General features: G+C 68.1%; 56 protein-coding genes and 8 pseudogenes (2 of these 64 only partly in view). 49 read left to right on the forward strand and 15 right to left on the reverse strand.

Translation table 11 applies throughout. The features are described 5' to 3' along the window. The 20 genes from OJJOAM_RS01165 to OJJOAM_RS01260 all read left to right on the forward strand — a co-directional run. Positions 1–92 carry the end of a hypothetical protein gene (locus OJJOAM_RS01165; protein WP_422648619.1) on the forward strand. It extends 235 nt beyond the left edge of the window, so 92 of the gene's 327 nt are visible here — the last part of the coding sequence; its start codon lies off the left edge, out of view; its stop codon occupies positions 90–92. A 3-nt stretch (positions 93–95) separates the two neighbouring features. Further along, complete coding sequence (locus tag OJJOAM_RS01170; RefSeq protein ID WP_422648620.1) at positions 96–1874, forward strand: replication endonuclease; 1779 nt, start codon at positions 96–98, stop codon at positions 1872–1874. 11 nt (positions 1875–1885) lie between these two features. Then, positions 1886–2020: a hypothetical protein gene (locus OJJOAM_RS01175; protein ID WP_422648621.1), complete on the forward strand. Its 135-nt coding sequence runs from the start codon at positions 1886–1888 to the stop codon at positions 2018–2020. Beyond that, entirely contained in the window at positions 2017–2295 is a 279-nt protein-coding gene (locus tag OJJOAM_RS01180) for a hypothetical protein (protein WP_422648622.1), read from the forward strand. Before OJJOAM_RS01175 ends, OJJOAM_RS01180 begins: the two co-directional genes overlap by 4 nt. A gap of 4 nt (positions 2296–2299) precedes the next feature. After that, positions 2300–2557, forward strand: coding sequence for a hypothetical protein (locus OJJOAM_RS01185; protein WP_422648623.1), 258 nt, complete (start codon positions 2300–2302; stop codon positions 2555–2557). Continuing rightward, positions 2545–2892, forward strand: a complete 348-nt coding sequence (locus tag OJJOAM_RS01190; protein ID WP_422648624.1) for a hypothetical protein — start codon at positions 2545–2547, stop codon at positions 2890–2892. The genes OJJOAM_RS01185 and OJJOAM_RS01190 overlap by 13 nt, the downstream gene beginning before the upstream one ends. Then, complete coding sequence (locus tag OJJOAM_RS01195; RefSeq protein WP_422648625.1) at positions 2879–3034, forward strand: hypothetical protein; 156 nt, start codon at positions 2879–2881, stop codon at positions 3032–3034. Before OJJOAM_RS01190 ends, OJJOAM_RS01195 begins: the two co-directional genes overlap by 14 nt. A gap of 31 nt (positions 3035–3065) precedes the next feature. Then, positions 3066–3746 carry a hypothetical protein gene (locus tag OJJOAM_RS01200; RefSeq protein ID WP_422648626.1) on the forward strand — a complete coding sequence of 227 codons (681 nt, stop codon included), beginning with the start codon at positions 3066–3068 and terminating at the stop codon, positions 3744–3746. 335 nt (positions 3747–4081) lie between these two features. Continuing rightward, on the forward strand, positions 4082–4906 hold the full coding sequence (locus OJJOAM_RS01205) for a major capsid protein P2 (RefSeq protein ID WP_422648627.1): 825 nt from the start codon (positions 4082–4084) through the stop codon (positions 4904–4906). 13 nt (positions 4907–4919) lie between these two features. Next, positions 4920–5237: a hypothetical protein gene (locus OJJOAM_RS01210; RefSeq protein ID WP_422648628.1), complete on the forward strand. Its 318-nt coding sequence runs from the start codon at positions 4920–4922 to the stop codon at positions 5235–5237. Further along, positions 5237–5557: a hypothetical protein gene (locus OJJOAM_RS01215; RefSeq protein WP_422648629.1), complete on the forward strand. Its 321-nt coding sequence runs from the start codon at positions 5237–5239 to the stop codon at positions 5555–5557. The genes OJJOAM_RS01210 and OJJOAM_RS01215 overlap by 1 nt, the downstream gene beginning before the upstream one ends. Beyond that, positions 5554–5967: a hypothetical protein gene (locus OJJOAM_RS01220; protein ID WP_422648630.1), complete on the forward strand. Its 414-nt coding sequence runs from the start codon at positions 5554–5556 to the stop codon at positions 5965–5967. Before OJJOAM_RS01215 ends, OJJOAM_RS01220 begins: the two co-directional genes overlap by 4 nt. Next, positions 5951–6655, forward strand: a complete 705-nt coding sequence (locus tag OJJOAM_RS01225; protein WP_422648631.1) for a hypothetical protein — start codon at positions 5951–5953, stop codon at positions 6653–6655. The genes OJJOAM_RS01220 and OJJOAM_RS01225 overlap by 17 nt, the downstream gene beginning before the upstream one ends. A 2-nt stretch (positions 6656–6657) precedes the next feature. Then, entirely contained in the window at positions 6658–7410 is a 753-nt protein-coding gene (locus OJJOAM_RS01230) for a hypothetical protein (protein WP_422648632.1), read from the forward strand. Beyond that, on the forward strand, positions 7410–8045 hold the full coding sequence (locus OJJOAM_RS01235; protein ID WP_422648633.1) for a glycoside hydrolase family 104 protein: 636 nt from the start codon (positions 7410–7412) through the stop codon (positions 8043–8045). Before OJJOAM_RS01230 ends, OJJOAM_RS01235 begins: the two co-directional genes overlap by 1 nt. A gap of 35 nt (positions 8046–8080) precedes the next feature. Continuing rightward, a complete protein-coding gene (locus OJJOAM_RS01240) occupies positions 8081–8539 on the forward strand; it encodes a hypothetical protein (protein ID WP_422648634.1) in 459 nt (152 codons plus the stop codon). A 1-nt stretch (position 8540) separates the two neighbouring features. Continuing rightward, positions 8541–8990 (forward strand): hypothetical protein, encoded by a 450-nt coding sequence (locus tag OJJOAM_RS01245; protein ID WP_422648635.1) that lies wholly within the window; start codon positions 8541–8543, stop codon positions 8988–8990. Continuing rightward, positions 8987–9154 (forward strand): hypothetical protein, encoded by a 168-nt coding sequence (locus tag OJJOAM_RS01250; RefSeq protein ID WP_422648636.1) that lies wholly within the window; start codon positions 8987–8989, stop codon positions 9152–9154. The genes OJJOAM_RS01245 and OJJOAM_RS01250 overlap by 4 nt, the downstream gene beginning before the upstream one ends. Beyond that, on the forward strand, positions 9154–9291 hold the full coding sequence (locus OJJOAM_RS01255) for a hypothetical protein (RefSeq protein ID WP_422648637.1): 138 nt from the start codon (positions 9154–9156) through the stop codon (positions 9289–9291). The genes OJJOAM_RS01250 and OJJOAM_RS01255 overlap by 1 nt, the downstream gene beginning before the upstream one ends. Further along, entirely contained in the window at positions 9288–9464 is a 177-nt protein-coding gene (locus OJJOAM_RS01260; RefSeq protein ID WP_422648638.1) for a hypothetical protein, read from the forward strand. Before OJJOAM_RS01255 ends, OJJOAM_RS01260 begins: the two co-directional genes overlap by 4 nt. A gap of 515 nt (positions 9465–9979) precedes the next feature. On the opposite strand, the gene OJJOAM_RS01265 is transcribed toward OJJOAM_RS01260, so the two are convergent. Continuing rightward, a complete protein-coding gene (locus OJJOAM_RS01265) occupies positions 9980–10318 on the reverse strand; it encodes a hypothetical protein (RefSeq protein ID WP_422648639.1) in 339 nt (112 codons plus the stop codon). A 350-nt stretch (positions 10319–10668) separates the two neighbouring features. Here OJJOAM_RS01265 and OJJOAM_RS01270 point away from each other — a divergent pair, with 350 nt between their 5' ends. The 6 genes from OJJOAM_RS01270 (at position 10669) to OJJOAM_RS01295 (ending at position 16918) form a co-directional block, all read left to right on the forward strand. Then, positions 10669–11451, forward strand: a complete 783-nt coding sequence (locus OJJOAM_RS01270) for a transporter substrate-binding domain-containing protein (RefSeq protein ID WP_422649456.1) — start codon at positions 10669–10671, stop codon at positions 11449–11451. A 280-nt stretch (positions 11452–11731) separates the two neighbouring features. Further along, a complete protein-coding gene (locus tag OJJOAM_RS01275) occupies positions 11732–12847 on the forward strand; it encodes a helix-turn-helix domain-containing protein (RefSeq protein ID WP_422648640.1) in 1116 nt (371 codons plus the stop codon). Further along, positions 12844–13275, forward strand: a complete 432-nt coding sequence (locus OJJOAM_RS01280) for a hypothetical protein (protein WP_422648641.1) — start codon at positions 12844–12846, stop codon at positions 13273–13275. The genes OJJOAM_RS01275 and OJJOAM_RS01280 overlap by 4 nt, the downstream gene beginning before the upstream one ends. After that, entirely contained in the window at positions 13193–14221 is a 1029-nt protein-coding gene (locus OJJOAM_RS01285) for a hypothetical protein (protein WP_422648642.1), read from the forward strand. The genes OJJOAM_RS01280 and OJJOAM_RS01285 overlap by 83 nt, the downstream gene beginning before the upstream one ends. A gap of 112 nt (positions 14222–14333) precedes the next feature. After that, positions 14334–15359: a hypothetical protein gene (locus OJJOAM_RS01290; RefSeq protein ID WP_422648643.1), complete on the forward strand. Its 1026-nt coding sequence runs from the start codon at positions 14334–14336 to the stop codon at positions 15357–15359. Then, positions 15353–16918 (forward strand): hypothetical protein, encoded by a 1566-nt coding sequence (locus OJJOAM_RS01295; RefSeq protein WP_422648644.1) that lies wholly within the window; start codon positions 15353–15355, stop codon positions 16916–16918. Before OJJOAM_RS01290 ends, OJJOAM_RS01295 begins: the two co-directional genes overlap by 7 nt. Before the next feature lie 78 nt (positions 16919–16996). On the opposite strand, the gene OJJOAM_RS01300 is transcribed toward OJJOAM_RS01295, so the two are convergent. Then, positions 16997–17401: a DUF1801 domain-containing protein gene (locus tag OJJOAM_RS01300; protein ID WP_422648645.1), complete on the reverse strand. Its 405-nt coding sequence runs from the start codon at positions 17399–17401 to the stop codon at positions 16997–16999. 79 nt (positions 17402–17480) lie between these two features. Between OJJOAM_RS01300 and OJJOAM_RS01305 the strand changes: the two genes are divergently transcribed. After that, the gene (locus OJJOAM_RS01305; protein WP_422648646.1) at positions 17481–17858 is read left to right on the forward strand and encodes a YnfA family protein; all 378 of its coding nucleotides are present in this window, start codon (positions 17481–17483) and stop codon (positions 17856–17858) included. 33 nt (positions 17859–17891) lie between these two features. On the opposite strand, the pseudogene OJJOAM_RS01310 reads toward OJJOAM_RS01305, so the two are convergent. Then, positions 17892–19331, reverse strand: a pseudogene (locus OJJOAM_RS01310) (PepSY-associated TM helix domain-containing protein). Positions 19332–19605: 274 nt separating this feature from the next. Here OJJOAM_RS01310 and OJJOAM_RS01315 point away from each other — a divergent pair. Together OJJOAM_RS01315 and OJJOAM_RS01320 are read left to right on the forward strand one after the other, a co-directional pair. After that, positions 19606–21723, forward strand: a complete 2118-nt coding sequence (locus OJJOAM_RS01315) for a TonB-dependent receptor (RefSeq protein WP_422648647.1) — start codon at positions 19606–19608, stop codon at positions 21721–21723. Between the two features lie 164 nt (positions 21724–21887). Further along, the gene (locus OJJOAM_RS01320) at positions 21888–23486 is read left to right on the forward strand and encodes a phospholipase D family protein (protein ID WP_422648648.1); all 1599 of its coding nucleotides are present in this window, start codon (positions 21888–21890) and stop codon (positions 23484–23486) included. Positions 23487–23588: 102 nt separating this feature from the next. On the opposite strand, the gene OJJOAM_RS01325 is transcribed toward OJJOAM_RS01320, so the two are convergent. The 3 genes from OJJOAM_RS01325 to OJJOAM_RS01335 all read right to left on the reverse strand — a co-directional run bounded on the left by OJJOAM_RS01325 (position 23589) and on the right by OJJOAM_RS01335 (position 26369). Further along, a complete protein-coding gene (locus OJJOAM_RS01325) occupies positions 23589–24011 on the reverse strand; it encodes a VOC family protein (protein WP_422648649.1) in 423 nt (140 codons plus the stop codon). Positions 24012–24115: 104 nt separating this feature from the next. Continuing rightward, entirely contained in the window at positions 24116–25219 is a 1104-nt protein-coding gene (locus OJJOAM_RS01330) for a DJ-1/PfpI family protein (protein WP_422648650.1), read from the reverse strand. 241 nt (positions 25220–25460) lie between these two features. After that, positions 25461–26369 (reverse strand): MurR/RpiR family transcriptional regulator, encoded by a 909-nt coding sequence (locus OJJOAM_RS01335; RefSeq protein ID WP_422648651.1) that lies wholly within the window; start codon positions 26367–26369, stop codon positions 25461–25463. A 149-nt stretch (positions 26370–26518) separates the two neighbouring features. On the opposite strand from OJJOAM_RS01335, the gene OJJOAM_RS01340 reads away from it, so the two are divergent. The 3 genes and pseudogenes from OJJOAM_RS01340 to OJJOAM_RS01350 all read left to right on the forward strand — a co-directional run. Further along, entirely contained in the window at positions 26519–27679 is a 1161-nt protein-coding gene (locus OJJOAM_RS01340; RefSeq protein ID WP_422648652.1) for a M20 family metallopeptidase, read from the forward strand. Positions 27680–27731: 52 nt separating this feature from the next. Next, positions 27732–28734: pseudogene (locus tag OJJOAM_RS01345) on the forward strand (Bug family tripartite tricarboxylate transporter substrate binding protein). Between the two features lie 1103 nt (positions 28735–29837). Then, positions 29838–31349: pseudogene (locus OJJOAM_RS01350) on the forward strand (hypothetical protein); the annotation flags it as partial. Here OJJOAM_RS01350 and OJJOAM_RS01355 read toward each other — a convergent pair. After that, the gene (locus OJJOAM_RS01355) at positions 31268–32083 is read right to left on the reverse strand and encodes a hypothetical protein (RefSeq protein ID WP_422648653.1); all 816 of its coding nucleotides are present in this window, start codon (positions 32081–32083) and stop codon (positions 31268–31270) included. The pseudogene OJJOAM_RS01350 and the gene OJJOAM_RS01355 sit on opposite strands and share 82 nt — an antisense overlap. A gap of 34 nt (positions 32084–32117) precedes the next feature. Then, the gene (locus tag OJJOAM_RS01360; protein WP_422648654.1) at positions 32118–34481 is read right to left on the reverse strand and encodes a TonB-dependent receptor; all 2364 of its coding nucleotides are present in this window, start codon (positions 34479–34481) and stop codon (positions 32118–32120) included. A gap of 271 nt (positions 34482–34752) precedes the next feature. On the opposite strand from OJJOAM_RS01360, the gene OJJOAM_RS01365 reads away from it, so the two are divergent. From OJJOAM_RS01365 to OJJOAM_RS01435, 15 genes and pseudogenes are all read left to right on the forward strand, one after another. Beyond that, complete coding sequence (locus OJJOAM_RS01365; protein ID WP_422648655.1) at positions 34753–35478, forward strand: hypothetical protein; 726 nt, start codon at positions 34753–34755, stop codon at positions 35476–35478. A 22-nt stretch (positions 35479–35500) separates the two neighbouring features. Continuing rightward, positions 35501–35941: pseudogene (locus OJJOAM_RS01370) on the forward strand (sensor histidine kinase); the annotation flags it as partial. Between the two features lie 46 nt (positions 35942–35987). Further along, complete coding sequence (locus OJJOAM_RS01375) at positions 35988–36224, forward strand: hypothetical protein (RefSeq protein WP_422648656.1); 237 nt, start codon at positions 35988–35990, stop codon at positions 36222–36224. Positions 36225–36257: 33 nt separating this feature from the next. Next, a complete protein-coding gene (locus OJJOAM_RS01380) occupies positions 36258–36851 on the forward strand; it encodes a response regulator (protein WP_422648657.1) in 594 nt (197 codons plus the stop codon). Between the two features lie 309 nt (positions 36852–37160). After that, complete coding sequence (adh, locus tag OJJOAM_RS01385; protein ID WP_422648658.1) at positions 37161–38681, forward strand: aldehyde dehydrogenase; 1521 nt, start codon at positions 37161–37163, stop codon at positions 38679–38681. 130 nt (positions 38682–38811) lie between these two features. After that, complete coding sequence (locus OJJOAM_RS01390; RefSeq protein WP_422649457.1) at positions 38812–39222, forward strand: DUF779 domain-containing protein; 411 nt, start codon at positions 38812–38814, stop codon at positions 39220–39222. A 23-nt stretch (positions 39223–39245) separates the two neighbouring features. Beyond that, positions 39246–40262 carry a tripartite tricarboxylate transporter substrate binding protein gene (locus OJJOAM_RS01395; protein ID WP_422648659.1) on the forward strand — a complete coding sequence of 339 codons (1017 nt, stop codon included), beginning with the start codon at positions 39246–39248 and terminating at the stop codon, positions 40260–40262. Positions 40263–40285: 23 nt separating this feature from the next. Then, positions 40286–41062, forward strand: coding sequence for an ABC transporter ATP-binding protein (locus OJJOAM_RS01400; RefSeq protein WP_422649458.1), 777 nt, complete (start codon positions 40286–40288; stop codon positions 41060–41062). Beyond that, positions 41059–42075 (forward strand): PQQ-dependent catabolism-associated beta-propeller protein, encoded by a 1017-nt coding sequence (locus OJJOAM_RS01405; protein ID WP_422648660.1) that lies wholly within the window; start codon positions 41059–41061, stop codon positions 42073–42075. The genes OJJOAM_RS01400 and OJJOAM_RS01405 overlap by 4 nt, the downstream gene beginning before the upstream one ends. Before the next feature lie 332 nt (positions 42076–42407). Continuing rightward, complete coding sequence (locus tag OJJOAM_RS01410; RefSeq protein WP_422648661.1) at positions 42408–43295, forward strand: branched-chain amino acid ABC transporter substrate-binding protein; 888 nt, start codon at positions 42408–42410, stop codon at positions 43293–43295. A 12-nt stretch (positions 43296–43307) separates the two neighbouring features. Next, positions 43308–44132, forward strand: coding sequence for an ABC transporter permease (locus OJJOAM_RS01415; protein WP_422648662.1), 825 nt, complete (start codon positions 43308–43310; stop codon positions 44130–44132). A gap of 11 nt (positions 44133–44143) precedes the next feature. Beyond that, positions 44144–44927: pseudogene (locus tag OJJOAM_RS01420) on the forward strand (quinoprotein dehydrogenase-associated SoxYZ-like carrier). Positions 44928–44956: 29 nt separating this feature from the next. Beyond that, positions 44957–45940, forward strand: coding sequence for a quinoprotein relay system zinc metallohydrolase 1 (locus tag OJJOAM_RS01425; RefSeq protein ID WP_422649459.1), 984 nt, complete (start codon positions 44957–44959; stop codon positions 45938–45940). A gap of 298 nt (positions 45941–46238) precedes the next feature. Beyond that, a pseudogene (locus OJJOAM_RS01430) lies at positions 46239–47973 on the forward strand (PQQ-dependent methanol/ethanol family dehydrogenase). 107 nt (positions 47974–48080) lie between these two features. Further along, the gene (locus tag OJJOAM_RS01435) at positions 48081–48425 is read left to right on the forward strand and encodes a c-type cytochrome (protein WP_422648663.1); all 345 of its coding nucleotides are present in this window, start codon (positions 48081–48083) and stop codon (positions 48423–48425) included. 96 nt (positions 48426–48521) lie between these two features. Here OJJOAM_RS01435 and pqqE read toward each other — a convergent pair whose 3' ends face one another. The 5 genes and pseudogenes from pqqE to pqqA form a co-directional block, all read right to left on the reverse strand. Then, entirely contained in the window at positions 48522–49694 is a 1173-nt protein-coding gene (pqqE, locus tag OJJOAM_RS01440) for a pyrroloquinoline quinone biosynthesis protein PqqE (protein WP_422648664.1), read from the reverse strand. Next, positions 49666–49911 (reverse strand): pyrroloquinoline quinone biosynthesis peptide chaperone PqqD, encoded by a 246-nt coding sequence (gene pqqD / locus OJJOAM_RS01445; protein WP_422648665.1) that lies wholly within the window; start codon positions 49909–49911, stop codon positions 49666–49668. The genes pqqE and pqqD overlap by 29 nt, the downstream gene beginning before the upstream one ends. A 23-nt stretch (positions 49912–49934) precedes the next feature. After that, entirely contained in the window at positions 49935–50627 is a 693-nt protein-coding gene (gene pqqC / locus OJJOAM_RS01450; protein WP_422648666.1) for a pyrroloquinoline-quinone synthase PqqC, read from the reverse strand. Next, positions 50624–51542, reverse strand: a pseudogene (pqqB, locus tag OJJOAM_RS01455) (pyrroloquinoline quinone biosynthesis protein PqqB). The gene pqqC and the pseudogene pqqB overlap by 4 nt, the downstream one beginning before the upstream one ends. Before the next feature lie 86 nt (positions 51543–51628). Then, the gene (gene pqqA / locus OJJOAM_RS01460; RefSeq protein ID WP_006578070.1) at positions 51629–51703 is read right to left on the reverse strand and encodes a pyrroloquinoline quinone precursor peptide PqqA; all 75 of its coding nucleotides are present in this window, start codon (positions 51701–51703) and stop codon (positions 51629–51631) included. 273 nt (positions 51704–51976) lie between these two features. On the opposite strand from pqqA, the pseudogene OJJOAM_RS01465 reads away from it, so the two are divergent. Then, positions 51977–52099: pseudogene (locus OJJOAM_RS01465) on the forward strand (prolyl aminopeptidase); the annotation flags it as partial. Between the two features lie 78 nt (positions 52100–52177). Here OJJOAM_RS01465 and OJJOAM_RS01470 read toward each other — a convergent pair. Next, a complete protein-coding gene (locus tag OJJOAM_RS01470) occupies positions 52178–52690 on the reverse strand; it encodes a hypothetical protein (protein WP_422649645.1) in 513 nt (170 codons plus the stop codon). A 90-nt stretch (positions 52691–52780) separates the two neighbouring features. On the opposite strand from OJJOAM_RS01470, the gene OJJOAM_RS01475 reads away from it, so the two are divergent. Beyond that, positions 52781–53824, forward strand: coding sequence for an MBL fold metallo-hydrolase (locus tag OJJOAM_RS01475; RefSeq protein WP_422649460.1), 1044 nt, complete (start codon positions 52781–52783; stop codon positions 53822–53824). Positions 53825–53853: 29 nt separating this feature from the next. Here OJJOAM_RS01475 and OJJOAM_RS01480 read toward each other — a convergent pair whose 3' ends face one another. Then, positions 53854–54913, reverse strand: partial view of a sigma-54-dependent Fis family transcriptional regulator gene (locus OJJOAM_RS01480; protein ID WP_422648667.1) — the 3' portion only. Its footprint extends 962 nt past the window's final position; 1060 of the gene's 2022 nt are visible here — the last part of the coding sequence; its start codon lies beyond the right edge, outside the window — the gene reads right to left on this strand; its stop codon occupies positions 53854–53856.

Raw genomic sequence — 54913 nt, forward strand, 5'->3', positions numbered from 1 at the left:
AAAGCGATGCGCTCGCCTATGCCGCGCTGGAGAACGCACGCGCCATGCTGGCGACGCACCGCAGCCGCATCAAAACGCCGCGGTGGTGGTAGCGCATGTGGGGCTATCTCCGCGACGCTGATGCAGCGCTGTCCGCGCTGCCAGAAGTGGCCGAGGCACGCGCCCGCGTGCCGATGCGCTGGCTGCACCGCGTCACGCGCGCGGCTGACCGCGCCGGCCGCGCGAGCGCCGCGGCGATGGGCCGGCCCGACATGTTCGACCTTGGCGCCGCCGCCGGTGCCGTCGCCGCGTTTCTGGCCGAGCACGCGCCCCAGCATCTGCCGGTCCGGCCGGATGCATCCGACTACGAAATCTGCATGAAGGCGCGCGGCATCGCCGCCGATGTGCTGCTGCGCACGACAGGCCTATCGACGGCCGACGCGATGGTGGTCTGCCGGCATGCCTGCGAGACGCATGGCGTCGCGCTGCCCGACTTCCCTGAGGACGCTGCCAAGGTGGCGCGCGTGCGCTGCGAACTGTGGTGGCGCCGCCGGCTGCGCGCCAAGCATATCCGCGCGCTGGAGCACTCGAATATCCGGCTGCACTACGTGCACTACCGGTCGGACCCCTACGCCAGCAATGACGCCGTGCGCCGCCGCGTCGCGCAGAACCGCCGCAACGCCGCCACGCTGGCGAACGTCACGTTGGAGAACGAACACGGCCACCGCTTCACGCTGGCCGAACTGGCCGAACGATCGATCGCCAACAAGGCGCTGCGCCGCGGCGAACTGATGACGCGGCTCAAGGGCGCGGAGGAACTGGCCGACGCCGCTGGCTTCGCCGGCGTGATGTTCACGATCACGTGCCCGAGCCGCTTTCACGCCGTGCGCCAGGCCGGGAACAAGTTCCAACCGAATCCGAAATACGAGGGCGCCGACCCCCGCGAAGCGCAAGGCTATCTGCGCAAGGTATGGGCGCGCATCCGCGCCGACCTCGCGCGCCGCGGCGTCGTCTACTTCGGCATGCGCGTAGCCGAGCCGCATCACGATGCCTGCCCGCACTGGCACGGCCTGCTGTTCTCGGATCGCGTCGAAACGGTGTGCGACGTCATCCGCGCGCATGCGCTGCGCGACAGCGGCGAAGAAGCCGGCGCCAAGCTGCGGCGCGTCCGGTTTGAGCGCATCGACCGGGCCAAGGGCTCGGCAGTCGGCTACATCGCCAAATACATCGCCAAGAACATCGACGGCCACGCCGTGGGCGATCACCAGACCGCTGAGGGCTACACCGTGCAGGCCGACTGGCTGGGCGATGACGTCATCACGCCGAGCCAGCGCGTCGAGGCATGGGCCGCGACTTGGGGCATCCGGCAATTTCGGGCGTTCGGCGGCGCGCCGGTAGGGGTCTGGCGCGAGCTGCGCCGGGTCAAAGAGGCCGACTTGCCGACCGAGCAGGAATGCCCGGAGATTCGCCGCGCGTGGGCGGCGGCGCAGCGCACAGCCGACAAGCCGGCCAGCTGGGCCGACTATGCGCGCGCCATGGGCGGCATCGCCGGCGAGGCCAAACGCATCTTCGTGCGCCACACCGAACGAATGGAGCAGGGCCGCTACGGCCTGACGCTGCGCAAGGTGCCGCACGGCGTGCAGGCAAAGGGCCGCGTGCGCGTGATCGACGGCATCTGCGATTACCTGCGCCTGACGGACATTTTCGTCCCGGCGACCCGCTACGAATGGCGGGAGGTGTCGCGCAGCGGCGCAGCCGCGAGCACTCGGACTCGTGTCAATAACTGTACGCGCCCCACCGGCGCGCACCGCGCGGCCGGCGCCAGTGAGCGCCGCCCCGCGTGGATGGATTGGCCGGAAACGGCCGCAACCGCGCCCGATGGGGCGCAAACCTGAGGGGAATCGAGGTGGAAAACAAGTCTTTCAAGGACCGCGCCGATACGGCGCTGCTGTTGTTCGGCGGCGTGATGCCGCGCCCGGTCAAAGAGTTGCTGCGCGACATGGCCATCGCGCTGGACGAACTGAAGGGGCAGCAGCAATGACCATCAAGACGGAACTGCAGGCGCTGGTAAGCGCGGTGGACAGCCTTCGCCCCCATGTTCGCGACACCGGCACCACCAACTACGGTGCGGCCTGCCATCAGGCCGAAATGGTGCTGGCGATGGCCGACGCCGAACTGTCGCCGCCGACCGAGCCGACCGAGGCGATGCAGGCGGCGGGCGTCACGGCGCTGGCGAACATGCCGCCCGGCACGACGGCGGCCGACATGGTGGCTGGCATCCTGCGCGCCGCGCTGCAAGCCGGGCAGGGGGCCTGATCCCATGAGCCATTGCACCTGCCCGATTTGCCGCCAGCAAGCGCGCTGGGGCGTCAGCAAGGGCGGCGCCGGGCGGGTGTACATCACCTGCACCGCGCCGGGCTGCGGCGTGCAGATTTTCGCGCGCTCCGACGACGCCGACGAACGCATCCGCGACGGCTTCATCGCGGCGGCGCCAGCAACGAACGAACGTAACGTTACGGCCCAGCCGGCCGAACGTAACGAACTGCCGGCCGGGGGACTGATGACATGGGAGGTCTGATCGAACTGGATGCGCTCGACACGCTCAAGCGCAAGGCGCACGCCTACGAAAGCCAAGCCGGCGCCGACCTGCCCCCGCTGCCCGGCGAGCCGGCGCCCATCGACCCGGCCGCGGAATGGGAAATGACGCTGTCGGTGCTGGTGGCCGCGCTGTCGCCGGCGCTGCCGTATATCCCTACCGTCTACACGCCGGACGCGATCAAGGCGCTGTCCGCGGCCATCGTGCCGGTGGCCGACAAGTACGGCTTGTCGGTCGGGGGGGCTGATGTCCGGGCCGGAAATCGGCCTGCTGTTGGTGGCCGGGCCGCTGGCGCTGGCCACGGTGGTCGCGCATAAGCAATGGCGGGCCGAGCAGGACGAAGCGCGCACCGTGGACAACGCGGCGCCGCCGGCGACCGTGGTGCCGCCGCAGCAGCGCTCGCACCTCGGCGAGAACATGCAAGACACCGGCGGGCGCCTGCCCGCCGTCAGGGGGTGAAATGGCAGGAAGTCAGAACGTTGCCCGCATCGTGGGCGTGATCGGGGCATCGGGTAGCGGCAAATCGCGCTGGCTCAAGGATGGGCTGCGCCGCATGCGGCCGTCGCGGCTGCTGATCTGGGATCCGCAGGACGAATACGGCGAGTTTGGACAGGTGGTCACCGACACGCGCGAACTGGTCGAAGTGCTGGCCGCGCTGGGCCCGGCCGATGGATTCCAGATCGTCTATCGGCCCGGCGACGACATGAGTACGTACCGCTGGAAGTTCGACCTGTTCTGCGAGATCGCCTACCAGATCGAGCGGTTGTGCGTGGTGGTCGAGGAAGTCGCGGACGTGACCAGCGCCAGCTATGCGCCGCCGTACTGGTCGCGCCTGTCGCGCAAGGGCCGGCACCGCGCCATGACGATGTTCGCGGTCACGCAGCGGCCCGCCGTGATCGACAAAACATTCTTGGGCAACTGCACGCTTATTCACTGCTGCCGGCTCAACGACAAGAACGACATCAGCGTCATGGCGGCGACGCTGGGTGTGCCGGTCGATGACGTGCGCAACCTGAAAGCGGACCCGGACACCGGCGTCTTTCAGTTCATCGAGCGGAACATGCAGACCGGCGAAATCGGCTGCGGCGCGCTCGATTCGCGCGGAAGCCACAGCGCACGGCCCGAACGTAACGTTAGTTCGTTGCCGGCGCCTGAGGCCAACGTAACGTAACCGACCGGCCTTGCGGCGCCCCGCTGAGGCTCCCCATAGTGGGAACCAAGCGGGGGCCATCCCCGACATTGCACACGCACTTTCGGGGGAGAAAACCATGAGCGTGAAGGAAATCGGCAAGGCCGTCGTGATGACCGCTATTGCCATGGTCGTGATCAACCAGGGCAAGAAGTACCTGCCCGATTCGGTCGCCAAGCTGCTGGGCTGACGCCATGTCCGACGTGAAAAACGCGGTCAAGACCACGGCGCTCGTCCTGCTGACCATCTACGTACTGCGCCGCCTGCCGGTCACCGATCAACTCGTCGCCACCGCACTGGTGGGCTAAGGACAATCCATGGCAATCATTCAGCAACTGCCGCCGTTTCTCAACGTGGTCGCCTCGGGCGTCGCCACGCTGCAAATCCCGCGCTATGCCAACACGCTGACGCGCATCGTGCTCGCGCTGGCCGGCACCACGTTCACCAAGGCGATGATCACCGACATCAAGGTCAAGATCGGCGCCCGCACGGTGTACAACGTGAGCGGCGCGCGCCTCGACGCCATCAACAAGTACAAGGGCATCTACGACGATGCCAACTTCCTGACGATCGATTTCACCGAGCGCGATGCGCCGAGCATCGACGGCAAGGAGGTCGGCGGCTTCGACCTGACCGCGTGGCCGGACAACCTGAATCTGGAAGTCACCATTGCGGGCGCGACGGCGCCGCAGCTGCAAGGCTATATGTTCCTGACGCCGCCGCAAGGCCAGGGCGCCGGCGAGCTGATTCACAAGCTGCTGTACTTCCCGGCCTCGACCAGCGTGGCCGGCAAGTTCCCGATCAACTTCTCGCCCAAGGGCGCGCTGATCAAGCGCGTGCACATGTTCTACGCCGGAACCGACTGGACCGCGACGACGGAAGGCAACGTCAACCGCGTCGAGGTCAAGAAGAACGGTCTGGTGGTGTGGGACGCGACCGCACGCGTGGCCCGGTTCATCGAACAGGAACAGCGCAAGGTGCCGCAACCGAAGCACTACTGCGTGGACTTCATCTTCGACAACAACCAGTCGGGCGCGCTCAAGACGGCCGACGCGGCCGCGCTAGAGTTCAATGCCTTCCTGACCGCCGCCGATGGCCTCGACGTCTACGTCGAGTGCATCGACCTGCCGTTCAACCTGTAACGGGGGGCGCGCCATGGGTGATTGGGACACCGTACAGCCGCAGTCGTATTACACCGACCCCATGGTCAGTGCGGCACCGTCCGCCGGCGACTTGAACCCGCTGGCGCAGACCGGCGCCGACCTGCTGCGCTACGGCCTGTCGCGTCTGATCGACGTGCAGACCGTGCGCGCGCTGCAGAACACGAACACGGCTGCGGTGCTGAACTCTAACGGCGCGGTCATCTCGACTGCGCCGCGCGGCGCCACGCCGGCGCTGGGCCTGTTCGGCGGCGGCATGGTGCCGCTGCTGGTCGCGGGCGGGCTGATCTGGCTGCTGGTCGGGAAGAACTGATGTATCCGCAAGGTGCCGCCGCAGCGGCGATGTACTCGAACCCGTGGACGGCCGGCATCATGGGCGCGTCCCAAGTGCTGGGCGGCGTGCTGGGCGGCCCGGAGGGCGCCAAGGCGGCGACTTCCGGGTCGGGCATGTTCGATCAGCATTTCGACGGCTCGGGCTGGACGGTCGCCACCGGCGGCAGCGAAGCGCGCGCCTTGCCGACTCTGACCAGCGCCGTCCAGGCGACGGCCGACAACGCGCTGTCGCTGTTCAACAACCCGATGGTGCTGGTCGCTGCGGCGGTCGTCGCCATCGCCTTCGCGCGCCGGCAATGATCGAGATTCGACTCGAGCCGTGGACCGATGCGCATATCGCGGAGGTCAACGCGGCATTCGCGCAGCACGACAAGAGCGACACCAGCCGCGGGCTGATGGCGCCCCATGAATGCGTGCGCGGCGGCACCTTCTGCCGGGTGTGGCGCGATGGCGCGCCGGTCGCATGGTACGTGCTGCACGGCGCGCAGCATGCGCACGGCAGCGAAGCCGAGGTGTCGCTTGCCTACGGGCGCGACGACGTCGATTTGGTAGCCGAGGTGCTGCCGCTGATCGAGTACCAGTGCCGGGCCTTCGACGCGATCCGCATCGAGACCTGCCGGCCGGGCCTTATCCGAAAACTCAAGCGCATGGGCTACGGCGTGGATGCCGTGATCCTGCGCAAGCGGGGAAAGCATGATTCTGCGTCCTGATCAGGTGCGATTGATGGCGCTGGGCCTGCCCACCACGCCATGCAACAAGAAGTCGAGCAACAGCAGCAGCACGTCGGCCAGCACGCAAAACTATGACCAGCGCATGGTCGTGGACGGCGGCAGCATCGGCATCAATGGCGATGGCAACCGTATCTCGATGACCGACGGCGGCGCCGTGCGCGATGCGCTCGACTTTGCCGGCACTGCCAACGCGCTGTCGGTCGCACTCGCGAGTGTGGCAACCGACCGTGCGTTGGATAGCAGTGATAACGCGCTGCGCACCATCGGCATCGGCAACGCACAAGCGCTCGATTTTGCCAAGAGCGCGAACGATCGCGCGATGCAATTGGCGACGACCAGCACCGAAACCGCCTACAAGTCGACGGCCGATGCGATCGGCTTTGCCGGCAACGCGCTCGGCAAGACTATCGATATCGGCAAGCGCGGTTTGGAAATCAGCGCCGAGCAGCAGCGCATCAACGCGGATGGTCTGCTGTCCGGTATGGGCAAGCTGATCGATTTCGCCAAGGACACTGCGAGCACGGCGCGACAGGTGAGCGAGAACGCGCAAAGCAACGTCGCGGCCGCATACAGCAACGTGCAGGAAATCAGCACGGGGCAACGGTTCCTCGTGGCAGGCGCGCTCGCTATCGCGGGCGTGGTCGCGGTCAGCAAGATGAAGGGGTAACCGTGGGCATCATCGAATCGGTACAGCAATATGACCTGAATATTCCGGCCGGCGGGGCACAGTCGATCGACGTGACCGGCGACCGGGTGCAGTTCCTGTCGGCCATCGACCCGTTCGCACAGATCGAGATTCGGCCGAACTTCGCGCAGGGCAACATCACGCTACGACCGGGACAGGGCTTCCGATTCAGCGAGCCCGTGCAGCGCTGGGTGGTCTACAACCGAGGCGCACTGCCGCTGTCCGGCTATCTGCTGATCGGCTCGGGCGACTTCTTCGACCAGCGCATCAGCGGCACGGTTGACGTGATCGACGGCGCCAAAGCACGAACGCTCGCTGGCATCGCGTTCAATGCGTTTGTCAGCCAGCCGAGCACTGCATCGGTCTATTCGCGCATCCAGCTTTGGAATCCCGCCGGCAGCGGGCGGAATGTCGTGCTCGAACGCATTGCCATGCTGGGCATCGCGGACAACGGCGCGCACCTGCGCTATGTCACGGCGCCGCTGGCGAACCTGATGTGCAACGGCATTTCCAAGAAAACCGGCGGCGCGCAATCGGTGGTCGAGTTTCGCGCCGATACCACGCCGACCGCTTCGCTGTCGCCCGACATCATGGTCGCGCTGACCTATCAGGGATCCACGACCAAGGAATACGTACCGAGCGAGCCGTTCTACATCGCGCCGGGTTACGGCCTGACGCTGTGGGGAACGATCCAGAACGCGAGCCTTGGTAGCAATTTCGAGTGGTACGAGGACTGATGGACCGATATCGCTTTGCACTGCTGATGCTGGGCGCCGTGGGCTACGTGGTCTGGCGCGACTGGCAGCGCAGCGAGGAGCCCGGCGCGCAGGTGCCGGACTGGCTCGACCAAGGCGAAAACCTGTTCTACGACGCGGCCGAAGGCAATTGGTTCGGTGACATGGGAGAAACGGATATGGGGCAGGCGACGAACAACCGCGCGGCCTTCCTGATGATGATTCGCACGGCCGAAGGCACGGCCGGCGCTGACGGTTACCGCACGATGTTCGGCGGCGGCCTGTTCGACTCGTTCGCGGACCATCCGCGCCGCGTGGTCACCGCCATGTCGGGCGGCCGGCCGATCAGCAGCAGCGCGGCCGGCGCCTATCAGTTCCTGCGCCGCACGTGGGACAAGCTCGCCGCGCGGCTGAGCCTGCCGGACTTCTCGCCGGCCAGCCAAGACGCGGCGGCCATCGAATTGATCCGGGAGGCAGGGGCGCTCGGCGACGTGGACGCCGGCCGCTTCGCGCTCGCAGTGCGCAAGGTGCGCAAGATTTGGGCGAGCATGCCCGGCGCTGGCTACGGTCAACCCGAGGTCGCGCTTGAACGATTGCAGGCCGCATATCAAGCGGCAGGGGGTGTGGTGAATGGCTAAGGCAGCGAGCGGGGGGCGGTGGCCCCGACATCCTGTTGCTGGCGGCAGTCGGCGCGATGGCGTTTCTGGCGCTGCGTTCGCGCGCGGCGTCGGCCGCTGTGGGCGGCGTGCCGGTCGGCACCGCGGCGCAGCTGCGGCCGGACTACAAGACGCAACGCGATCTGGCGTACACGCAGATGGGCGTCGGCGTGGTTGGCTCGATACTGGGCGGGCTGCGCGGCTTGGGCGGCGGGGCCGGGCCTTCGGGCACTGGCGGCGGCTTCTCGCTCGGCAATATCTTCGGGTCCGGGTCACCCGATTCCATCTACAGCGGCGGCGGGACGGCTGCGGTGGGGGGCATCTTCGGTGGGAACGGGTTCACCGTTTCGAACTTCAACAACGGCTACGGCGCGTTCGAGGAGTCCATGAGCGGGTGGACGGACCGGGAAATCGGCGGCCTCAACGGCGCGTATGGCTTCGGCTCGCTCGTTCAGTATCCGGGCTTTGGTGGCTGACATGAATGACACCACCGCGAAGCTGTTGCTCGCTGCTGGCGCAATCGCTGCGTTCGCCTTCGTCGTAAAAAAAACGGCGGGCTGGGGGGCTGCGGTTGCGGGTGTGGCAGGCAATCTCGGCCAAGCGCTGGGCGGTGCGGTGGTGGAGGGCGGTAAGGGCATCGTATTCGGCGTTGGCGATGCGCTAGGCATACCGCGCACCGACATGACGGAATGCGAGCGCGCGATCGCCGAGGGGCGCACATGGGATGCCTCGTTCGCGTGCCCGGCAGGGACATTCCTGTCTTCCGTGGCGGGCGGCTTGCGAAGCGATTATCCGATTTACGGCGATCCGGCTCCACTGTCGGACTGGATGGGCACCATTGCCAGCCGCCCCATCAATCCATGGGTCGTGACCGAGAACGCGGGCGGTGCGGCCTTTGTCTACCCGCGAATCAGGAGAGCATCTTGAAATATCTGAAACGTCTGCGCGAGCCGTCCACCATGGCCGGGCTGTCGGGGCTGGCGGTGGTCATCGGGGCCAATCCGACGAAGGTCAACGCCGTGTCGGCGGTCATCGCGGCCGTGCTGTCGGCGCTGGCGGTGTTCATGCCGGAAAAGGGCCAGGCCGAGTAATGGGCGCAGCGGAAGCGGTGGCGCTCGCCTGCGGCGTCGTGAACCTGCTTGGTGTGCCGCTGTTCGGCTTCCGTTACGTGGTGCGCCTTGAAACGCGCCTTGCGCGGATTGAGGCCAAGTTGGGAATCGGGGAATGAGCGTCAAAGCATGGATTCCGACGCCGGTCGAGATTGGCCGGGAAACGCTGATCGTGATCGGTGGTGTGATCTGCGCCGCCATCATCCTATCGCGCTTCCCGGGGCTGAAATCGTGGATCGCGGATCAGGGAACGGTCGTGCTGAAAGACCAGCAGGGCCGGGTATTGTGGTGACAATGGGAGAGAGCATGGCAACCAAGAAACGACTGCCGCCGCGCAAGGCCAACGGCCAGTTCCGCAAGCGCAAGAAGCGCTGACGGTTCGCGCTGCACGAGGGGGATCGCCCGGCTTCGGCCGGGCTTTTTTCGTTACACTCGCGGAAAACAACAGGAGAGGTCATGCGGGTAATTCTGGCGGGGATGTTGGTATTGGGGCTGACGGCCTGCGGGCTGCGGTACGCCGGCACCGAGGAGCAAATGCAGCAGATTGCCCGTGGCGCCGCGGAGCTGATGAAGAGGGATCCATATAGCGCAACTGTGTCCGCGGCTGGAACCGGGGCGCATCTGGCATTGACGATGGTCGCAAAGCCGGCCGAGGATGCTGAGCCGGCATGCGTTCCGACGTGGCGGGGGGTGCCTACCCGCATGGCAGGCGAAATACGCGGTGACAGAGTATGGGACGGGCTACTCGATGGAGGAGTTGACCGGCTTGCCCGACGATTTCTACAAAACGACCTCGATAGGCAAGGACTAGGCCTGCATCAGTCCGGGTTCGGGGAACTCCGTGACCGACTGCGGCCGATCGATCGACGGCGCCGGCCGCGCGCGCGGCCGATGCAGTTCGATGATCTCGCCGCGGACGATGCCAAGCCGCGGCAGCGCCTTTGCGTAGCCCATCTGCCGGGCGATGTCGAGCAATTCCATTTCCTGTAGGCGCAGGATCTCGGCTGCCCACCACGGCGGCTGCTGCCGGCCGGTGAGCCATGCGCGGATGGTGGCGCTGGTGCACCGTAGGCGGCGCGCGAGCGTGTCTTGAGGCAACCCGTTGGCGTAGTGAAGGAATTCCCGATGAATGGCGTACTTCTGCATGATGTGTTGTTGTGGGGGGTGAGGCGAAAAAAGCCCCTGGCCGGGTGGCAGGGGCTGGAAAGTTTCGGCCGGCGGCGCGTTGCGCCAAAAGAGGGGGTTTTCCCTTGTAAGCCGCGCCGCGCCTTCGTTGCAGCCCCACCATCACGATTTAACATAACAGACATTATCGGCGACACGGATGTTAGGCGTGAATAGAAATGTCACGTGGTCGATGACCGATGCGGCCCGGCCCGCCGCGTCCACGATTTGCGATGGCACGCACGGCCTTCCACGGAATCGCAGGACGCTCGGACGTTTCGTGCACAATCCCGCTTCGACTTCGCATAACAAGTCCAACGGGAGATTTCGAGATGATCAGAGCAACCAACGCCCTTGCCGTGCTCGCCGTAGCCACGCTCCCTTGCTTCGCTCTGGCCCAGCCGGCCAATTCGACGCTGAACCGCGTCCAGCAAAGTGGCACGCTGCGAGTCTGTACCCCGGGCGATTACAAGCCTTTCAGCTTCGAGAAGGCGCCGGGCGTATTCGAGGGGCTGGACATCGACCTGATGCGGACGCTCGCTGCCGCGCTGCAGGCCAAGCCGCAATACGTCAAGACGAGCTGGTCGAACCTGATGCCGGACTTCGTGGCCGGCAAATGCGACATCGCCGTGGGCGGTATTTCCGTGACGCTGGAACGCCAGCGGCAGGCTTATTTCAGTGCGCCCTACATGATCAACGGCAAGACGCCGCTGACCCGCTGCGAGAACGTCGCTCGGTACCAGACCATCGAGGCGATCAATCAGCCTGCGGTGCGCGTGATTGCCAATCCCGGCGGCAGCAACGAGCGTTTTGCACGGACCCATCTCGGCCGCGCGCAATTGCGCATCCATACGGACAACGTGACCATCTTCGACGAGGTAATCAAGAAGAATGCCGACGTCTTCGTCACGGAAGCCGCCGAAGCCATCGTGCAAAGCAAGGCCCATCCGGAACTATGCGCCGTCAATCCGCAGAAGCCGCTGCAGTATGCGGAGATGGCGTATCTGCTGCCGCAGGGCGATGACGTGTTCAAGCACTTCGTGGACCAGTGGCTGCATCTGAGCACCGCTACTGGCGACTTCGGGCGCGTGCGGGCCAGGTGGCTGCAGGAATAGGCGGTGCCATTGAATCGGTAATACGGGTACCAGGCCATATCCGCGAACAATATTGCTTTGCCATCCGCAATCCGATTCGCAATCCCACGCAATCCGATCTCCAATCCAATTCGCAATCCGGTACCCATCCCATTTTTCATTGCCATTTCCATGGCAATTAATTCTGTATTCAATCGCCCGATACACCGGCAGCGCATAAAGCAGGCACACTCCTCGTCTTGATGCCGAGGCCGCCCCGGCAAGCCGTGGTTGCGGCCCTTATCCGCGCAACCGGCCATACATGGAAGACGAGACAGGAGGCCGCCAGCCCGATGCGCTGCCGCCCCTGCTGCTCAGTGCTTTCTGTTCCGCGACGACGGCTGGCGTGCGAGAGCTCGCAGCCTTGCCCGCCAACATCCTGGCGTTCGGCTATCTGGGCGAACGCCTGCCCGACGGGTCCATGCGCTTGTTCCGCCTGGACACGATCGCGCTCGGCGCCAACGACGCCTCGTCGGCAGGCGGGCCGCCGCTATGGCTCGGCGCGGCGCTGTTCAAGGAGCCGTCGGCGGCGGCAGCCGGCGCGCCGCTCGGCGATAGCCTGTTCCTGCTGCATGGCGCCCTTCCCGCTTATCGGGGCCAGGCGCGCGGGACGCCGGTCTACCTGCTGCCCTTGCGGCAGGACTGGGCGGCAAGGGCGCTCGGGTATGCCGTGTCGGCGCTCCCGCTCGGTGCGCAGCTTCCGCTGTCCGTGCCGCTGGCAACGTATCTGCGCGCGCAGATGCTGCTGCTTGCCCGCCTGGCTCCGGGGCTGTCACGGGAAGAGTCCATCGCCATGGTGCTGGCGACAGTGGAGCTGGCCGCCACCCTGCTGCGGACCTGGGCCGATGCGGCAGCGGCGCCCCCGCCAAGCGGCCTCCGTACGCAGGACCCCGCTGCACCCTCCCCCGCGGCGGCACGGATATACCGTGCCGCCCTCGCCCATATCGCGACCCACCTGTCCGATCCGCAACTGACCGGTCAGCGCCTGGCCCGTGCCGTCGGCTGTTCGCGCCCGACGCTGTATCGGGCGTTCGCCATGCACGGCACGACCGTGGCGGCACGGCTGCTGGACGCGCGCATGGCGCATGCACGGGCGTTGCTCGAGGCCGCCGGCGACACCGCGAAGCTCGCAGGGATCGCCTTCGATTGCGGCTACGCCGATGTCTCCGCATTCATCCGCGCCTTTCGCCGGGCCCACGGCGTCACGCCCCGGCAATGGCGGCAGCGCGCGCACTCCCTCCCTTCGAGGGGGAGTGAGACAGCCTGCCGACCGGTAGAGACAGACGGCCTGCTGCTCCCCTGCTCACGCCACCTACGCTGGGTCGCGTCGACGCCGTTTGCGTCGACGTTCTTCTCAAACCGAAGGAGCATGCAATGAGCGACCAGCAACAGGCACAACAGAACTTTCTCGCGGCGATCGAGGCGCAGATGCGCACCATGCTCGGCAGCCAGCTCAATGGCGAGCTGCGCGCGCTGATCTATCCGCCGGGATTCAACTTCCAGACCACGGTCGGTCCGAACGCGTATTTCAACCCGCTGACGCTGAAGGTGATGGACTATCCGACGATCGATGGCGGCAATGGCGCGAAGACGCTCGACAGCACCGACAGCTATTCCGGGCTGTATATGCGCCTGCTCAAGAGCGCCTCCTACCAGTTGTCCTCCGCCGACAATACGCGCGTGCAGAAGGCGCTGGACGACGCGGCGGCCCAGCAGCAAGGCGTTGATTTCCGCGTGGGAGGACGCCTACGGCCCGATCCGGCTGGACGGCACCGGCTTCGCCAACAAGGCGCTGTATATCAATGACGTCGTGCGCAAGGAATACGGCAACGATCCGTCCAGGCTGGACGGCAGTGTGCGGATCGTCTATCTGACCTGGGCGCTGGCGGCCGCGCCGGCGCTGACGGTCAAGCAGGCGCAGTTCGACGCGCTGCAACGGCTCAGTGCCGCGGCGGCGAACGTGCTGAACCCCAGCGCCAGCAACGGTGGCCTGCAAGTCGAAGACGGCAGCTACGTCGCCGCCTTCGACAATATTCCGACCCCGACGGAGCTGCTCGGACGGCTGCGCAATGCGGGCAATACGGTCACCGTCAAGGCCAGCGTGGCCTGCAGCGAAAGCGGCACCACCTCGATGTCCGTCGGCGGCGGCGCGGGCGTGACCATCCCGCTGGACTTCCTGTCGATCTCCGTGGGCGGCTCGGCGCAGTACAACCTCGACAAGATGATGTCGCGCAATCAGTCGATGTCGATCGAGATGGCATTCACCGGCGTCACGCCGATCTCGCCGTCGCCGCGGGTTCTGTCGGCCAACGGGCAGAGCGGCTGGTACGACAAGGTCATCGTCGATGAACTGGCGCGCAACAAGGCCGGCGAGGACTTCACCGGCTTCTATCTGAGTTCGGACGAATGGAAGGGACGCGCCGTGTTTGGTCCGCAAGGGCGCTTCACGCGTGCGCGTACGCTCGTGCTGAGCCAGCGTCCGACCGTGACGCTGCGCTTCCACAAGGCCGACGCCTCGTCGGTGAAGTCGATGTTCCAGGAGAACGTCGGCGTCAAGCTGAACCTGTTCGGGCTGATTCCGCTCGGCCATGCCGAGCAGTCATACAAGACCACCAGCGCGCGCAGCGACGATGCCAGCGGCGACGTGGTCGTGACCTTCGGGCCGGACAGCTTCGACGGCGGTACCGTCAACGCGCGCGACCGCACCTGCTACATCGTCGGCGCGGTGCTGGAAGAGATCGACGGCAAGTAAGCCCGCACAGCCCACGGCGCTGCCGTGGGCTTTCATCCATGCCCTGCTCTACCTCGCCTCGCTCCGTCGCGTCGCGTCACGGGCAGCGAGGCTTCCCCCATCCGGTGACACCATGGCCAATATCGCTCCCTTCTTCAATGCCGTGGCGCGGCAGCTGACCGCGTCCGTACCCGCGCCGCATGCAGGCCAGTACCAGATCGTCGACGCGCCGCAGCGCGCCGCCGCGATCGGCTGGCAGGCGGTTTCCGTCCATCCGCTGCAGGTGCTCGAGACCGAGTACCAGCGTCTGGTGCGCGAGCAGCGCGCACAGGCGCAGGGCGTCAATGCGCGGCGCGAGGCCGAAGCCGCCGCGCTGGCGCGCTTCTTCGTGCTCGATAGCCAGCCTCCCGAACCGCTGGACCTTCCCGATTCGCCGCTGCGGACGCAGCTGCGCAATGCGCCGATGGCCGATCAGCGCCTGCAGGCAATGCGCGAGCAGCTCGAGCGCTGCGAGCGACTGGCGTCCGCCAATCCCGCGTTGCCGCTCGCGCCGGCATTGGCCGATGCCGTCAACGCCTTCCTGCAGCAGGCCCTCGGCCTGTGCGCGCTAGCCGTGCCGGTGCGCACCGCGGATCTGGTCGCCGATCCGATCTGGGCCGCGCTGGAGTACCTGCATTTCACCGATCAGGCCAGCCAGCCGGACGCCATCGGCGCATGGCGGGCGGCCAATGCCGCCAAGGACCCCGCCGCGCTGGTCGACGACCTGCATCAGAAGGTCATGCGCCCGCTGTCGTCGGCGGCATTGAGCGTGGCTTCGGTACGGGCGCTGTACAACATCCGTGATTTCTACCTGTACCGGCTGATGCACCGTTTCGAGGGCTATGCCGCGCAGGGACGCATGGACCTGGACACCAAGGCGGTGATCAGCGGCGACGCGACCAAATATCTGCACAGCTCGTTCGACTGGCTGACGCCGTGGCACGAGGCCCGTGTGCGCGAACTGGCCGATGCGATCGCGAACCTGAACCAGCAGCTGCGCCAGCAATGGCATCGCAATCAAGACTGCCTGCGGTTCTTTCTCAAGGGGGGCCGCGCGCTGTTTTACCGCGTTGGGGGGCGCCCGCCGAGGGCGGCAACGACTGGGATACCGGTGTGCTGATCGATCCGACGCTGCCGGCGGCCGACTGGTATGCCGCCTTTGGCGCGGTCAACGATCTGGTGCTGGCCAAGCTCGACGTGTTCCGCTTCCAGTTCAACGCGCTGATGTACGCCCATGCCAACGCGCTGAACGCCTGGCGGCCTCCGCAGCCGCAAGCGCTGCTCGCCGCCGCGCATGAGGCGCTGCCGGAGGCATCGCCCTACAGCGAAGCCGCGCTGCATGCGGAGGACCTGGCCGAACGCCTCCGCGCAGCCCCGCGCACCACCGGCGGCAAGCCCACCACCGGCATCGTCCTCGCCAATCTGGGCGACCCCTCCGGGCCGGTCGGCATCAATGGCGAGTTGATCGATATCGGCATCGCCACGCGCAGTTCGGTGGAGCTGCGCGAGCACTGGCACGAGGTGCGGATCGGCGATCGGCCCGGCGTATCGCAGGTACAGCTGCCGGTGCCGGACCTGGGATATTTCGTCGACGACTTCAGCACCATCGTGCGCGAGGCGCTGGCGACGGGGCAGCCGCCGCAGGACACCAAGCTGGCCAAGCGGCTGGAGCGCCTGGACCGGGCCCTGGGCAGCGGCGACGCCGATCTGCGCAATGCCGTCGCCGCACGCCGGCAGGCCCTTGCGACCAATCTGCCGGCGTGCGCGGCGGCGCTGGGCAACGCCGACGATCCGGTGGCGCGCATGCGCGTCTGGGCGCTGGCGAGCCTGCTGACTGCCTTGCAGGCGTCGACGCCGGCGGTGCAGCAAGGCTGGTGCCAGGCGCTCGACGCATGGCTTGCGCCCCGTCTGCGCGCCGGCACCTGGGTGAACCTTGCCGCGGTGGACTTTATCTGGAATGCGATCCGCGACGACCGCGCGCTGCGCGATGCCGAACGTGCGGCGCGTTGCCGCGAGATCCTGGCCGTGCTGGGAGCGGCGGCGCAACTCGCCGACACGGCCATGCGGAGCCTGGCGGAGCGCGAGCAGGCCTTGACAGCTGGTCAGCTGGGCGCCCGACGCCTGGATCAGGCGCTGCAAGCGCTAGGCATCATGCAGAACGCGCTCAATGATGCGCGGCATGCGGGCACCGTGCTGCTGACGGGCGCCGTGGCGGTACGCAGCCAGGCCGAGCACGCCGGCCTTGCGGCGCAGGATTGGGCGGCCGCGTGGCCCGTCGATGTGGTCGAGGCCGAAGTCCATCTGAACGCGCCGCTGGCCCAGCCGGTCGCCGATACCGTGGCGCGCATGCTGATCCGGCCGGCGTCGGCGAACCCATGGCGCTGCTCGCAACAGCCCGACGGCACCGTGCTGGTCCAGCGAGCCAACCGCGACTGGGAGGTCGGCGGAACCCTGCCGGATGCCGATCCGGTCGTGATGGCGCTCCGGCTGGTGGTGCCGGTCGATGCCGACGCGGTGCGCAGCGCGGACGTCATCAACGGGCAATCGGTACAGGCACCGCGGCCGTTGACGCTGGCCTATCGCGATCGCGGCGGCCATGCCGCCGACTTCCGCGTGCGGCAGGCGCTGCGGGCGACGGCGGACCTGGTTGGGGAGGACATCCTCGGCCGGCCGTTGTAAGCGGGTACCGGCGAGTGCTGACGGGCTCCTCGTGGGCGGTCAGCGCTCGCCGCAGGCGTCGGCGGGCCTTTTTTGCCACTACGCGCGGCGCTTGCCTTTGGTGCTGTTCAATGCCGCCGCCGCACGCACCAGTTCCTTCAACGCCTTCTCGTCGATTTGCGCGCCTTCCGCGAAATCGATGGCCCGTCTCGTATTGCCTTCAAGACTCGAATTGAACAACCCAGCCGGATCCGGCAATGAAGCGCCCTTTGCGAACGTCATCTTGACGACGCTCTTGTAGGTCTCGCCGGTGCAAAGGATGCCGTTGTGCGACCACACCGGAACGCCGCGCCATTTCCATTCCTCGATGACGTCCGGGTCGGCTTCCTTGATCAGGGCGCGGAGTCTGGCGAGCATGTCGCCTCGCCAGTCGCCCAGTTCCTCGATGCGGGCGTCGATCAGCGCGGAGGCGGATTGGTCTTGCGGCAATTCGTCTTTTTTCATATCGATTATTCCGTGCGCACACACTTGGACGTTAGCACCGTTCCGATTGCCTGACGGAGGCCGATATCGCCATGGGACAATGCGGTCCACCGCTACCCTGCCCGCTTCGATCGTGACCTTCCTTGCCTATACGGCGCTGTTCGTGCTGACGGCGCTGGCCGAGATCGTCGGCTGCTATTTGCCCTACCTGGTATTAAAGCAGGAAAAGACTCCGCTGCTGCTGATTCCCGCGGCCCTGGCGTTGGCTGCCTTCGCCTGGCTGCTGACCCTGCATCCCACTGCCGCGGGTCGGACATATGCGGCATACGGCGGCGTCTATATTGCGGTCGCGCTGCTGTGGCTTCGCATCGTGGACGGGCTGCCGCTGACGCGCTGGGACGTCCTCGGCGCCGCGGTGGCGCTGGCCGGCATGGCCATTATCGTGCTGCAGCCGACCACGGGTGCCGGGACGGGCTGATCTGCCGATCTTGGTCGGAACATCCCGTCCCGATCACTGCCGTACCGGTCTCGACGGCACGCCGGCCGTTCTGGCCACGAGCCGATCGATCAGCCCGACCAGCAGCATCGTGATTCCCATCAGCGGGAATATCGCGCCCAATACCGCCAGGCCGGCGATCCATGCGCGCATCGGCGGCGGGCTCGACGGACGCGACGGCGCGCCCAATGCATTGGCCGGTTTGCGCTTGACCCACATGACGAAGCCCGTGATTGCCAGCGCCATCAGGCCGAGCGAGATCGCGGCGCATACGATCTGATTGGCAAGGCCGAAATACCGGCCCATATGGAGCGATGTGCCATACGACACGGCCTTGGCGACGGCGCCGTAGTCCTCATAGCGGATATCCCGGACGATAGTTCCGCTGTGCCGATCGATATGCAGCGTTCGCTCGGCCCTGGGGTCGCTGGGGGAAGCACGACACGGAATAGACCGCGTCCGGCGTTCCCGGCAGTGCCACCTGGCATCCCGCGCCGGCACCGCGCGATCCGGCGATGGCGACGACCCGATCCAGATCGATCGGGGCATGGCCCGCGGGTGCGCTGGTTCCGATCGGCACGGCGGTCAATCCTGTCGCCCAGGGGGACTTCGCTCAGCGGCAGCGATTCCATCGTCGCGCCGTGGCCCCGGTGATCGCCATGACCGGCATGATTGTCCTCACGGATCGGGGCGTGCGTGTGCCCTGCTCCGGCATCGGCGGGGCGCCCCAGATTCGCGGCGGTCGTGATGGCCTTGAACTGCTTGCCCCAGAAGGCGGTCCACGGCAGACCGGACAGCACGAACGCCAGCGCGCCGATGGCGAGCGAAGCGCCGAGCATCAGATGGATTTCCTTCCACCGCCCTCGCCTGCCGCTTGCCGGCCGCATTGCAAACGCCCTCACACCCGATTCGCGCAAGCGCGGCCACCACATGGCCAGGCCGGTGGCGATCATCACCAGCGTCCAGCATCCGGCCAGTTCCATCAGCAATTCGCCGGGCTTTCCTGCCAGCAAGGCGCGATGCAGCAGGCGGACCTGCTTCGTGAAGCGGTCCTCCACGCTGAGGCTGCCCAGCACCGAGCCGGAATACGGGTTCAGATAGAGGCTTTCGCTGTTGCCCGAGGGCAGGCGGAACACGAATTCCCGCGCTGGCGCGCGGATCGTTGCGCATGGTGTAGGTCGTGGCCACGGCGCCGGCCGGCGCGGCCGCCCTCGCCCGCTCCAGCAGCGTTTGCGGGGACAGCGGCTCGCCCTGCGGCGTCACGCGCAATAGCCCCGGGTACAGCAAGGGTTCGATTTGCGGCTGGAAGCAGTAAATGGTGCCGGTGATCGCCAGCACGATCAGGAATGGCGTCACGAACAGGCCGGCGTAGAAATGCCAGCGCCAAAGCGTGCGGTGGGCGGCAGAGGTTGGGGCGGACGCTGCGGCGGGCGAACGGGGTGTCGGTACGGACATCTGCGGGAACGGTGAATGCGTGATGGCGCTGGCCAAGCTATTGGCGTTATCGGCGTTATTGGCGTTATTGGCGTTATTGGCGTTATCGGCGTTATTTCTTTGACACGCGAAGCGGATTGCCACGCCGATCCGTACTGTGCGACGAATTCCCGCGCGGGTCCTGCGGCATGGTGTCGCATGTACCGTTTAAGGCGTGGCCAATAGAATCGGGCACCAAAAACAACGGTGTCTCGCGGCATTCCCGCCGTCTTGGCTGGGACACGCCCTCTTTCCCATGGCCCGACTCCTTCCACGCGAGGTGGCGCTAGCCGCTGCCGCAGTATGCCTTTCCGCCCAGGCGGCCGACCCTGCTCCCGAGGTCCACGAACTCGCACCGGTCACCGTCCATGCCGCCGGGCAGACTGCGCTGGACGAGCCGGCCTCGACTGGATCGAACCTCGGCCTGACGCCGATGCAGACGCCCGCCAGCGTGGACGTCATTGCCCGCGATCAGCTCGAAATCCGCGGCGATGTATCGCTGGTCGATGCCATCACCCGTGCCCCGGGCCTGTCCGGCCTTGGCCATCCCGGCAATGGCGGCGCTTCGCTGTCCGCCCGCGGCTTTACCGATGCGGCCTCGGTGATGCGGCTCTACGATGGCGTGCGCCAATACGGCGGGATCGGTGTCACCTATCCCTTCGATACCTGGTCCGTGGAACGCATCGAGGTGCTGCGCGGACCCGCCTCGGTAATCTATGGCGAAGGCGCGATCGGCGGTGTCGTCAATGTCGTGCCGAAAAAGCCGACACGCGGATCGGTGGAGAACGAGATCCAGGCGACGATCGGTACGGAGAACACCCAGCGGCTCGCTTTCGGCAGCGGCGGCGCGATCGATGAGCGCTGGTCATACCGCTTCGATGTCAGCGGCAATCGCACCGACGGGTCGGTCGATTTCGGCGATTCGCGCAATCTGTCCGTATCGGGCGCGCTGCAATGGAATCCGACGCCCGAGCTCGGCATCAAGCTGAGCTACGCCAAGGGCTGGCAGCAGCCGGCGCGCTATTTCGGCGTGCCGCTCGTCAATGGCCGCCAGGATCCCTCCTTGCGGACCCAAAACTACAAGGTCAGCGACAGCCGCATCCAGTACGACGACCAGTGGACCGAATTGTCGGCGCGGTGGACGCCGACCGCCGATCTGACCGTTCGCTCGCGGGCCTATTACATCGACAGCCAACGCCATTGGCGCAATGCCGAGTACTACGACTATCTGCCGGCGAGCGGCCTGATCCAGCGTTCGTCCTATGTCGAGATCCTTCACGACCAATGGCAGGTCGGCAATACCACCGATGCGGTCTATCGCCATGCGCTGTTCGGCATGAACAACAGCGTATCGGTCGGCTTCGATGTCAACCGGGCATCGTTTCGCCATACCAATAATTCGCCCTACTCCGGCAGCACGGTGGTCGATCCCTACGTCTTCGATCGCGGCAATTTCATCAACGTCGCAGGCACCACGCCGCGCTACAGCAACGAGGCGGTGCAGTACGCCCTGTTCGCGGAGAATCGGCTGGAAATCGCGCCGCGGTGGTCGGTGCTGGGCGGCTTGCGCTATGACCATGCCAGGATCGAGCGCCACGATCTGATGACCAATCGGGAGGCATTCGACAGGACGTTTTCGCACGTCGGCTGGCGCGCCGGCACGGTGTACAACCTGACGCCGAATCTCGCGGTCTACGCGCAGTATTCGGAAGCGGCCGATCCCGTCAGCGCGTTGCTGATGCTGTCCTCGTCGAACAGCAATTTCGAGCTGTCCACCGGTCGCCAGATCGAGGCCGGTATCAAGCAGGACTTCTGGAACGGCAAAGGGGAATGGACCGTTGCCGCCTACCACATCGTCAAGAAGAACCTGGTCACGCGCGACGCGGTCAATCCCACGCAAAGCGTACAGGTGGGCGAGCAGTCCTCGCGCGGCATCGAGGCCAGCGTCGGCGTCGAATTCCTGCCGGGATGGCGGCTCGATGCCAATGCCGCGCTGCTGCAGGCGCGCTACGACCAATTCACGGAATCAGTAAACGGCACGGCGGTCTCGCGCAATGGCAATGTGCCGACCGACGTGCCGGAGCGCCTGGCCAATGCCTGGCTGACCTGGCGCTTCCTGCCGGAATGGACGGCCGGCGCCGGCATCCGCCATGTCGGTTGCCGTTTCGCCGACCGCGCCAATACGCTCAAGATGCCGGCGTACACCACCACCGACCTGCTGCTGCAATGGCGGCCCCGCAAGAACACCACGCTGTCGCTGCGCGGCTTCAATGTGTTCGACCGCCACTATGTCGCGACGGCTTACTACAATCCGACCCAATGGCTGCAAGGCGCCGGACGGCGGGTCGAATTGACGGTCAATCACCGGTTTTGATCTGCGGCATGCGTTGAGGCGCGTTGGCACGCGTTGGCACGTGTTTGGGCCACCATGACGCGAACCGGCCGCGCCGCGGCGATGGGATGCGATGGCATGGCCCTGTTTTATAGTTCGTATCTTCTTCCGTCCGTTGGCCGGACCGTCGATCGTCTCGAACGTCCATGCATACTGCCTCCCATCGCGTGTTCACACGCTGGCGCCCGCTGGTCTGCGCCGTTTTCGCGATGCTCGTGCTCGCCGGATGCACGCTGCCACCGCTGGAACCCCGAACCCAGTCGCATGCGCTGACGCCGGAAGCGTCCCGCGACACGGCGCTGGGTCGCGCGCTGGCGCCGGCATTGGCGGAACGTCCGGGCCTGTCCGGCATCCACGCGCTGACCGACCCGCGCGAGGCCTTCGCCGCGCGGGTCCATGGCGCGCGCATGGCCGAGCGCACGCTGGACGTGCAGTACTACATCTGGCGCCGCGACACCACCGGGACGCTGCTGCTCGATGCCCTGCATGAAGCCGCCGAGCGCGGCGTGCGCGTGCGCCTGCTGCTGGACGACAACGGCATCTCGGGCCTCGACGAAATCCTGTCCGCGCTGGACGCCCATCCCAATATCGAGGTCCGCCTGTTCAATCCATTCGTCGTGCGCTCGCCGAAATTCATCGGCTATCTGACCGATTTCCGCCGACTGAACCGGCGCATGCACAATAAATCGTTCACGGTGGATGCGCAGGCGACCATCGTGGGTGGCCGCAATGTCGGCGACGAATATTTTGGCGCCACCGATGGCGTGCTGTTTTCCGATCTGGACGTGCTGGCCGTCGGCCCGATTGCGGCCGATGTCGAGCGGGACTTCGATCGCTACTGGGCAAGCGCCAGCGCCTATCCAGTGAACGCGATCGTGCCGCCCGTGGCGCCCGACAGGCTCGAGCAACTTGCCCGCGAGGCTGCCGCCGCGGAACGGGACCCCGCCGCCACGGCGTACATGAACGCACTGAAGACGCTGCCGGCCTACCGTCGCATCATCGAAGGCACCCTGTCGTTCGAGTGGGCGAAGACACGGGTCGTCAGCGACGATCCGGCCAAGGTCCTGGGCAAGGCGCCGGGCAATGGGCTGATCGGGCATCAGCTGATGGAAACCATCGGCGTGCCGACGCGCGAACTGGATCTGGTATCGCCCTACTTCGTTCCGACCGAGGCCGGTGCGAAGACCTTTGCCGACCTCGCCGCCAAGGGCGTCAGCGTGCGGGTGCTGACCAACGCGGCCGAGGCCACGGACGTCAAGGTAGTGCACTCCGGCTATGTCAAATGGCGCCGCACGCTGCTCGAAGCCGGCGTGCAATTGTTCGAGCTGCGCCGGGAGGTCGCCCCACCCGCGGACAAGGCCGACACCACGCCGGCTTCCAGGCCGGAGGAGCGCGCGGGGCCGTTCGGCAGCTCCGGCGCAAGCCTGCATGCGAAGACGTTCGCCGTCGATGCGCACCGGGCCTTTGTCGGCTCGCTCAATTTCGATCCGCGCTCGGCCAATCTGAATACCGAACTGGGGTTCGTGATCGACAGCCCCACGCTGGCGGGCCGCATCGAATCGGCATTCGATACCAGCGTCCCGCAGAACGCCTACGAGGTCCGGCTGGCCGACGACGGCGGCCTGTACTGGCTCGAAAGGCGCGGCGGCGACACGATTCGCCACGATACCGAGCCCAATACCGGCTGGCTGGAGCGCTTGTGGATCCGGGGCTTGTCGTTGCTGCCGATCGACTGGATGTTGTGACGTGCTGCGATGTGCGGGGGACGTTCTGCGCCGTGTCCTTAGGAAGCGTTGCGGGGGCCGCTGCGGCGCGCAGAAGCCCGCCGAGCGGCCCGCTGCGTTCCGCTATTGCGGGTCCTGCTCGCCCATCATCGCCGCCGGGTTCATCCACACCGGCTCGAACAGGTGACCGTCCGGATCTTCGAAGGTGCGCAGGTACATGAAACCCATGTCCTGCGGCTCGCGAATGTCGGCGCGTCCGCCGGCCGATTTCGCGGCTTCGACGATGGCGTCCACATCCTCGCGGTTGTCGATCGACAGCGCGATCAGCATGGCGCTGGTCTGGTGCCCGTCGGCGATCGGCTTGCTGGTGAAGGTCCCGTAATAGGCGTGCGTCATCAGATGAAAGTTGATGGTGTCGGACCACACCATCGACGACGTCTGATGGTCGCTGAACTGCTCGTTCTTGACGCAGCCGATCGCCTCGTAGAAGCGCGTCGCCGCCGCGAGATCGCGGACCGGCAGGTTCAGGAAAATCATCTTTGCCATCGTGTCTCCTCAGTTGGGTTTGACTGCATTGGGGCGGTTCGGGTGTCGGGTCGTTCGAATTCGAGCCGATAATTGCGCCGAAATTCGCGCCGAAATTCGCGCCGCTATTCGCGCGGATATTCGAGCTGCATGGCGACCAGCGATTCGGTACGTGTTCCATAGCGTTGGCCGATGCCGGTCAGGGCCTGATCGAGGGCCTGCGCCGGCGGCGCTTCCGCGATGGAGGCGATGGTCCGCTTGCGATCCCACTGCGCCGCCACCTGCTCGGGCAGCAGCCGAATGCCGTTCCGGGTCTGGATCGGCCCCGGCTGCGCGGCGAAGGAGACGGCCTGCGAACGATAGGTGCGCGACCACGCGTCGGCGACCAGTGCCAGCGATACCTCGTCGACGCCGGGCCGCAGCGCAATGCCGAGCCGTTCGCGGTTCCAGAACGCCATGGTGTTGCCCATCGCCGTCAGGGCAAAGGGACGCGTGAAGGTGAAGGCGTCGCTGTCGTGGCGCGCATCCCAATGCGGCAGGCCCAGATCGCGCGCGACGGCCTCTGCCCTGCCGCGGCCGGCCACGGCTTCGATCAGCGTCAGCGTCATCGGCATCGAGGCCGAGATGCCGGTCGTCGTGGCAACGCGGCCATCGACCACGATGCGCCGATCGGGAACGTAGCGCACCGTGGGATGCTTCTCCAGCAGGTCGTTCAGGTAGTACCAATGGGTGGTGGCGCGCTTGCCGTCGAGCAGGCCGGCGGCGGCCACGACCTTGGCACCGGCGCAGATGCCGATCACGGTGGCGCCCTTCGCCGCCTGGCCGCGGAGCCATTGCAGCACGGTCGGATCGTCGTCGCGGCTCATCGCCGGCACCAGCACGTAATCGGCGCCCTGGGGATGCCGCGCGTCGAACTGCGCGATCGTCGCATCCGGTTCGACCTGCAGCGCGGGATAGAGCTTCACCGGTCCCGGCTGCGTCGCCAATGCCGCCACCTCGCCGATATCGGCGCGGCGCAGGATGCCGTAAGGCATCAGATAGTCGGTGGTTTCAGTGGCGTCGTTGATGCCGACGATGGCGATGACCGGGCGCGGCCGCTTGGGCGGCTTCAGCGCCGACAGCGTGGCGGCCCGCTCGGGCTCGGCGATCGCCGGCGGCTCGGCGGGAGCCGTGGCCGGTGGCAAGGACAGCAGCCACGCCGCGCCGGCGGCCAGTGCGACCGCCACCACAGCGGCAATACCGAGTCCGATGCTTCGCGCACGACGTCGATTCGGCCGGTTCATCGTCCTTGTCTCCCCGTGGTTTTTCAGCCAGACCTCCAGCCAGACCACTAGCTTAGGCGGACGGAATCGGGACGCCAAGCCTTGCCAAGGTGTCCACATTCGGCGGGGATCGGTCGATGCCGAATACGATGCCGGTGCCCGCGCCGATAGCGGGGCCGGCGCCGGGCAAGTACCGGACCTTCGCGCCCTACCCGCTTCGCAATCCCTCCACCGGATCCGTCTCGAACGCCTGCCACAGCGCATCGCGCCGCTGCAGCGCCTCGATCACGGCCGGCTGGCGCAATTGGGCGACGGCGGACACCAGTGCATTGCACAAGAAGAATGCCGCCGTGTAGGAGTCGAATGGGGATGCGTTGGCGGTGCGCACCAGCAGATGGTGGTCGGCCAGCGGCACCAGCGGCGCGGCGGGGCTGTCGCAGATGGCGACGACGCGTGCGCCCCGCTCGCGGAAGGCACGGGCGATGCTGACCGGCGCGCTCGAATAGCGGCGGACGCTGAAGGTCAGCAGCACGTCTTCCGGCTGGACCCACAGCATCGCGTCGGTGGCCGTCACCGCGCCGGCGCCCAGCTCCTGCACATTGGGCCGGCACATGTTCAGATGCAGCGCCAGCCAGGCACTGACCGGCGCGCTGTTCTTCTGCGCGAGGATGAACAGGCGCCCTTTTCCTCCGGCCAGCAGGCGTGCGATCGCCTCGAACGCGGCGATGTCCAGCGATTCGTGCGTGGCGGTCAGGTTGTGCTGGTCGTGCATCAACGCATCGTCGAGGCATGCCCGCAAGGTTCGCTTGCCGCCGATCAGCGCCGGCGCGCGCTGTCCCGCGGTCGGCAGCGCAGCCGTCACGCTGACGCGCGCTTCGCGCTGGGCGTCGGCATAGCTGGCATAGCCGAGCTTGGCGAACAACCGCACGACCGTCGACGCGCTGGTGCCGTGCTGCGCCGCCAGCGCGGTCGCCGATTCCAGCAGCACATGCGGATAGCCGCGCGTCAGCGCGTCGGCCAGCTCGCGCTCGCGCGCGGTCAGCGTGGCGGCTTCGCGCGCCAGCCGGTCCAGCAGCGTGGCGCCATGATCGGCCCTTTCCTTGCGGGAATTCGTCATATTGACACTCTGCAATACGTATTGCATGATGATATCACTGTTGCAATACATGTTTCACGGCGCGTGTTGTTGCGCCTCCCATCACGTCTTTCATCGCGAACCGGGCACCGGTCTTCGGTATTCGGTCATCGGTCGCGAACAGGAACCCCATGCAGGATAGAGAAGTTGCCCAGGGCGCGCAGGCGCTGCTGGACTGGCTGCAAGGCCAGCATCAGGCGATGCAGGATTTGCTGCAGAAGATCGTCGACATCGACAGCGGCAGCCGCCACGAAGCCGGCGTCCAGGCGGTGGCCGAGACCCTGCGCGCGCATCTGGAAGCCGCCGGTATCGCCGTGCGCTTTCATGCGGTGCCGGGATACGGCGTTTGCCTCGATGCGCAGGTGCCGGGCTCCGGCGAGGGCCTGCCGGTTCTGCTGATGGGGCATATGGATACGGTCTATCCCGAAGGCACGGCGGCCAGGCGGCCCTTCCGCGTGGAGGATGGACGCGCCTACGGTCCCGGCGTCGCCGACATGAAGTCCGGCCTGGTGCTCAATGTGTTCGTTGCCGAGGCGCTGGCGCGGCTGGGCCGGCAGGCGCCGCCGGTGCGGCTGTTCTTCTCGTGCGACGAGGAGATCGGCTCGCCCGCCACGCGCGATCGCATCATGGCGGTCGCCCGCGAAGTGCGCGCGGTGTTCAATGCCGAGCCGGGCCGCGTCAGCGGCAACCTGGTGACGGGCCGCAAGGGCTCGATGGTGGTCGAGTTCGAGGTCGAAGGCGTGGCCGCGCACTCGGGCATCAATCACGCCCATGGCGCCAGCGCGATCGACGCGTTGGCGCGCAAGATCCTGGCGCTGCATGCGCTGACCGATCCGACGTCGGGCATCACCACCAATGTCGGCTGCATCCAGGGCGGCATCGTACCGAACATGGTCGCACCGCATGCCAAGGCGCAGCTCGATGTGCGCTTCACCGCCGATACCGATATGGACGCGCTCGACGGCCGCATCCGCGAGATCGTCGAAGCCGAATCGATTCCCCGTACGCGCGGACGCATCACCGACATGCGCCGCACGATGCCGATGGCGACCACGCCCGCGGCCCTGCTGTCGCTCTATCAGCGCAGCGCCGAACGCGTCGGCTTCACGGTCGACGGTGAGTTCACCGGCGGCGCGGCCGACAGCGGCCTGACCAGCTCGGCAGGCACGCCGACGCTGTGCGGCACCGGCCCGGTCGGCGGCCATCCGCATACCGAGCGCGAGTACTGCGAGTTGTCCACCTTCGTGCCACGGGCGCAGGCCCTGGCGCTGGCCATCCTCGGGCTGCAATGAGCGGCATGTCCCGCCACCCAACGAATCCCTTTTCCATCCTGCCTTTCTGATCATGCAGAACCTGCCCTTCTCCCGCCGCCGCTTCGTTGGTCTTGGCCTGAGCGCCGCCGCCATTGCCGCCGCCGCGCCGCTCGGCGCCGTGGCGCAGGAAAACTGGCCGTCGCGTCCCATCACGCTGGTGGTCCCCTTCCCGCCCGGCGGATCGGTGGACATCATGGCGCGCCAGTATTCCGAGCCGCTGTCGCGCATTCTTGGCGTGCCGGTGGTCGTCGACAACCGTCCCGGCGCGGGCGGTTCGGTCGCGACGCAGGTCGTCGCGCGCAGCAAACCCGACGGCTACACGCTGGTGGTGTCGTCGCAGAGCAGCCATCTGGCCAATCCGCTGACGCAGCCGCGCATCGGCTATGACCCGATCAAGGACTTCGAGAACATTGCGATCCTGGGCCGCCAGCCCAATGCGCTGGTCGTGCATTCGAGCCTGCCGGTGCGCACCTTCGCGGAGTTCATCGCCTATTCGAAGAAGAACCCCGGCAAGCTGGATTACGGCAGCGGCGGCGTCGGCAGCATGGGCCAGCTGAACGTCGAGATGTTCAAGGCCAGCACCGGCGCGGTGGCGACCCATATCCCCCTATCGTGGCGGCTCGCAGCTGATCACGGCGGTGCTGAGCAACGAGGTGCAGTTCATCCTGGACAACCTCGTCATCATGCTGCCGCACGTCAAGGACGGCAAAGTCCGCGCGCTGGCGGTCGCCTCCGAACAGCGGCTCGAGCAACTGCCCGACGTGCCGACGCTGGCCGAACTGGGCTATCCCGAACTGAACCTGAGCTCGTGGACCGGCATCGCGGCACCGGCCGGCACGCCGCAGCCGGTGGTGCAGAAGATCTACCAGGCCGTGCGCAAGGCGGCCAGCGATCCCGCGATGCAGGCCGCCCTGCGCTCCCGCGGCGTGGTCCCGCCGGAAGACATGGCCCCCGCCGCCTTCGAACGCATGATGGCCGACCGCCTGCAGCGCTATGGCGAGGTGGTGAAGCGGGCGAAGATCTCGGCGGAGTAACAGCAGTTTCCTGTGGCTCGGGGACCGGCCAGTCCCCATCCCCCGACGGCTTATGTGCCGTTTCGAACGGTCCATGGCTCGACTTTGCGACTTCAATGGCGAGTCGGCCATTGGAAGACAAACCGGGGGTAGCCATGAAACCAGCGTTTCGCTTTCGACAGCGCCTGTTGACGGCCGCGTTGGCCCTGTTCGGCTGCTGGCAGGCGGTGGCGGGTGGCGCGGAGGCGCGCGGGGCTTCGGCGCCCGCGGTCGCGGCGGGCACGCCGGTTGCGCCGATTACCGAAGCCGGCACGCTGAGCGGGTGCGCCAACCCGATGATCGGCAGGAACGGCGACACCGGCAGCGGCAAGCGGGCGGTGTTCGTCGACGTCAACCGGATGCGGCCGGAAAGCGATCCGGTTTACGAGAAGAACGCCATTTTCTGGACCTCGCGCGAGAACCGGCCCGGCCAGAGCGTGTTGATGAGCGGCGCCTTCACCGCCAACCGCAAGACCGTGCGTCTGGTGGCGCTGACGTCCGGGATGACCGACTGGCGCAGCGCGGTCCGGGCCAGCGCGATCACGGTGCCGGCCGTCAATCTGAGCTCCACGGGCTTGACCTTTACCATCCCGGCCAACCTGAAATACGGTCCCTACGCCTACCGCATCGAGGACCAGGATCGCGCGGTGCCGGCGCTGGAAGGCATCGTCAATCGGCCGGAGATCCAGTGGATTCTCGGCACGCCCGATACCGATTCCAGCCTGGAAGCGCCGGCGCATGAGCTGGTCAGCTGCGGCGCGGAGGCCGGCGGCAAGCTGCGGCTGTTCGGCAAGAACTTCAACGGCAGCAAGGAGGCCTATCTGCAATCGGCCGACAATCGGCTTTATCCGCTGACCGTAGAACACGCGGACGATACGGCGCTGGTGGCTGGCGTGCCCGCCGGCATGGCACCCGGTTCGTACCACGTCTGGATCGGCTCCCAGCACAAGGATCTGACCGCCGCGTTGCCAGTGCCGATTCGCATCCAGGCCGCACCAAAACCGCCCGCCGTACTGGCCTGCCCGGGACTGGTCGGCGATGGCGTCACCGACAACGCCCCGGCGCTGCAAGCCTGCCTCGACAAGAACCGCAGCAGCGGCGTCCGCACCGTCTTCAAGCTGCCGGCCGGGCAATTCGCGATCTCGCGCACGATCGCCTTGCGCCGCCATCAGTATCTGGTCGGTGAATCGGAGGACGCGACCACCCTGCTCGGCAAGGCGAACAGCGCCGCGTCCACCCCCGCGTCGTGGATCACGGGCGAGAGCCATTTCGGCATCGCCTCGCTGACGCTGCGCGGGCCCCATCGCGAAACGATGCTGCGTGCCGCCGATCTCGGCAGCGACCCGCGCACGCACGGCCATATCCTGATCCAGCGCGTGAACTTCGTCGTTTCGGCCGACTACACCAACGGCGCGGAGAGCACCCAGCTGATCAAGATCTCCGGCCCGGACCTGCGCATCGTCAATTCGACGCTGAGCTCGCGCAAGACGCTTTCGATCGACTACGGCGACGGCGTGCTGATCGCCGGCAACCGGGCGACCAAGGGCGACTACGCGATCGCCAACAGCCAGAACGTCGTGGTCACCAAGAACCTGTTCGGCGCGCAGGACGAGATCAACGAGGGCGTGGTGATCGGCGCCAGTCGGCCGATGATCAGCGGCACCACGGCGAACGCCACGCGCAACTTCTATCTCGGCTACAACCTGTTCCGCAACATGACCTACACGCCGACCAACCAGTTCTTCACGACGGACGGCGGCGGCGGTGCCTACCTGGGTAGCCTCGCGGCGAGCTCGGCCAGCACGGTGACGCTCGCGCGCGATCCGAACTGGGACATGGTCGGCACCAGCAATCCCGAAAACGTGCTCATGTCGATCGTGGCGGGCAAAGGCGTCGGCCAGTATCGGCATCTGAAATCGATCAAGGGCCGCGTGATGGAATTGGCGGCCCCATGGGACGTGGTGCCCGATTCGTCCTCGGTGATCAACATCACCACCGGCTATCTGCGCATCACCGTCAGCCATAACGAGTTCCGCAACATGCATGGCCGCGCGCTGAATTCGATCCTGTTCTTCGGCGGCGTGTTCGACAGCGTGATCGACCACAACTACAACATGAACGCCGGCGACGGCATCGCCATCGCGGCCTACGGCCCCTATGGCGACAACACCTATCTGCCGACCTTCAATATCGATTGCCTGGATAACACCGTCGCCGAGGATGGCGACCCGGTCTTCGTGATGCGCACGGCGGCGCGCAACGTCACGCGCGGGCTGGCGGTGCAAGGCATGCCGGGCGCGACGCTGTCCGGCATCCTGGTGCGGGGCAATCGGGTCGCCAGCCCGGGCATGATCTTTTTCCCGAACAGCTTCAAGGACAACTATTCGGTACTGGTCGAACAGAACCAGGCGCGGGTCGAGCCGTGGTTCGGGGGGGTCGAGCGGGCCGCCGGGTGCGATGATCCGGAACAATCGCCCGTAGGCGCGAAACCAGCCCTTCCGCGATGGCCTTCGGCTTACGGCAGCGCGGGCCGGGCGGCCGGCGCATCGCCCCGCATCGTGGCCAGCGCCCGCAGCGACAGGTGGGCGAACCAGTAAACGAGAAACAGCATCCCGAGCACGCGCCCGATGGTCACGCCGGCAAACGCTGCCGGCCCGGGCAGCAGCAGCGCGATTGCTCCCGAGATGGCCGCGGCGATCAGGCCGCTGAGCACGACACCAGCGATCGCCACGCCGGCGAACGGCAAGCGCCAGCCTTTGCTCAGCGCGGCGAATTCGCTGGCCGATGCGCGCCTGCGCAACGCCAGATACGGCATCAGCCGCATCGCCAGCCAGCCCTGGGCCGCGAGATTGGCTACGCCGTACAGCAGCGGCACCGTGCCGAGGAACTGGATCAGCGCGCACAGCACGATATAGGTGCCGATGTAGTGCGCCAGTGCGCCGCGCTGGCCGGGCATGGCGTCGGGCGACGGGCCGGCCGCGGGGTAAGCCGGTCCGATCTGTGCGACCGCGCCCGGCATCGACCACAGCGCGACCAGCAGGATCAGCGCGAGCTGGTACAGCACCACCAGCAGCGTCTGCGCGACCCCACCCGTGCCCCCGTACAGCGCCTGCACCCAGGGCGGCACGACGCCGGTCATCAGCATGACGAGCGGAAGGCCCAGAAAGATCGCACCGGCAATCAGCAGCACCACGATCGGACCGACGGCGAGCTTGAGGGCGCGTGAACTGACGAAACTGGCAAGCGCGGCACGAAAGGCGGCGAACGACGGCTGCATGGCGATGGCGTGAAGGGCAAAGTGCGGGAGCCTAGCACATCGGCCCCGCGACATCGGCCCCGCGCCGGCCGCCTCCCCCCTGTCCGCGCTACATCCGGTACCGCAGCCCGACGAACATGCTGCGCGGCGCCCCAGGGGCGATGAAGCGCGACGTCGCCGCATCCTGCGGCGCCACGTGCGGCTGCACCAGCCGTCCGTCCGGCAGGATGTTCTCGGCCAGCTGACCGTAGCTGGCGTAGCGGCGGTCGAAGAGATTGTCGATGCGCGCATACAACTCGAGCTGCTTGCTGACCCGGTAGCTGGCCCGCAGGTTGACGGTGGCATAGCCGGCGGTATCCCAGCGCCGCGCATCCGGCGCCCTGCCCGGCCGCGGATCGCTGGCCAGGCCGTCCTCGTTGCCGCTGATCACGCTGGACGACACCGCCAGCACGTCGGCGCCCACCGCGAACGACGGCGTCACGCGCCAGTCGGCGCCGAACTTCAGCGTATGCCGTGGCAATCCGGCCAGCCGCATGCCGGGCCGGACGTCGATGGTGCGCTCGCCGGCCAGGATGCGGCCATGGGCCTGGTAGGTGGCCTGCAGATAGCTGTAGCCGAGCCGCAGCGTGACGGCATCGAGGCGCCAGTTGGCCAGCAGGTCCAGGCCCTGGTGGCGGGTGCGATCGAAGTTCGAGAAATACCCCTGCTGGCTGTTCGGCGCGCGCAGGAACAGGATGTCGTCGCGATTGTCGGTGCGGTAGGCCGCGCCCGACAGCTCGAAGTCGCGCGACGGCCGCCACCGCCCGCCGACCTCGTAGGTGCGGGACACCACCTGCTTCAGATACGGGTCGGCCTGCAGGCCGGCGGGCAAGCGGCATGGCTGGGCCGGATCGGCGCAGCCCAGCTCGATCACGGTCGGCACGCGGTTGCTCTGCGCGGCGCTGGCGAACAGCGTCAGGCCGGCCCCGACCTGCTGGGTCACGCCGATGGCGGGATTGAGCTTGCTGTAGGTGAAGCGCTCCGTCGGCTTGTCGCTGCCGTCGCTGTCGATCAGCGTGCTGGTGACCTTCAGCCGATTCCAGCGTGCCGACAGGTTCAGATGGGTGCTCGGCGTCAGCGCCCAAAGGTCGGCCAGATAAAGCCCGATCGCGCGCGACTTGCCATGGGCGCCAGAGAACAGCTCGACGTCGGACCCCGGCGCGGCGGTCACGCCCCGGTCGGCACTGAGCAGCGCCTCCTGCTCGTACTGCGCGTAACGCACGCGGTTGGCATCGAACGTCATTCCCATGTTGATGCGGTGCGCGCCCAGCTCCCTGGCCAGGCTCAGCGCAACGCCCTGCCCTCGCTGGCGGGTGTGGGTGGTGTTCAGCACGGCCGGATGCAACCCGGCACCCTGCTCTCGTGTCAGGCCGCAGTCGTCGTCGACCGGCGAGCCGTCGGGATGGAAACCATCCTCGCAGGCCTCCGCGTACTCGGCATAGTCTTCGCTGACGTCGCCGTTGACGGTATCGCGCCGGCTGTGGCGGACATAGGCCATCGCGGAGATGCGGGTCTTGTCGTCCAGCCAGTGGCTGCCGTTGAGCATGACCTGCGTGACGCGGTTGCGGGTCTGGTCCGGATAGGTGAACACCGCGCGCCGGTTGGCCGCGTACAGGTCTGGCACCGTGGCGCCGCCGTCGAGCCGATAGTCCGGTACCAGGCCGTTGCCGACCAGCCGGCTGCGGCCGTGCAGCAGCGATACGTCCCATTCGGTCGACCCGCTGCTGCGGCCCGCCTTCAGGAACAGGTTGCCGAGCCGCCCATCGGAATGGTCGCGCCAGCCGTTCTCCTTGAACAGCGTGCCGGCGATGAAGCCGTGCCAGCCGTCCTCGCTACGGGCGCCGAAGGACAGATCGGCCCGCTTGCGGGCGCCGCTGCCGTAGGACAGGTCGGCGCCGAAGCCCTGCGAGGTGAGACCGGATTTGGTGGTCAGCGCAAGCGCGCCGCCGAGCGTGTTCAGGCCGTAGGCGGGGTTTGAGCCCGACACCAGCGCGATATTGTCGAGCGCGGCTTCGGGAATCATGTCCCAGTTCACCACGTCGCCGAACGGTTCGTTGACGCGAACCCCGTCCAGATAGACCGACAGGCCCTGCGGCACGCCGAGGATCGACGAAGCGCGAAAGCCCCGGTAGGTCACGTCGGCCTGGAACGGGCTGCCCTGGATCTCGTTGACATTGACGCCGGCCAGATTGCGGCTCAGGTATTCGACCAGATTGCCCGCACGCGGGCCCGTCGCCGCCTCGCCGTCGTCGCTCTGCACCGAATAGGGCAAGGCATCGCGTTCCACGCCGATGCCGGGCAGCGGCGCGGCGGCGACGATGGTGACGGTCGGCAGCGAACTGTCCTGTTGTGACACAGTGCTGCCCTGTTGTGCAACAGCGGGGCCGGCGCCGAACAGCGCGATCGCACAGGCCACGGCGATGGCGCTGGGCATGGGGGGACCCCGCGCGGCGCGCCGCGCCGGCCGCGCGCCGGCCGCCGGCGGCGGCACCGCTCCGGTTGGCTGACATCTTGCATCTCCTCCTGTTATCGAGCGGACCTCTGTCGGGCCGCACGATCCCGTCGAGCAGATTCCGTACCCCGAGAGCCGGGAAAAACTCCCGACCTGACGACAGGGCCGGGCTCGCCGTGCCGGGATCGCGCGCCACGCAACCACGCCACCAGAGCGCACGGGCCGCCTCGACGAACACGAGGAGACCCTAGCCATGCCCCTGTCCCGCCACCTGCTGCTTCGGGCTGCGCCGATCGCGCTGCTCAGCCTGATCGTCGCCACGCTGTTCGCGCTGGCCACCGCCGCCGGCGATATCCGCAACGAACGGCGCGGCGCCGACGCGACGGCCAGGATGTTTCGCCATCTAGCGGGACTGCAGGCGCACCATGCCGAGGCCCGCGACGGACATTTGCGCGCCCTGCGGGACATTGCGGCCTCCGGCGCGCTGCGCCATCTGCGGCTGACACTGCGGGACGATCGCGGCGTGGTCCTCGTCCCGCAGGCCGGGACCGCCGCCGAAGCGCCCGCCGAGCCGGCCGCGTCGTGGACCATCCCAGCGGCCGAGGGCGCCGCCTACCGCGTGGCGCTGGACTGGAATCCGCGCAGCGAGGAAAGCGAGGCGCTGAACGCGCTTCGCCGGCCAGCTCGCGACGTTGATGCTGTACAGCGCGCTGCTGTTCGCCGGCATCGCCTGGGCGACCCGACGGGCCCTGGCCCCGCTGCGCGGGATGCTCGCGGCAATCCGCCGATACGAGCGCGCCGAGTACGATGCGGCGCTGCCGGAGATCCGGATCGCCGAGCTCGATGCCATCCGCCGGGCGTTGCAGCAGCTCGCCGCGGCGCTGGCGCAGGCGGAGGCTTCCCGCCGCGCGCTGAGCCTGCGGCTGCTCGATGCGCAGGAGCACGAGCGGGCGCGCATCGCGCGCGAACTGCACGATGAGCTCGGTCAGACGTTGACCGCGATGCGGGCCGACGCCGCCTACCTGTCGCGCCGGCTGGCGCATGACGCCGGGCTGCGCGGCGTGGCCGACGGGCTGTCGCAGCATGGCGCGCGCATCCAGCAGGATGTCCGCTCGCTGCTGCATCGGCTGCGGCCCCATGGCACGCAGCCGGGCAACGGGCCGGTGCCGTTGGCCCGCATGCTGCATGACCTGCTGCAAGGGTGGCGCGCGCAGCCGGACTCGCGCACGGACTTTCGCCTGGAGATCGAGCTCGGCGCGGTGGCGGTACCGCCGGCGCTGGCACTGGCGCTCTACCGCATGACGCAGGAGGCCCTGACCAACGCGGTACGGCACGCCGGCGCCGGAACGGTTCAGGCCCGCGTGGCCGCCAACGCCGCCGGCGACATCGTCTGGTGCGTGGAGGACGACGGCCGCGGCATCGCCGACCTCGGCGCCGCGCTCGAGGCCGGCTGCGGACTGGGCGGCATGCGGGAACGGGTGTGGGCCCATGGGGGGCGAGCTGGAGCTGGGCGCCTCGCGGCCCGGCGAAACGCGGCCGGGGCTGAAGCTGCTTGCGTGTTTCCCTGGCGCGCTGTCGGCGGCGCCTGCCGCCGTCGCGACGATTTCGATGGGTGCAGCGGTGGCGGCCGTTGCGGCGGTACATGCGCCAGACATCACGACCGGCGCCGGCGCGCCCAGGCACGGCCCCGGCCACGGCCACGGCTGCCTGCCGGAGCTGGCCTGATGATGCCGCTGCGCGTCGTACTCGCCGACGACCATGCCGTCGTGCGGACCGGCTACCGCCGCCTGCTGGAGCTGGACGAGCGCCTGCAGGTCGTCGGGGGAGTTCGCCGACGGCGATGCCGCCTATCTCTGGCTCAGCCGCCACCCTGCCGACGTGCTGGTGCTGGACCTGTCGATGCCGGGCCGCGGCGGGCTCGAAGTGCTGCGCTGCCTGAAGGCGCGCGTGCCCGCCCTGCGCGTGCTGGTCTTCAGCATGCACGACAGCCCCGCCATCGTCGCGCAGGCGCTGCGCGCGGGAGCGGACGGCTATCTGACCAAGAGCAGCGCACCGGACCTGCTGGTCGACGCGGTGCATCGCGTCGCGGCCGGCGAGCGGCCGCTGTCGGACGATATCGCTGGCCTCGCCGGCGAGGGAGACCCGAAGGCGCTGCCGCACATGCGCCTGTCGCCGCGCGAGTTCGATCTGTTCCGCTTGCTGGTGCGCGGCATCGCGCTCGAGGACATCGCCGCGCAGCTCTACCTGAGCACCAAGACGATCGCCAATTACCAGACGCTGATCCGCAAGAAGCTGGGACTGGCCAACGTCGTCGAGATGTACCGCTATGCGCGCGAGCACGGCCTTGACTGAAGGCAGAACCGCCGACCGCGGGATCGTTGGCCATGGACCCTTGGTCGCGGACCGCTGATCGCCGGCCGCAGTGCGATTGCTCCATTTCGGGACACCGGGGACAGACCCGCGATTAGCGACGCAACAGTGCGGGCGCGCATCACGGGCGAACCATGCCGAAAAGCGGCGCCCGGCAAATGGCACGCTCCTTGCGCTGAGGGAAGTGGACTGGCCGGACACCCGGTCGCCAAGACAGCAGCGCAACCGCAAGACAAACGCAAACAAACGCAAGACAAACGCAAGACAGACGATTCGTCAGGAGACACCACCATGAACCATGCGGAACTGAAATTCCTCGATATCGAATTCCCGTACAAGGCGTCCTACGACAACTTCATCGGCGGCAAGTGGGTGCCGCCGCAATCGGAACAGTACTTCGACAACCTGTCGCCCGTCACCGGCCAGGCGTTCTGCAAGATCGCCCGCTCCAATGCCGACGATATCGAACTGGCGCTGGACGCCGCGCATGCGGCCAAGGTGGCGTGGGCCCGCACCTCGCCGGCCGAGCGCGCCAACGTGCTGAACCGCATTGCCGATCGCATGGAGGCCAACCTGAAGCGCCTCGCCGTCGCCGAGACCATCGACAACGGCAAGCCGCTGCGCGAGACCATGGCCGCGGACCTGCCGCTGGCGATCGATCATTTTCGCTATTTCGCCGGCGCGGTGCGCGCGCAGGAGGGCGGCATCTCGGAGATCGACCACGACACCATCGCCTACCACTTCCATGAGCCGCTGGGCGTGGTCGGCCAGATCATCCCGTGGAACTTCCCGCTGCTGATGGCGACGTGGAAGCTGGCGCCCGCGCTTGCCGCCGGCAACTGCGTCGTGCTCAAGCCCGCCGAGCAGACCCCGGCCTCGATCATGGTGCTGCTGGAGATCATCGGCGACCTGCTGCCGCCGGGCGTGCTCAACGTCGTCAATGGCTTCGGCCTCGAAGCCGGCAAGCCGCTGGCCTCGAACAAGCGCATCGCCAAGATCGCCTTCACCGGCGAGACCACCACCGGCCGGCTGATCATGCAATACGCCAGCCAGAACCTGATTCCGGTCACGCTGGAGCTCGGCGGCAAGAGCCCGAACATCTTCTTCGCCGACGTGCTCGACAAGGACGACGCCTTCTTCGACAAGGCGCTGGAAGGCTTCGCGATGTTCGCGCTGAACCAGGGCGAGGTCTGTACCTGCCCGTCGCGCGCGCTGATCCAGGAGTCGGTCTACGACCGCTTCATGGAGCGGGCCATCAAGCGCGTCGAGGCGATCAAGCAAGGCCATCCGCTGGACCGCAGCACGATGATCGGCGCGCAGGCCTCGCAGGAACAGCTCGAGAAGATCCTGTCGTACATCGACCTGGGCAAGCAGGAAGGCGCGCAGCTGCTGACCGGCGGCGAACGCGCGCAACTGGGCAATGGCCTGGAGAACGGCTACTACATCAAGCCGACCGTCTTCCGTGGCCACAACAAGATGCGCATCTTCCAGGAGGAGATCTTCGGGCCGGTGGTGTCGGTGACCACCTTCAAGACCGAGGAAGAGGCGCTCGAGATCGCCAACGACACGCTGTATGGCCTCGGCGCCGGCGTGTGGACGCGCGACGGCACGCGGGCCTACCGCTTCGGCCGCGCGATCCAGGCGGGCCGCGTGTGGACCAACTGCTATCACGCCTACCCGGCTCACGCGGCGTTCGGCGGCTACAAGCAATCGGGCATCGGACGCGAGAACCACAAGATGATGCTGGACCACTACCAGCAGACCAAGAACCTGCTGGTCAGCTACAGCCCGAACGCGCTCGGCTTCTTCTGACCGACGGGCCTGGCAACGGCCGTCGCCCTAGCCAGGCCGGATCCTGGCGTCCTGTTCCGCCGCAAGCGGCAGGGACGCCGGGCTCCCGGCTTCGCGCGGACGACGGCATCTTTGTGGATTCCGACCATGCATACCCCCCTGCCCCCCACGCGTGATCGCCACCGACGCCGCGCTCGCGCTGATCGCGCAGCTGACCGGTGACCACGGCCCCATCCTGTTCCACCAGTCCGGCGGCTGCTGCGACGGCAGCGCGCCGATGTGTTTTCCGCGCGGCGAGTTCCTGGTCGGCGGCAGCGACATCAAGCTCGGCGAGATCGGCGGCGCACCGTTCTACATGAGCGAATCGCAATTCGAATACTGGCGGCACACGCAGTTGATCATCGACGTGGTGCCCGGCAACGGCGGCATGTTCTCGATCGAACGGGCCACCGGCATGCGCTTCCTGACCCGTTCGCGGCTGTTCACCGACGAGGAATCCGACCGTCTCGCCGCGGTACCGCCGGAGCGGGCGACCGTCGACTATCCCGACCTCGCCGCGTGATGGCGCCCGCGCCGATCCTTCCGATGCCAGGGCGCCGCGCGCTGGCGATCGCGCTTGGCGCGCTGGCCGCGCGCGCGGCGCTGCCGGCCATGGCGGCTACGAGCGCCACGCCCGATGCGGGCGCCACTCCGGCCGCCGGTTACCCTGCGCATCCGCTGACGATGATCGTGCCCTGGCCCGCGGGCGGCGCCACCGACCTGTCGATGCGGGTATTGGCCGAACTGGCCGGGCAGGAACTCGGCCAGCCGGTGGTGGTCGAGAATCGCGCCGGCGCCGGGGGTGCCCTGGTCGGCGCGCTGCTTGCCGCGGCGAAGCCGGACGGCTACACCATCGGCCAGTTGCCGGTGACCGTCTACCGGCTGCCGCACCAGCAGAAGACGACATGGCAGCCGCTGCGCGATATCCAGCCGGTGGTGATGATCTCCGGCTATACCTTCGGCGTGGTGGTGCCGGCCGACAGCCCGTTCCGCAGCTTCGGCGACCTGGTCGCCTGGGGACAGGCCCATCCCGGCGCGCTGACGGTGGGCTCCTCCGGCATCGGCACCACGCCGCATCTGGCGCTCGAGGACGTGCTCGGCCGCAACCGCGTCCGCTATCTGCATGTGCCCTACCGCGGCATCGCCGACCAGATGCTGGCGATCGCCGGCGGCGCGTTGATGGCGGGCGTCAGCGCGACCGGCTTCGCGCCCTATGTCGACAGCGGGCGCCTGCGGCTGCTGGCCCTGTTCAGCGAACACCGCTCGCCACGCTGGCCCGATGTGCCGACCATGAAGGAGCTTGGCTATCCCGACGCGGTCCACAACTCGCCCTATGGGATCGGCGTGCCGCGGGGCACCGACCTGCACGTTGTGCGCCGGCTGCACGATGCCTTCGCCCGCGCCATGCGCCACCCCCGGCATCTGGCCGAACTGGCCAGGTACGACCAGGAACTGACCTATCTCGATACCGAGCGGTACGAGGCCTATCTGCGCGGCGTGTGGGCGCGCGAGCGCGAGTTCGCGCAACGGCTGGGCCTGGCCGCCGGCAAGGAGCCATCGTGATGAGCCCCACCCTGGCGGCGGCGATGCGGGCGGATGCCGAATCGAGCGAAGCAACTGGCGATACCGCCCCGGCGCTGCGCTGCGACGGACTGATCAAGCGCTTCGGCAGGCAGGCGGCGCTCGATGGCGTATCGCTGTCGGTGCGCCCCGGCGAATTCGTTGCGCTGCTGGGTCCAAACGGCGCTGGCAAAACCACGCTGTTCCAGATCCTGAGCGGGCTGTTCGTCGCGGATGCCGGCCGGGCCGAGGTGATGGGCGCCGACATGCGGGAGCATCCGGCCCGCGCGCTGGCCCGGCTCGGCATCGTCTTCCAGCAGCCGGCGATCGATCTGGACCTGTCGGTGCGCGACAACCTGCTGTTCCATGCCGACCTGCATGGCCTTGCCCGGCGGCAGTCCTTGCCGCGCATCGCCGCCTTGCTCGCGCACTTCGGGCTTGCCGAGCGCGAACGCGCGCCGGTGCGCGCGCTGTCGGGCGGCAACCGCCGCAAGGTCGAACTGGCCCGCGCGCTGCTGCACGAGCCGGCGCTGCTGCTGATGGACGAGGCGACGGTCGGACTCGATCCGGCCTCGCGCGCGCAGATCGTCGACGAGGCCCGCCGCCTTGCCGCCGAACAATCCACCGCGGTGCTGTGGGCCACGCACCTGGTCCAGGAGATCGCCGCCTGCGACCGCGTCGTCGTGCTGCACCGGGGCACGGTCCGCTTCGACGGCACGCCGGAGATGCTCTGCGCCGCCACCACGCAGCACGACCTCGAACGGGCCTTCCTGGCCCTGACCGCCTCGGAGGCATCGCCATGAGCCACCTGCCACCGGTGCCGCGTATCCGCTGGGTCGTCGGTGCCACCCTGGTCGCGACCGCCGTGCTGGTGCTGGCCGGCTGGTCGGAGACGGCATACCCCGCCGGCGGCGGCCAGGTCATCGTCTCCAGCGAGAAGGACGGCGGCCTGACGTTCTATGACGCGGCCAGCCGACAGGTGTCGGCGGTGCTGCCGCAGTGCCGCAGGCCGCGCCATCTGCAGCTGTCTCCCGACCGCACGCGGCTCTATGTCGCCTGCAGCGACGACGATCGCGTCGATGTGGTCGACGTCCGCACGCGCAAGACGCTGGCCGCGCTGCGCGTCGGCGACGACCCGGAAATGTTCGACCTGAGCCCGGACGGCAGGACGCTCTATGTCTCCAACGAGGAAGAGTCCCTGCTGACCGCGGTCGACACCGCGACCGGCCAGAAGCGCTTCTCGGTGGCGGTCGGCGATGAACCGGAGGGCGTCAAGGTCAGCGCCGACGGCAAGCGCGTCTATGTCGCCTCCGAAGTGGCCAATCTCGTCCATGTCATTGACGTGGACAGCCGCAAGATCGTTCGCCATATCCCCGTCGGCAACCGGCCGCGCCGCTTCGCGCTGTCGCCCGACGGCAAGGAGCTGTGGGTCAGCAACGAGCTCGCCGCCAGCGTGTCGATCATCCGCACCGACACGCTGCAGGTCGCGCACGTGCTGACCTTCGCACCGAAGGGGTTTCGTGCCGACGACGTGACGCCGGTGGGTCTGGCCCTGTCGCGCGACGGCAGGCGCGCCTATGTGGCCCTCGGGCGGGCCAACCATGTGGCGGTGGTCGATGTCGCCGCGCGGCGCGTGCTCGACTACGTGCTGGTCGGCCGTCGCGCCTGGGGGGTGGCGCTGACGCGCGGCGATGCGCTGCTGTACGTGACCAACGGCATGTCCGACGACGTCAGCGTGGTCGACACCGCGCGCGCCAAGGCGGTCGCGACGCTGAAGGCCGGCCGCGTACCGCATTCGGTGGCGATCGATGACTAGGCTCGCGTTGCTGCGTCCGCTCGCCGTGGGCGTGTTGCTGGCCGCCATTTCGACGGCTACGCAAGCCGCCGCGGCAACGGCTGTGGCAACCGCTGCGGGACGTGCCGGCGCGGCCGAGCTGCGCATCGGCGTCGTCAGCCTGGCCGGCGATCCGCGCTACGACCCCAGACGGCTGGAGCAGCGCTATCCGGGCCACCCCGAGGGCCGGCCCTTCGACGGCATGCGCGTCGCCGCGGCCGAATCCCGCCTTGCGCTCGAGGCCGCGGGGCTGACGCTGAAGCTCGAAGCCGCCGAAGCGCGCGACGCCGAGGGGGGCGGCACAGACGGCTGCCATGCTGGCGCGCCAGGGCATCCGCTACATCGTGCTGGACCTGCCCGCCGACGCCGTGCGCGCGGCGACCCGCGCGGTGAAGCCCGGCGAGGCCTTGCTGCTGAACGTCTCGTCCGACGACGACGCGCTGCGCGGGCAAGCCTGCGCGCCGCACCTGCTGCACACGCTGCCAAGCCGGCGCATGCAGGCCGACGCGCTGATGCAGGCGCTGGCCGCGCGCAAATGGCGCAAGGCGCTGCTGCTGACGGGCCCCGCGCCGGAGGATCGCGCGTGGCAGGCGCTCTATCTGCAGGCGGCCCGGCGGTTCGGGGTCGCCTGGGCCGCGCAACGCAACTTCCGTCTGTCGAACGATCCGCGCGAACGGGAGCTGGCCAACGTCCGGCTGCTGACGGGCGGGCCGGATCACGACGTCGTGGTGGTCGCCGATGCCGACGGCGAGTTCGCGCGCACGGTGCCGTACGCCACGCAGCTGCCGCGGCCGGTAGCGGGCGCCAATGGCCTGACCGCGATGGCGTGGCACCGCGGCTGGGAGCGCCACGGCGGCCCGCAATTGAACCGGCGCTTCCTCAAGGCGGCCGGCAGGCCGATGAGCGGGCACGACTGGGCCGGCTGGGTCGCGGTCAAGGCTGTGGTCGAAGCGGCCACGCGCGCGCCGAAGGCGCCGTTTGCCGAGCAGGCCCGGAGCCTGGTCTCCGGCGATGTCGTCGTCGATGGCTTCAAGGGCCCGCGCCTAAGTTTCCGGCCCTGGGACGGGCAGCTGCGCCAGCCGGTGTTTCTCGCGCATCCCGACGGCGTGGCGGCGGTCGCCCCGCTCGACGGCTTCCTGCATCCCAGGAACAACCTCGACACGCTGGGCGCGGACGCGCCCGAGACCGCGTGCCGCCGCTGACAGCCTGCCGCCATGACGACCTCCATCTCTCCCCTGCTGCATCGCTGGCGCGCGCTGCGCGCGGTCGCGGGCCGCGAACTGCGCAAGTTCCTGCGCCAGCCCGGCCGCCTGATCTCGTCGCTGGTGCGGCCGCTGCTGTGGTTCCTGGTATTCGGCGCGGGCTTCCAGAACGTGTTCGGCGTCGCCATCATTCCGCCCTACGACACCTATGTCGAATACAAGGTCTATCTGACCCCCGGCCTGCTGGCGATGATCGCGCTGTTCAACGGCATGCAATCCTCGCTGGCGATGGTCTACGACCGCGAAATGGGCGTGATGCGGCTGCTGCTGACGGCGCCGCTGCCGCGGACCTGGTTGCTGGCGTGCAAGCTCGCGGCCGGTGCGCTGCTGTCGCTGCTGCAGATGGCGGCGTTCCTGCTGGTGGCCGTGCTGTTCGATGTGCCGATCGCGTATGCGGCGCTGCCGATGCTGTTCGCGGCGATGACGCTGGCCGCGCTGATGCTCGGCGCGCTCGGCCTCGCGCTGTCGGTGCATGTGCGGCAGCTGGAGAACTTCGCCGGCATGATGAACTTCGTGATCTTCCCGATGTTCTTCATCAGCACGGCGCTGTATCCGCTGTGGAAGCTCGAGGAATCCGGCGCCGAGCCGATCCACCAGCTGGCGCGGATCAACCCCTTCACGCATGCGGTCGAGGCGATCCGCTTCGCGCTGTACGGGCAGGCGGCCTGGGGCAGCGTCGCGGTGGTGGCGGCCTGCGCCTGCCTGTTCTTCGGCGTGGCGCTGCTCGGCTACGACCCGCAGCGCGGCATGGCAAGGCCGCTGGGAAAACGGGCGTGAGGCCGCCTGTCGTGCCGCGCCGTCATGGCAGGCAAAGCCGTGCGTGGCTCGGGACGCTGCTGGCCCTGGCGTCGGCGCTGGCACATGCGGCCGACGATGCCGACCCGTTCGCCTCGCCGCAATGGCCCGCGCTGCGCGGCGAGATGCTGGACAACGCGCCCGTGGTGTTCGACGCGCGCGTGAAGGTTGTCGGTCCCGCCTTCGCCGAAGACGCGCTGAACGTGCCGATCGCCCTCGACGCCTCGGCGCTGGGCGAAGTGGACCGGATCGTGGTCGGGGTCGACCGCAACCCGATCCGCAAGGTGCTGGCGTTCACGCCGGGCAGGCTCAAGCCGGCGCTGTCGTTCCGCTTCAAGCTGGAACAGGGCTCCCCCGGTACGGGTCGCGGCGCGCACCCGCGATGGCGTCTGGCATGTCGGCGGCCTGCTGGTCGACGCCGCCGGCGGCGGCTGCACGGTGCCGGGCGTGACGCGCAAGGACGGCTCGTGGAGCGAGACGCTGAACCGGGTCGAGGCCCGGCGCTTTGCCGCGCTCGATGGCGGCGGCGGCCGGATCCGAGTCCGCGTGATGCATCCGATGGACACCGGCCTCGTGGCGGGCATTCCCGCCTTCCATATCGAGCAGCTGGCGCTCGTCGACGGCCGTCGCGAACCGCTCGGCACGCTCGAGCTGCACGAGCCCGTGTCGGAGAACCCGATCTTCTCCTTCGACCTGCGCGAGCCGGCGCCCCAGCCGCTGGCGGTGACCGGCCGCGACAACAACGGCAACCGTATCGACGCGCGGGTGCTGCCATGAGGCGCCTGTTGGCCGCGCTCGCCGTGCCGATGCCCCAGCTGTTTGCGTTGCCGTTCGCCTTGCCGTTCGCCCTGTTGATCGTCCTGCTGCTTCCCGCGTCGGCATTCGGCGACGGCCCCGCAGCAGGGGCGCTGCGGCCGCCCGACTACCGACTCGCGCCGCGCGACATCGGCGACGGCATCTGGCTGTTCGAGGGTGCGAATGCCGACTTCGCCGTCGGCAACGGCTGCAACATCATCAATACGGCCTTCATCGATACCGGCGACGGCGTGGTCGTCGTCAATACGGGGCCGTCGCGGCGCTACGGCGAGCAGCAGCGCGCGGCGATCGCCCAGGTGACGAAGGCCCCGCTCCGCCTGGTGCTGAACCTGAACCTGCATCCCGACTACTTCTTCGGCAACCAGGCCTATGCCGACGCCAGTCCGGCCGCGCTAGCCGGTACCGTCGCCGGCGCGGCGCGCGAGGCCGGCGCGTATGCCGACAACCTGTATCGGCTCTGCGGCGACTGGATGGCGGGCACCGAACCGGCGCCGCCCCTCGCGACGGTCGAGCCGGGACCGCGCACGATCGGACGTCATCGATTCGAGCTGCTGCGCCTGCAGGGCCATACCGGCGACGATCTGGTGCTGATCGACCATACCGCGCGCGTGATGTTCGCCGGCGGCCTGGCCTTCCGTTCGCGCATCCCGACCACGCCGCACGCCGACATTCCCCGCTGGCTCGCCAGCCTCGACGTGCTGGAACGCCGGATGCGCGAGGACGGATTGCGCCTGCTGGTGCCAAGCCATGGCCCTGCGCTCGACGGCGCCGATGCGATCGCGCAGACGCGCGACTACCTGCGCTGGCTCGACGCCCGGCTGCGCCAGGCGGCCCGCGAAGGCCGCGATCTCGCCGAGGTCATCGCGATGCCGGTGCCGGCGCCGTACTCGGGCTGGGCCGCGATGCCGGCCGAATACCTGCGCAACGTCACGCACCTGTACCCGGCCTATGAACGGGAGGCACTGGCGCCATGAGCCGTGCGGCGGGCACGCGCGAGGGGGGTGCTCCATTCCGCGACAGCGTTGTTGCGCGGTGGCGCGGTACGGCCCGGTATGGCGCATCCGCGCGCGCGATCGCGGCGAAAAGGGTTCGCAAGCAACGGGAATTTTTCACGGCCGGCGTGGCACGCGAATTGCGGATTGGCGCACCGGTGCGGCATCGCCGATCGGCCTATGCCGCGCCTGCGGAAAGACCACCGGGAAATCTGCGACAGGGTTGATCGAAACCGATGATCGAAGCCGATGATCGACAAAAAAGAGAGAGGAGCAAACGATGAGCAAATTGAAGGTGCTGGTGCTGGCCGCCGCGTGCGTGACCAGCTTCGCCGCGCGCGCCGCCGTGACGGACGCGATGATCGAGAACGACGCGAAGAGTCCCGGTGATGTGCTGTCGTGGGGGGATCGGGCCGGAGGGCCAGCGCTTCTCGCCGCTGGCCAGGATCAATACGAAGAACGTCGCCCGCCTGGTGCCGGCGTGGTCGTTCTCGTTCGGCGGAGAGAAGCAGCGTGGCCAGGAATCGCAGCCGCTGATCCATAACGGCAAGATGTTCGTCACCGCTTCGTACTCGCGGATCTTCGCGCTGGATGTCAAGACCGGCGCCAAGCTGTGGAAGTACGAGCATCGCCTGCCGGAAGGCATCATGCCGTGCTGCGACGTGGTGAACCGCGGCGCCGCGCTGTACGACAAGCTCGTCATCTTCGGCACGCTCGACGCGCAGCTGGTCGCGCTCGACCAGGACACCGGCAAGGTGGTGTGGAAGGACAAGATCGACGATTACGCGGCCGGCTATTCGTACACGGCGGCGCCGATGATCGTCAAGGGGCTGGTGCTGACCGGCGTGTCGGGGGGCGAGTTCGGCGTGGTCGGCCGGGTCGAGGCGCGCGATGCCAGGACCGGCCGGCTGGTGTGGATCCGCCCGACCGTCGAAGGGCATATGGGCTATCGCTTCGACGCCGAGGGCAACAAGATCGAGAACGGCATCACCGGTAACCTGAACGCCAGCTGGCCGGGCGAAACCTGGAAGACCGGCGGTGCGGCGACCTGGCTCGGCGGCACCTACGATCCGAAGACCGGGCTGGCCTACTTCGGCACCGGCAATCCGGGGCCGTGGAACAGCCATCTGCGCAAGGGCGACAACCTCTACTCGTCGTCGACGGTGGCCATCGATCCTGCCACCGGCAAGATCGTCTGGCATTACCAGAACACGCCGAACGACGGCTGGGATTTCGACGGCGTCAACGAGTTCGTGACCTTCGATCTCGACGGCAAGCGCGTCGGCGGCAAGGCCGACCGCAACGGCTTCTTCTACGTCAACGACGCACGCGACGGCAAGGTGCTGAACGCCTTCCCGTTCGTCCGCAAGGTGACCTGGGCCAAGGACATCGACCTGAAGACCGGCCGGCCCAACTTCGTCGCGGAAAGCCGTCCTGGCGACCCCGCCGACCAGAAGAAGGGACAGTCGGTGTTCGCCGCGCCGGGCTTCCTCGGCGGCAAGAACCAGCAGCCGATGGCGTTCAGCCCGCAGACGGGCCTGTTCTATGTGCCGGCGAACGAATGGGGCATGGACATCTGGAACGAGCCGATCACCTACAAGAAGGGCGCGGCCTTCCTCGGCGCCGGCTTCACCATCAAGCCGCTGAACGAGGACTATATCGGCGCGTTGCGCGCCGTCGATCCGAAGACCGGCAAGATCGTCTGGGAGGTCAAGAACAACGCGCCGCTGTGGGGCGGCGTGATGACGACCGGCGGCGGCCTGGTGTTCTGGGGCACGCCCGAGGGCTACCTGAAGGCGGCGGACGCGAAGACCGGCAAGGAGCTGTGGCAATTCCAGACCGGCAGCGGCGTGGTGGCGCCGCCGGTCACCTGGGAAGAAAACGGCGAGCAGTTCATCGCCGTGGTGTCGGGCTGGGGCGGCGCCGTGCCGCTGTGGGGCGGCGATGTCGCCAAGCGCGTCAACTTCCTCGAGCAAGGCGGCTCGGTGTGGGTGTTCAAGCTCAGCAAGGTCTGAGCGCTTGCCGTACAGGCCGGCGCGCGACCGTGTGCCTCGACGCGTGCGTTGATGCATGTGTTGGCGCATGCGGGGGACGGCGCCGGCCGCATTCGAATGGGTGATTCATGCTGAAAGAACGGATTCGACGTATCGCGCCGCGCGGCGCGGTTGCCTTCGCCTTTGGCCTGGCCCTCGCCGCCTCGGCGCAGGCGGCCCCGGACATCAAGGCGCTGGCCGACAAGAACGGCTGCTTCTCCTGCCACGGCATGCAGGGCAAGCTGGTCGGCCCCGGCTTTGCCGAGGTCGCGGCCAGGTACAAGGGGGGACAGCGAGGCCACCGGCAAGCTTGCCCGCAAGATCCAGGAGGGCGGCAAGGGGGGTATGGGGGGCGGATTCCGATGCCGCCGCACCCCTCGCTGAAGGACGAGGAGGCCAGGCAGCTGGCGGCGTGGGTGCTGGAGGCCGGTTGACCCGATCGGGGCCCCGCGTGAGCGAGGTCCCGCGTCATACGGAAAAGGAGAGGCGCCGGTGCGCCTCCCTTGCTTGATGTCATGCGCCGCGGTCCGCTACGGCTCGCTCAGTCGCAGCGAATTGGCGTCGGTACGGAACAGCAGCGGCGCCTCCCTGCCCCGCTCCACGCGCCCCTGGGACAGCACCGCGGCCAGCCGCCCCTGTGCCACGATCGCACGCACGCGATCGTGATGGTCCGACCGGTCGCAGACCGGGTCCGTCGCGTCGGCATCGCCGGTCAGCTGCCATGCCTGGCAGCGGCAGCCGCCGGCATCGGCCTCCTTCTCGTCGCAGGATTGGCACGCGCCCTTCATCCACGCGGTGCCGCGATAGCGGTTGAACGCCTCGCTGTCGAACCAGATGTCACGCAGCGGCATGTCGGCGACGTTCGGCAGCGAAAGTCCCGGCAGCATGCGCGCCGCGTGGCATGGCAGCGCCGTGCCGTCCGGCGCGACGCCGAGGAACGTCGTGCCCCAGCCGTTCATGCATTTCTTCGGGCGCGTCTCGAAATAGTCCGGGACGACGAACAGGATGCGGCAACGAGAACCGATACGCCGCCGATAGCGCTCGACCACCGCCTCGGCCTCGCGCAGCTGCGCGGCATCGGGCATCAACGCGAGGCGGTTGCGCCAGGCCCAGCCGTAGTACTGGGTGTTGGCCAGCTCCAGGTATTCGGCGCCCATCTCCAGCGCCATCTCGATGATGGCGCCCACATGCGGCAGGTTGTGCCGGTGCAGCACGCAGTTCATCACCATCGGATAGCCGTGCGCCTTGATCATGCGGGCCACGCGCTGCTTCAGCTCGAAGGTGCGCGTGCTCGACAGGAAGTCGTTGAGCTCGCGCGTCGAATCCTGGAACGACAGCTGGATATGATCGAGTCCCGCCTCGCGCAGCGCGCCAAGGCGTTCATCGGTCAGCCCGACACCGGAGGTGATCAGGTTGATGTAGAAGCCGAGCCGGCGGGCATGCGCGACGATCGCTTCGAGGTCCTTGCGCATCAGCGGCTCGCCGCCCGACAGTCCCAGCTGCACCGCGCCCAGCGCCCTTGCCTGCGCCAGCACGTCGAGCCATTGCGCGGTGGCCAGCTCCGCGCCGTGCCGGGCATAGTCGACCGGATTCGAGCAGAACGCGCAGTGCAGCGGGCACCGATAGGTCAGCTCGGCCAGCAGCCACAGCGGCGGGCCGGGGCGCACGCCGGCCTCAGGCGAGCCAGCCGCGTTCGAAGGCATGTTTGACAAAGGCATGGACCTCGGCGGCGATTCCCTCGATGCGATAGGCGCCCTGCAGTTCGTCGATCAGCATGTCGAGCGTGCGCGAGCCGTCGCAGCGGCGCAGGATCGCCGCGGCGCTTTCGTTCAGCGTGACCATGCCCTCGGGATACAGCAGCACCCACGCCTGCTGCGCCTCCTCCCATTGCAGGCGCAGCGTGCGGTGCAGGGTCGGCATGCAGGTGCCTGTGGATGGCGCGGTCATGGATAGGCCTTCTCGATGGCATCGAGCATCGACCACAGCACGTCGAGCTTGAACTGAAGGATCTCGAGCGCGCGCCGCTGTTCGGCCGGCGTGCGGAAATGTTCGAGCGTCACGCGCAGGCCATGGTCGACGTCGCGCTGGGCGAGCGGAATGCGCGTGCGGAAGTAATGCAGACCGTCCCGCTCGATCCATGGGTAGTGCTCGGGCCAGCCGGCCAGCCGCTGGCGGTGGATCTCCGGCGCGAACATCTCCGTCAGCGACGAGCACACCGCCTCCTGCCAAGGGGCGCTGCGCGCGAAATTGACGTAGGCGTCGACGGCGAAGCGCACACCGGGCACGACGAGTTCGTGCGACCACAACGCCTGGCGCGGCAAGCCGACCGCCTCGCCCAACCGGACCCAGGCCTCGATGCCGCCGGCCTCGCTGTCGGTGCCGTCGTGGTCGAGGATGCGCTGGACCCAGAGCCGGCGGGTCTCGCGCTCCGGGCAATTGGCCAGGATGGCGGCGTCCTTCTGCGGGATGCGTACCTGGTAGTAGAAGCGGTTGGCTACCCAGCCGCGGATCTGCTCCGGGGTGCACTGTCCCGCCGCCATGCGGCGATGGAATGGATGATGAATGTGGTAGCCCGACTGCTTCGCGCGCAGTTGCGATTCGAACTCGGCCGGGCTCCAGGCGGTGGCCTGCGTCATAGCGCGATCTCCATGCCGTCCCAGGCGACCTCGATGCCTCGCGCGTCCAGATGGCGGCGCTGCGGCGATCGCTCGTCGAGAATCGGATTGGTGTTGTTGATGTGGATCAGGATCTTGCGCGAGGCCGGCAACGCGTCCAGCAGCTCGATCATGCCGCCGGCGCCGGACAGCGCCAGATGACCCATCTGCGCGGCGGTCTTGTTCGACAGGCCCAGCCGCAGCATCTCGTCGTCGACCCAGAAGGTGCCGTCGACCAGCACGATATCGGCGCCGCGCAACTCCTCCATCAGGTCCGGCGTGATCCGCCCAAGCCCGGGCGCGTAGAAGGCGCGTCTGCCGGTGGCGGTGTCGACGATGCGCAGGCCGATGTTGTCGCCACGCCGCGGCGCGTGGCGGTTGGGCGAATACGGTGGCGCCTTGCTGTCGAGCGGCACGGCCGTGATGGTCGCACGCTGCAGCGGCGCGATGCGCAGCGCCTCGCCGTCGAGGGGCAGCCGATGCCGATCGAGCCCGCAGTAGTGCGACAGCACGCGCGACAGCGGCAACGCGTCCGACAGATCGGCGAGCACCGGCTCGGTGGCATACAACGGCAGGCGGCGCTGATGTTCCCGCAGCATCAGCAGCCCGGTCACATGATCGATCTGCGCGTCCATCAGCAGAACGGCCGCGATGCCGGTGTCGCGCCGCTCGCGCGCGGGCTGCAGGGCCGGCGTGGCGCGGATCTGCGCAAGGATGTCGGGGGGACGCGTTGACCAGCAGCCAGTCCAGGCCGTTCTCGGTCAGCGCGATCGAGGATTGGGTGCGCGGCACCGCGGACACCGCGCCGCGGCGCACGCCGTCGCAATTGGGGCAGTTGCAGTTCCACTGCGGAAAGCCCCTTCCCGCAGCCGATCCCAGAACCCTTAACGTCGTCATCGCAGTGCCGCGGCGCCGTGCGCCCGTTTTATTCTTTTGGTGTGACAGTCCCCGCCAGCGCGGGGGACCGGCTTGCACGCTGACCGTCAGCGATTGGCGATATACATCGTGATCTCGAAGCCGAGGCGAAGATCGGTATAGGCGGGCGTGGTCCAGTTCATGAGGTCTCCTTCGATGTGGTTGCTTGGCACGGACTGTGATTGCCGAGTCGGAGCGGGCGGCGGCACCGTGCCCCGCCCTTCCGCATCGACTCCGAGGCAACATCCATGCCCGACACCGCACGACAGCAGCACGATTCCCACCGCATCGAGGACCGCGTGTTCTGGCTGCGCACCGCGGACATGCACCGCCTGCACGTCCGCCTCCACGGCCGGCCGGATGGCGATCCCTGGCTGGTACTGCATGGCGGCCCGGGCAGCGGCTGCTCCGTGTCGATGGCCCGCTGGTTCGATCCGGCGCGCCAGCTGGCGATCCTGCCCGATCAGCGCGGCGCGGGCCGCTCACGCCCGGCCGGCACGCTCAGGCGCAACACCACCGGCGCGCTGCTCGCCGATATCGAACGACTGCGTACGACCCTGGGCATCGAGCGCTGGCATGTGGCCGCCGGCTCGTGGGGGCGCCTCGCTGGCGCTGGCCTACGCGGGACGCTGGCCCCAGCATGTGGCCGGGCTGGTGCTGCGCGGCACCTTCCTGACGGGGCGCGACGATATCCTGCGGCTGTTCGCCGCGCGTGCCCGCGGCATGTCGGTGCTGCCCCCGGCGGCGCCGACTTTGCTGCGGCGCGGGCGCGCGGCGGCTCCGCCGAAGCGCAACGGCGTTGCGCCATCCGGCTGCTGCAGAATGGAACAGGTGTTCAACAACGGGACACCGCGCGGCGATGGCGTACGGTCGAGCGCGCGCTGCTCGGCGAGCACGCCGGGCGGCGTCGACCAGCCCGTTCCGCGCGGGGCGACGACGTCGCCCTGCGGCGAAAGTACCGGATCCAGGCGCACTACCTGCAGCGGCGCTGCGGCCTCGGCAAGCCCGCGCTGCTGCGCTGCGCCGCCGGCATCGCGCGGCACCGCATCCCCACGATCCTGCTGCACGGCGCCCGCGACCGCGTCTGCCGGCCCGGCAATGCGGCCCGGCTGCAGGCCGTCATGCCGCACGCCATGCTGCGCGTGGTGCCCGGGGGGCGGGCATCTCGCCGCGGGACCCATGGCCGATGCCTTGCGAGCCGCGATCCGCGAGTTGTCGGCGTGACAGGCGGCCGCCGCGCTTTCCTGCAGCGTGCCGCCCGCCTGGGCTTGGCGGCGCTGTCCGCGGACAGCGTGGCCGGGGCCGCGCCGACGCAGCCGCAGCCACAGCCGCTTATGTCCCGGGTGCCGTCGCCGGTGTTGTCGCCCGCGCTGTCTGCGGTTCTGTCTCCGCCTCTTTTTCCGCTTCTGTCGCCGCTGGCACCCGGCGTCTACACCGGCGCGGTGGACGGCGCCGATCCGTCGTTCTCCCCTTCTCTGGTGGCGATCGGTCGTGATGGCGTGCTGGTGGTCGATCCCGGCCCGAATCTGCGCCATGGCCGCCGCCTGATCGCGGCGATCCGGCGGCGGACTGCGCTGCCGGTGCGATGGGTCGTCAATTCGCATCCGCATCCACGGCAGGTGCTGGCCAATGCGGCTTTCGCCGAGCTGCGGCCCCGCCCCGCTTTCCTCGCTTCGCCAGCGATAGCCGAGCGGATGCGATCGCGGTGCGACGCCTGCCTTCGCCAGCTCGTGGCCGAATTGGGATCGGCGGCGATGGCCGGCACGACCATCGTGCTGCCACGGCCGGCGCTGCGCGAGGGCACGCCGCTCGTCGCGGGCGGAGTGCGCTGGCAGGTGCGGATCCTTGCCAATGCGCACAGCGCCTCGGACACGGCGCTGTATGCGCCCGCGCTGCGCTTGCTGTTTGCCGGCGGCCTGGCCACGGGCGAGCGTGTTCCGGATCTGCGCGACGGCTCGCTGGCGGGCTGGCAGGCTGCGCTGCGCGCGCTGTCGGCGTTGCCGGCGGATACCGTGGTGGGCGACGGCGTCGGCACGCCACGGCAATGCATCGTCCCGACGCTGGCCTATCTCGACAGTCTGGAGCGCGGCATCCGGCAGGGGCTGGCCGCCGGCGTGGATGCCGCCGATGCCTTGCGGGCCGTGCCGGGCGAAGCCTTCCGGCACTGGCAGGGCTTTGTGCCGCGGCACGCGCTGAACGTGCAGCGCGCCTGGCTGGAACTGGAGGATGAATGGATGCGCAGCGCGCCGGCCAATGCCCGATGAGGGTCGGGTATTGGCCGGCACGCGGGCAGTCAGTGCGGCTCGTCCGGTCCCAAGTCCCCATCGGTCTGCAGCAGGCGCTCCGCCTCGCCGAGCTTGCGGTAGACCGTATTGCGCGAGATGCCGAGCGCCTTGGCCGCGGCCGAGATATTGCCGTGATGCGCCTTGACGGTCGCGACGATCGTCAGCGCTTCGACGTCGGCAAGCCGCGTCGGCCGTAGCGGCAGCGGCGGCACCGAATCAGGCTGCGCCACGCCCGGTACCGCCGCCGGGCGCGCACCGCTCGCGGCCGCGGCCGGCGTGGCGGTGCCCGCCGCGTTCCGCTCGCGCCAGTCGTCGAGGAAATCGTCGGGCAGATGCGCTACGTCGATCTCGTCCTCGTCTTCCGCCATCAGCCGCGCCGTGTTCAGCAGGTTGGCCAGCTGGCGAATATTGCCCGGCCAGTGATAGGACGCGAACATCCGCATCACCGGCTCCGCGATCCGCAGCGGCCGCGATGCGCCGCCGTGCCGCGCCAGCACCTTGCTGGCGACGACGTCGAGGTCGGTGCGATCGCGCAGCGCCGGCAGCCGCACCACCAGGCCATTGAGCCGGTAGTACAGGTCCTCGCGGAAGCGGCCCGCCGCGACTTCCTCGCGCAGGTTGCGGTTGGTGGCGCAGATCAGCACGAAATCGACCTCGATCACCTTGTTGCTGCCCAGCGGCGTCACGGAACGCTCCTGCAGCGCCCGCAGCAGCCGTACCTGCAGATGCAGCGGCATGTCGCCGATCTCGTCGAGGAACAGCGTGCCGCCGTTGGCCAGCAGCATCTTGCCGATGCCGCCCTTCTTGCGCGCGCCGGTAAACGCGCCCTCCTCGTAGCCGAACAGCTCCGACTCGAACAGCGTCTCGGGAATCGACGCGCAATTGACGGCGACGAACGGGCCTTGCTGCCGCTGGCTCTCGGCGTGGATCGCGCGCGCCAGCAGCTCCTTGCCGGTACCGGTCTCGCCGCAGATCATCACCGGGATGTCCCGGCCGACGACCTTGCGCAGCTTGCCGATCACCGCCGCCATCTGCGGATCGCCGGTATCGAGCTCGTCCAGGCCGCCA

Source organism: Cupriavidus sp. H18C1 (assembly GCF_049311595.1).
Classification (GTDB): domain Bacteria; phylum Pseudomonadota; class Gammaproteobacteria; order Burkholderiales; family Burkholderiaceae; genus Cupriavidus; species Cupriavidus cauae.

Excerpts from the sequence above, each read along its gene's own strand:
- OJJOAM_RS01170 (WP_422648620.1), top strand. The coding sequence starts at position 96 with ATGTGGGGCTATCTCCGCGACGCTGATGCAGCGCTGTCCGCGCTGCCA.
- OJJOAM_RS01180 (WP_422648622.1), top strand. The coding sequence starts at position 2,017 with ATGACCATCAAGACGGAACTGCAGGCGCTGGTAAGCGCGGTGGACAGC.
- OJJOAM_RS01185 (WP_422648623.1), top strand. The coding sequence starts at position 2,300 with ATGAGCCATTGCACCTGCCCGATTTGCCGCCAGCAAGCGCGCTGGGGC.
- OJJOAM_RS01190 (WP_422648624.1), top strand. The coding sequence starts at position 2,545 with ATGGGAGGTCTGATCGAACTGGATGCGCTCGACACGCTCAAGCGCAAG.
- OJJOAM_RS01205 (WP_422648627.1), top strand. The coding sequence starts at position 4,082 with ATGGCAATCATTCAGCAACTGCCGCCGTTTCTCAACGTGGTCGCCTCG.
- OJJOAM_RS01210 (WP_422648628.1), top strand. The coding sequence starts at position 4,920 with ATGGGTGATTGGGACACCGTACAGCCGCAGTCGTATTACACCGACCCC.
- OJJOAM_RS01215 (WP_422648629.1), top strand. The coding sequence starts at position 5,237 with ATGTATCCGCAAGGTGCCGCCGCAGCGGCGATGTACTCGAACCCGTGG.
- OJJOAM_RS01220 (WP_422648630.1), top strand. The coding sequence starts at position 5,554 with ATGATCGAGATTCGACTCGAGCCGTGGACCGATGCGCATATCGCGGAG.
- OJJOAM_RS01225 (WP_422648631.1), top strand. The coding sequence starts at position 5,951 with ATGATTCTGCGTCCTGATCAGGTGCGATTGATGGCGCTGGGCCTGCCC.
- OJJOAM_RS01235 (WP_422648633.1), top strand. The coding sequence starts at position 7,410 with ATGGACCGATATCGCTTTGCACTGCTGATGCTGGGCGCCGTGGGCTAC.
- OJJOAM_RS01245 (WP_422648635.1), top strand. The coding sequence starts at position 8,541 with ATGAATGACACCACCGCGAAGCTGTTGCTCGCTGCTGGCGCAATCGCT.
- OJJOAM_RS01255 (WP_422648637.1), top strand. The coding sequence starts at position 9,154 with ATGGGCGCAGCGGAAGCGGTGGCGCTCGCCTGCGGCGTCGTGAACCTG.
- OJJOAM_RS01260 (WP_422648638.1), top strand. The coding sequence starts at position 9,288 with ATGAGCGTCAAAGCATGGATTCCGACGCCGGTCGAGATTGGCCGGGAA.
- OJJOAM_RS01265 (WP_422648639.1), bottom strand. The coding sequence starts at position 10,318 with ATGCAGAAGTACGCCATTCATCGGGAATTCCTTCACTACGCCAACGGG.
- OJJOAM_RS01270 (WP_422649456.1), top strand. The coding sequence starts at position 10,669 with ATGATCAGAGCAACCAACGCCCTTGCCGTGCTCGCCGTAGCCACGCTC.
- OJJOAM_RS01275 (WP_422648640.1), top strand. The coding sequence starts at position 11,732 with ATGGAAGACGAGACAGGAGGCCGCCAGCCCGATGCGCTGCCGCCCCTG.
- OJJOAM_RS01280 (WP_422648641.1), top strand. The coding sequence starts at position 12,844 with ATGAGCGACCAGCAACAGGCACAACAGAACTTTCTCGCGGCGATCGAG.
- OJJOAM_RS01290 (WP_422648643.1), top strand. The coding sequence starts at position 14,334 with ATGGCCAATATCGCTCCCTTCTTCAATGCCGTGGCGCGGCAGCTGACC.
- OJJOAM_RS01300 (WP_422648645.1), bottom strand. The coding sequence starts at position 17,401 with ATGAAAAAAGACGAATTGCCGCAAGACCAATCCGCCTCCGCGCTGATC.
- OJJOAM_RS01305 (WP_422648646.1), top strand. The coding sequence starts at position 17,481 with ATGCGGTCCACCGCTACCCTGCCCGCTTCGATCGTGACCTTCCTTGCC.
- OJJOAM_RS01315 (WP_422648647.1), top strand. The coding sequence starts at position 19,606 with ATGGCCCGACTCCTTCCACGCGAGGTGGCGCTAGCCGCTGCCGCAGTA.
- OJJOAM_RS01320 (WP_422648648.1), top strand. The coding sequence starts at position 21,888 with ATGCATACTGCCTCCCATCGCGTGTTCACACGCTGGCGCCCGCTGGTC.
- OJJOAM_RS01325 (WP_422648649.1), bottom strand. The coding sequence starts at position 24,011 with ATGGCAAAGATGATTTTCCTGAACCTGCCGGTCCGCGATCTCGCGGCG.
- OJJOAM_RS01335 (WP_422648651.1), bottom strand. The coding sequence starts at position 26,369 with ATGACGAATTCCCGCAAGGAAAGGGCCGATCATGGCGCCACGCTGCTG.
- OJJOAM_RS01340 (WP_422648652.1), top strand. The coding sequence starts at position 26,519 with ATGCAGGATAGAGAAGTTGCCCAGGGCGCGCAGGCGCTGCTGGACTGG.
- OJJOAM_RS01355 (WP_422648653.1), bottom strand. The coding sequence starts at position 32,083 with ATGTCGCGGGGCCGATGTGCTAGGCTCCCGCACTTTGCCCTTCACGCC.
- OJJOAM_RS01360 (WP_422648654.1), bottom strand. The coding sequence starts at position 34,481 with ATGCCCAGCGCCATCGCCGTGGCCTGTGCGATCGCGCTGTTCGGCGCC.
- OJJOAM_RS01365 (WP_422648655.1), top strand. The coding sequence starts at position 34,753 with ATGCCCCTGTCCCGCCACCTGCTGCTTCGGGCTGCGCCGATCGCGCTG.
- OJJOAM_RS01375 (WP_422648656.1), top strand. The coding sequence starts at position 35,988 with ATGGGGGGCGAGCTGGAGCTGGGCGCCTCGCGGCCCGGCGAAACGCGG.
- OJJOAM_RS01380 (WP_422648657.1), top strand. The coding sequence starts at position 36,258 with ATGCCGTCGTGCGGACCGGCTACCGCCGCCTGCTGGAGCTGGACGAGC.
- adh (WP_422648658.1), top strand. The coding sequence starts at position 37,161 with ATGAACCATGCGGAACTGAAATTCCTCGATATCGAATTCCCGTACAAG.
- OJJOAM_RS01395 (WP_422648659.1), top strand. The coding sequence starts at position 39,246 with ATGCCAGGGCGCCGCGCGCTGGCGATCGCGCTTGGCGCGCTGGCCGCG.
- OJJOAM_RS01400 (WP_422649458.1), top strand. The coding sequence starts at position 40,286 with ATGCGGGCGGATGCCGAATCGAGCGAAGCAACTGGCGATACCGCCCCG.
- OJJOAM_RS01405 (WP_422648660.1), top strand. The coding sequence starts at position 41,059 with ATGAGCCACCTGCCACCGGTGCCGCGTATCCGCTGGGTCGTCGGTGCC.
- OJJOAM_RS01410 (WP_422648661.1), top strand. The coding sequence starts at position 42,408 with ATGCTGGCGCGCCAGGGCATCCGCTACATCGTGCTGGACCTGCCCGCC.
- OJJOAM_RS01415 (WP_422648662.1), top strand. The coding sequence starts at position 43,308 with ATGACGACCTCCATCTCTCCCCTGCTGCATCGCTGGCGCGCGCTGCGC.
- OJJOAM_RS01425 (WP_422649459.1), top strand. The coding sequence starts at position 44,957 with ATGCCCCAGCTGTTTGCGTTGCCGTTCGCCTTGCCGTTCGCCCTGTTG.
- OJJOAM_RS01435 (WP_422648663.1), top strand. The coding sequence starts at position 48,081 with ATGCTGAAAGAACGGATTCGACGTATCGCGCCGCGCGGCGCGGTTGCC.
- pqqE (WP_422648664.1), bottom strand. The coding sequence starts at position 49,694 with ATGCCTTCGAACGCGGCTGGCTCGCCTGAGGCCGGCGTGCGCCCCGGC.
- pqqD (WP_422648665.1), bottom strand. The coding sequence starts at position 49,911 with ATGCCGACCCTGCACCGCACGCTGCGCCTGCAATGGGAGGAGGCGCAG.
- pqqC (WP_422648666.1), bottom strand. The coding sequence starts at position 50,627 with ATGACGCAGGCCACCGCCTGGAGCCCGGCCGAGTTCGAATCGCAACTG.